The 56471-nt window shown below is 71.3% G+C and carries 54 protein-coding genes and 1 rRNA gene; 39 read left to right on the forward strand and 16 right to left on the reverse strand.

Annotated features, from left to right (window positions below; translation table 11 throughout):
• The 3 genes from rrf to ACI2LP_RS27755 all read left to right on the forward strand — a co-directional run.
• Positions 1–92: ribosomal RNA gene (rrf, locus tag ACI2LP_RS27745) — 5S ribosomal RNA — on the forward strand; the annotation flags it as partial.
• Between the two features lie 236 nt (positions 93–328).
• A complete protein-coding gene (locus tag ACI2LP_RS27750; RefSeq protein WP_404727253.1) occupies positions 329–1648 on the forward strand; it encodes a hypothetical protein in 1320 nt (439 codons plus the stop codon).
• Positions 1633–2283, forward strand: a complete 651-nt coding sequence (locus ACI2LP_RS27755; RefSeq protein WP_404727254.1) for a hypothetical protein — start codon at positions 1633–1635, stop codon at positions 2281–2283. The genes ACI2LP_RS27750 and ACI2LP_RS27755 overlap by 16 nt, the downstream gene beginning before the upstream one ends.
• Before the next feature lie 63 nt (positions 2284–2346).
• Here the strand turns inward: ACI2LP_RS27755 and ACI2LP_RS27760 are convergent, their stop codons facing one another.
• A complete protein-coding gene (locus ACI2LP_RS27760) occupies positions 2347–3627 on the reverse strand; it encodes a DUF1015 domain-containing protein (protein WP_404727255.1) in 1281 nt (426 codons plus the stop codon).
• Between the two features lie 71 nt (positions 3628–3698).
• Here ACI2LP_RS27760 and ACI2LP_RS27765 point away from each other — a divergent pair, with 71 nt between their 5' ends.
• The 4 genes from ACI2LP_RS27765 (at position 3699) to ACI2LP_RS27780 (ending at position 7849) form a co-directional block, all read left to right on the forward strand.
• Positions 3699–4727: an HAD hydrolase-like protein gene (locus ACI2LP_RS27765; protein WP_404727256.1), complete on the forward strand. Its 1029-nt coding sequence runs from the start codon at positions 3699–3701 to the stop codon at positions 4725–4727.
• Positions 4728–4872: 145 nt separating this feature from the next.
• Entirely contained in the window at positions 4873–5874 is a 1002-nt protein-coding gene (locus ACI2LP_RS27770) for a FecCD family ABC transporter permease (protein WP_404727406.1), read from the forward strand.
• On the forward strand, positions 5871–6917 hold the full coding sequence (locus ACI2LP_RS27775) for a FecCD family ABC transporter permease (protein WP_404727257.1): 1047 nt from the start codon (positions 5871–5873) through the stop codon (positions 6915–6917). The genes ACI2LP_RS27770 and ACI2LP_RS27775 overlap by 4 nt, the downstream gene beginning before the upstream one ends.
• An 80-nt stretch (positions 6918–6997) precedes the next feature.
• Positions 6998–7849, forward strand: coding sequence for an ABC transporter ATP-binding protein (locus ACI2LP_RS27780; protein ID WP_404727407.1), 852 nt, complete (start codon positions 6998–7000; stop codon positions 7847–7849).
• Here ACI2LP_RS27780 and ACI2LP_RS27785 read toward each other — a convergent pair.
• Positions 7833–8180, reverse strand: coding sequence for an SCP2 sterol-binding domain-containing protein (locus ACI2LP_RS27785; protein ID WP_404727258.1), 348 nt, complete (start codon positions 8178–8180; stop codon positions 7833–7835). The genes ACI2LP_RS27780 and ACI2LP_RS27785 overlap by 17 nt on opposite strands.
• 42 nt (positions 8181–8222) lie before the next feature.
• Between ACI2LP_RS27785 and ACI2LP_RS27790 the strand changes: the two genes are divergently transcribed.
• The 6 genes from ACI2LP_RS27790 to ACI2LP_RS27815 all read left to right on the forward strand — a co-directional run bounded on the left by ACI2LP_RS27790 (position 8223) and on the right by ACI2LP_RS27815 (position 14373).
• Positions 8223–8612: a hypothetical protein gene (locus tag ACI2LP_RS27790; protein ID WP_404727259.1), complete on the forward strand. Its 390-nt coding sequence runs from the start codon at positions 8223–8225 to the stop codon at positions 8610–8612.
• 7 nt (positions 8613–8619) lie between these two features.
• Positions 8620–9435: a TlyA family RNA methyltransferase gene (locus ACI2LP_RS27795; RefSeq protein WP_404727260.1), complete on the forward strand. Its 816-nt coding sequence runs from the start codon at positions 8620–8622 to the stop codon at positions 9433–9435.
• Entirely contained in the window at positions 9432–10349 is a 918-nt protein-coding gene (locus ACI2LP_RS27800; RefSeq protein WP_404727261.1) for an NAD kinase, read from the forward strand. Before ACI2LP_RS27795 ends, ACI2LP_RS27800 begins: the two co-directional genes overlap by 4 nt.
• A 228-nt stretch (positions 10350–10577) precedes the next feature.
• Positions 10578–12323 carry a DNA repair protein RecN gene (gene recN / locus ACI2LP_RS27805; RefSeq protein ID WP_404727262.1) on the forward strand — a complete coding sequence of 582 codons (1746 nt, stop codon included), beginning with the start codon at positions 10578–10580 and terminating at the stop codon, positions 12321–12323.
• Positions 12324–12430: 107 nt separating this feature from the next.
• Positions 12431–13204 carry a hypothetical protein gene (locus tag ACI2LP_RS27810; RefSeq protein WP_404727263.1) on the forward strand — a complete coding sequence of 258 codons (774 nt, stop codon included), beginning with the start codon at positions 12431–12433 and terminating at the stop codon, positions 13202–13204.
• Between the two features lie 89 nt (positions 13205–13293).
• The gene (locus tag ACI2LP_RS27815) at positions 13294–14373 is read left to right on the forward strand and encodes a glycosyltransferase family 4 protein (protein WP_404727264.1); all 1080 of its coding nucleotides are present in this window, start codon (positions 13294–13296) and stop codon (positions 14371–14373) included.
• 56 nt (positions 14374–14429) lie between these two features.
• On the opposite strand, the gene ACI2LP_RS27820 is transcribed toward ACI2LP_RS27815, so the two are convergent.
• The 3 genes from ACI2LP_RS27820 to ACI2LP_RS27830 form a co-directional block, all read right to left on the reverse strand.
• On the reverse strand, positions 14430–16055 hold the full coding sequence (locus ACI2LP_RS27820; protein ID WP_404727265.1) for a PucR family transcriptional regulator: 1626 nt from the start codon (positions 16053–16055) through the stop codon (positions 14430–14432).
• Positions 16056–16151: 96 nt separating this feature from the next.
• The gene (locus ACI2LP_RS27825) at positions 16152–17549 is read right to left on the reverse strand and encodes an FAD-binding oxidoreductase (protein WP_404727266.1); all 1398 of its coding nucleotides are present in this window, start codon (positions 17547–17549) and stop codon (positions 16152–16154) included.
• Positions 17550–17647: 98 nt separating this feature from the next.
• Positions 17648–19450 carry a glycoside hydrolase family 15 protein gene (locus ACI2LP_RS27830; RefSeq protein ID WP_404727408.1) on the reverse strand — a complete coding sequence of 601 codons (1803 nt, stop codon included), beginning with the start codon at positions 19448–19450 and terminating at the stop codon, positions 17648–17650.
• Between the two features lie 418 nt (positions 19451–19868).
• Between ACI2LP_RS27830 and ACI2LP_RS27835 the strand changes: the two genes are divergently transcribed.
• The 14 genes from ACI2LP_RS27835 (at position 19869) to ACI2LP_RS27900 (ending at position 35472) form a co-directional block, all read left to right on the forward strand.
• A complete protein-coding gene (locus tag ACI2LP_RS27835; protein WP_404727267.1) occupies positions 19869–21524 on the forward strand; it encodes a CTP synthase in 1656 nt (551 codons plus the stop codon).
• Positions 21525–21605: 81 nt separating this feature from the next.
• Positions 21606–22232, forward strand: coding sequence for an NUDIX domain-containing protein (locus ACI2LP_RS27840; protein WP_404727268.1), 627 nt, complete (start codon positions 21606–21608; stop codon positions 22230–22232).
• Positions 22233–22404: 172 nt separating this feature from the next.
• Positions 22405–24426, forward strand: coding sequence for a tetratricopeptide repeat protein (locus ACI2LP_RS27845; protein ID WP_404727269.1), 2022 nt, complete (start codon positions 22405–22407; stop codon positions 24424–24426).
• A gap of 143 nt (positions 24427–24569) precedes the next feature.
• Complete coding sequence (gene ald / locus ACI2LP_RS27850) at positions 24570–25685, forward strand: alanine dehydrogenase (protein ID WP_404727409.1); 1116 nt, start codon at positions 24570–24572, stop codon at positions 25683–25685.
• 379 nt (positions 25686–26064) lie between these two features.
• Positions 26065–27210: a ParA family protein gene (locus ACI2LP_RS27855; RefSeq protein ID WP_404727270.1), complete on the forward strand. Its 1146-nt coding sequence runs from the start codon at positions 26065–26067 to the stop codon at positions 27208–27210.
• Positions 27207–27779, forward strand: a complete 573-nt coding sequence (locus ACI2LP_RS27860; RefSeq protein ID WP_404727410.1) for a hypothetical protein — start codon at positions 27207–27209, stop codon at positions 27777–27779. The genes ACI2LP_RS27855 and ACI2LP_RS27860 overlap by 4 nt, the downstream gene beginning before the upstream one ends.
• Positions 27780–28343: 564 nt before the next feature.
• On the forward strand, positions 28344–29312 hold the full coding sequence (locus ACI2LP_RS27865; RefSeq protein ID WP_404727271.1) for a segregation and condensation protein A: 969 nt from the start codon (positions 28344–28346) through the stop codon (positions 29310–29312).
• Positions 29309–29911 (forward strand): SMC-Scp complex subunit ScpB, encoded by a 603-nt coding sequence (scpB, locus tag ACI2LP_RS27870; protein ID WP_404727272.1) that lies wholly within the window; start codon positions 29309–29311, stop codon positions 29909–29911. Before ACI2LP_RS27865 ends, scpB begins: the two co-directional genes overlap by 4 nt.
• A complete protein-coding gene (locus tag ACI2LP_RS27875) occupies positions 29911–31008 on the forward strand; it encodes a pseudouridine synthase (RefSeq protein WP_404727273.1) in 1098 nt (365 codons plus the stop codon). Before scpB ends, ACI2LP_RS27875 begins: the two co-directional genes overlap by 1 nt.
• A gap of 126 nt (positions 31009–31134) precedes the next feature.
• Positions 31135–31788, forward strand: coding sequence for a nicotinamide riboside transporter PnuC (gene pnuC / locus ACI2LP_RS27880; protein ID WP_404727274.1), 654 nt, complete (start codon positions 31135–31137; stop codon positions 31786–31788).
• Positions 31785–32897: an AAA family ATPase gene (locus ACI2LP_RS27885; protein ID WP_404727275.1), complete on the forward strand. Its 1113-nt coding sequence runs from the start codon at positions 31785–31787 to the stop codon at positions 32895–32897. The genes pnuC and ACI2LP_RS27885 overlap by 4 nt, the downstream gene beginning before the upstream one ends.
• A complete protein-coding gene (locus ACI2LP_RS27890; RefSeq protein WP_404727276.1) occupies positions 32894–33616 on the forward strand; it encodes an NUDIX hydrolase in 723 nt (240 codons plus the stop codon). Before ACI2LP_RS27885 ends, ACI2LP_RS27890 begins: the two co-directional genes overlap by 4 nt.
• A complete protein-coding gene (locus ACI2LP_RS27895; protein WP_404727277.1) occupies positions 33613–34644 on the forward strand; it encodes an ADP-ribosylglycohydrolase family protein in 1032 nt (343 codons plus the stop codon). Before ACI2LP_RS27890 ends, ACI2LP_RS27895 begins: the two co-directional genes overlap by 4 nt.
• A 93-nt stretch (positions 34645–34737) precedes the next feature.
• Positions 34738–35472: a DNA polymerase beta superfamily protein gene (locus tag ACI2LP_RS27900; protein WP_404727411.1), complete on the forward strand. Its 735-nt coding sequence runs from the start codon at positions 34738–34740 to the stop codon at positions 35470–35472.
• Here the strand turns inward: ACI2LP_RS27900 and ACI2LP_RS27905 are convergent.
• From ACI2LP_RS27905 to ACI2LP_RS27925, 5 genes are all read right to left on the reverse strand, one after another.
• The gene (locus tag ACI2LP_RS27905) at positions 35404–36141 is read right to left on the reverse strand and encodes a DNA polymerase beta superfamily protein (RefSeq protein WP_404727278.1); all 738 of its coding nucleotides are present in this window, start codon (positions 36139–36141) and stop codon (positions 35404–35406) included. The genes ACI2LP_RS27900 and ACI2LP_RS27905 overlap by 69 nt on opposite strands.
• A gap of 23 nt (positions 36142–36164) precedes the next feature.
• Positions 36165–36629 (reverse strand): Rieske (2Fe-2S) protein, encoded by a 465-nt coding sequence (locus tag ACI2LP_RS27910; protein WP_404727279.1) that lies wholly within the window; start codon positions 36627–36629, stop codon positions 36165–36167.
• 10 nt (positions 36630–36639) lie between these two features.
• Positions 36640–37242 carry a DUF6529 family protein gene (locus ACI2LP_RS27915; protein WP_404727280.1) on the reverse strand — a complete coding sequence of 201 codons (603 nt, stop codon included), beginning with the start codon at positions 37240–37242 and terminating at the stop codon, positions 36640–36642.
• 8 nt (positions 37243–37250) lie between these two features.
• Positions 37251–37928 carry a hypothetical protein gene (locus ACI2LP_RS27920; protein WP_404727281.1) on the reverse strand — a complete coding sequence of 226 codons (678 nt, stop codon included), beginning with the start codon at positions 37926–37928 and terminating at the stop codon, positions 37251–37253.
• Between the two features lie 83 nt (positions 37929–38011).
• Complete coding sequence (locus tag ACI2LP_RS27925; RefSeq protein ID WP_404727282.1) at positions 38012–38344, reverse strand: DUF952 domain-containing protein; 333 nt, start codon at positions 38342–38344, stop codon at positions 38012–38014.
• Between the two features lie 109 nt (positions 38345–38453).
• Here ACI2LP_RS27925 and aroH point away from each other — a divergent pair, with 109 nt between their 5' ends.
• From aroH to der, 5 genes are all read left to right on the forward strand, one after another.
• Positions 38454–38816, forward strand: a complete 363-nt coding sequence (aroH, locus tag ACI2LP_RS27930) for a chorismate mutase (protein WP_404727283.1) — start codon at positions 38454–38456, stop codon at positions 38814–38816.
• Positions 38813–39898 (forward strand): prephenate dehydrogenase, encoded by a 1086-nt coding sequence (locus ACI2LP_RS27935; RefSeq protein WP_404727284.1) that lies wholly within the window; start codon positions 38813–38815, stop codon positions 39896–39898. Before aroH ends, ACI2LP_RS27935 begins: the two co-directional genes overlap by 4 nt.
• Positions 39899–40142: 244 nt before the next feature.
• Positions 40143–40874 carry a (d)CMP kinase gene (gene cmk, locus ACI2LP_RS27940; RefSeq protein WP_404727285.1) on the forward strand — a complete coding sequence of 244 codons (732 nt, stop codon included), beginning with the start codon at positions 40143–40145 and terminating at the stop codon, positions 40872–40874.
• Positions 40784–41515, forward strand: coding sequence for a lysophospholipid acyltransferase family protein (locus tag ACI2LP_RS27945; protein ID WP_404727286.1), 732 nt, complete (start codon positions 40784–40786; stop codon positions 41513–41515). Before cmk ends, ACI2LP_RS27945 begins: the two co-directional genes overlap by 91 nt.
• Positions 41516–41585: 70 nt before the next feature.
• Entirely contained in the window at positions 41586–43052 is a 1467-nt protein-coding gene (gene der / locus ACI2LP_RS27950) for a ribosome biogenesis GTPase Der (protein ID WP_404727287.1), read from the forward strand.
• A gap of 77 nt (positions 43053–43129) precedes the next feature.
• On the opposite strand, the gene ACI2LP_RS27955 is transcribed toward der, so the two are convergent.
• The gene (locus tag ACI2LP_RS27955) at positions 43130–43405 is read right to left on the reverse strand and encodes a hypothetical protein (protein ID WP_404727288.1); all 276 of its coding nucleotides are present in this window, start codon (positions 43403–43405) and stop codon (positions 43130–43132) included.
• Between the two features lie 119 nt (positions 43406–43524).
• Positions 43525–44304, reverse strand: a complete 780-nt coding sequence (locus tag ACI2LP_RS27960; RefSeq protein ID WP_360881453.1) for a hypothetical protein — start codon at positions 44302–44304, stop codon at positions 43525–43527.
• Positions 44305–44835: 531 nt separating this feature from the next.
• On the opposite strand from ACI2LP_RS27960, the gene ACI2LP_RS27965 reads away from it, so the two are divergent.
• Positions 44836–45486 (forward strand): transglycosylase family protein, encoded by a 651-nt coding sequence (locus tag ACI2LP_RS27965; protein WP_404727289.1) that lies wholly within the window; start codon positions 44836–44838, stop codon positions 45484–45486.
• 75 nt (positions 45487–45561) lie between these two features.
• Here ACI2LP_RS27965 and ACI2LP_RS27970 read toward each other — a convergent pair whose 3' ends face one another.
• From ACI2LP_RS27970 to ACI2LP_RS27980, 3 genes are read right to left on the reverse strand one after another with little or no spacing between them, the layout of a single operon-like run.
• Positions 45562–46221, reverse strand: coding sequence for an ATP-binding cassette domain-containing protein (locus ACI2LP_RS27970; RefSeq protein ID WP_404727290.1), 660 nt, complete (start codon positions 46219–46221; stop codon positions 45562–45564).
• On the reverse strand, positions 46218–48737 hold the full coding sequence (locus ACI2LP_RS27975) for an ATP-binding cassette domain-containing protein (RefSeq protein WP_404727291.1): 2520 nt from the start codon (positions 48735–48737) through the stop codon (positions 46218–46220). The genes ACI2LP_RS27970 and ACI2LP_RS27975 overlap by 4 nt, the downstream gene beginning before the upstream one ends.
• A gap of 4 nt (positions 48738–48741) precedes the next feature.
• A complete protein-coding gene (locus ACI2LP_RS27980; RefSeq protein WP_404727292.1) occupies positions 48742–49161 on the reverse strand; it encodes a hypothetical protein in 420 nt (139 codons plus the stop codon).
• A 148-nt stretch (positions 49162–49309) separates the two neighbouring features.
• Between ACI2LP_RS27980 and ACI2LP_RS27985 the strand changes: the two genes are divergently transcribed.
• From ACI2LP_RS27985 to ACI2LP_RS28010, 6 genes are all read left to right on the forward strand, one after another.
• Complete coding sequence (locus ACI2LP_RS27985; protein ID WP_404727293.1) at positions 49310–49834, forward strand: hypothetical protein; 525 nt, start codon at positions 49310–49312, stop codon at positions 49832–49834.
• Positions 49812–51092 (forward strand): ABC transporter substrate-binding protein, encoded by a 1281-nt coding sequence (locus ACI2LP_RS27990; protein ID WP_404727294.1) that lies wholly within the window; start codon positions 49812–49814, stop codon positions 51090–51092. The genes ACI2LP_RS27985 and ACI2LP_RS27990 overlap by 23 nt, the downstream gene beginning before the upstream one ends.
• A 54-nt stretch (positions 51093–51146) precedes the next feature.
• A complete protein-coding gene (locus ACI2LP_RS27995) occupies positions 51147–52418 on the forward strand; it encodes a glycosyltransferase family 4 protein (RefSeq protein WP_404727295.1) in 1272 nt (423 codons plus the stop codon).
• Positions 52418–53206, forward strand: coding sequence for a hypothetical protein (locus ACI2LP_RS28000; protein ID WP_404727296.1), 789 nt, complete (start codon positions 52418–52420; stop codon positions 53204–53206). The genes ACI2LP_RS27995 and ACI2LP_RS28000 overlap by 1 nt, the downstream gene beginning before the upstream one ends.
• Before the next feature lie 64 nt (positions 53207–53270).
• The gene (locus ACI2LP_RS28005; RefSeq protein ID WP_404727297.1) at positions 53271–54260 is read left to right on the forward strand and encodes a helix-turn-helix transcriptional regulator; all 990 of its coding nucleotides are present in this window, start codon (positions 53271–53273) and stop codon (positions 54258–54260) included.
• 265 nt (positions 54261–54525) lie between these two features.
• Complete coding sequence (locus ACI2LP_RS28010) at positions 54526–54741, forward strand: I78 family peptidase inhibitor (RefSeq protein WP_404727298.1); 216 nt, start codon at positions 54526–54528, stop codon at positions 54739–54741.
• Positions 54742–55080: 339 nt separating this feature from the next.
• Here the strand turns inward: ACI2LP_RS28010 and ACI2LP_RS28015 are convergent, their stop codons facing one another.
• Entirely contained in the window at positions 55081–56058 is a 978-nt protein-coding gene (locus ACI2LP_RS28015; protein ID WP_404727299.1) for a phosphatase PAP2 family protein, read from the reverse strand.
• Between the last annotated feature and the right edge of the window lie 413 nt (positions 56059–56471).

The raw sequence follows: 56471 nt of genomic DNA on the forward strand, positions 1-56471 counted from the left end.
CGCCCGGTTACATTCCGAACCCGGAAGCTAAGCCTTTCAGCGCCGATGGTACTGCAGGGGGGACCCTGTGGGAGAGTAGGACGCCGCCGAACAATCTTTCAAGGACCCGTGGTCCAGCGTTCACGCTGGACCACGGGTCCTTTTTTGTTTTGCTTACTTTTCCGAAGTGCGCGTCCGATGGCCGGCTGCGCGAGAATGGCTGCAGCAGCCGAAGACAGGAGTTACCCCATGTCCACCAACTCTCCCGACGATCGTCCGGAGCGCGAGCCGCGTCGCAGGGACGGTGGCGACCGGGGCGGACGCCCCAGTGGTGGCGGCGGCTTCCGGCGTGACGACCGTGACCGTGACCGTGGTGGGTACCGCGGGTCGCGTGATGACCGTGGCCAGCGTGATGACCGGGACCGTGGGCCGCGTCGGGATGACGACCGGGATCGCGGTGGCTACCGCGGTCAGCGTGATGACCGGGGTGGTCGTCCCAGCGGTGGTGGCGGTTACGGCTCCCGTCCCAGCGGCAGCGGCAGTGGCGGTGGCGGTGGCGGCAGTTACGGCTCCCGGCCCAGCGGCGGCGGGGGATACGGCTCCCGTCCCAGCGGCGGTGGCAGTGGTGGCGGTGGCTTCCGGCGCGATGACCGTTCCGGTGGTGGCAGCGGCGGTGGTTACGGCCGTCGTGACGAGCGGCCCAGCGGTCCGCGGCGCGACGACGACCGCGGCGGACGCCCCACCGGTGGCGACCGTGGCGGACGCCCCACCGGCGGTGGCGGTTACGGGCGCCGTGATGACAAGCGTGATGATCGCCGCGACGACCGTCCGTCCTTCCGGCGCGACGACGACCGTGGTGGGTACCGCGGTCCCCGCGACGACCGTGGGTCTCGCCCCGGTGGCAGTGGTGGCGGCGGCTTCCGGCGTGACGACCGTGACCGTGACCGTGGTGGGTACCGCGGGTCGCGTGATGACCGCGGGTCGCGTGATGACCGTGGGCCGCGTGATGACCGGGACCGTGGGCCGCGTCGGGATGACGACCGGGATCGCGGTGGCTACCGCGGTCAGCGTGATGACCGGGGTGGTCGTCCCAGCGGTGGTGGCGGTTACGGCTCCCGTCCCAGCGGCAGTGGCGGTGGCGGTGGCGGCAGTTACGGCTCCCGGCCCAGCGGCGGTGGCGGATACGGCTCCCGTCCCAGCGGCGGTGGCAGTGGTGGCGGTGGCTTCCGGCGCGATGACCGTTCCGGTGGTGGCAGCGGCGGTGGTTACGGCCGTCGTGACGAGCGGCCCAGCGGTCCGCGGCGCGACGACGACCGCGGCGGACGCCCCACCGGTGGCGACCGTGGCGGACGCCCCACCGGCGGTGGCGGTTACGGGCGCCGTGACGACCGTGACCGCGGTGGGTACCGCGGGCAGCGCGACGACCGTAGTGACGGGCGCCGTGACGACCGCGACCGTGGTGGATACCGCGGGTCTCGTGACGACCGCGGTGGCTACGGCCGGCGGGACGAGCGTGACCGTGGGGACCGCGAGCCGATCAAGCGGCTGCCGATTCCCGAGGACGTCACGGGCGATGAGATCGACAAGGACGTACGGCAGGAGCTGCAGAGCCTGCCGAAGGGCCTCGCCGAGGATGTCGCCAAGAACCTCGTCATGGTCGCCAATCTGATCGACGAGGACCCCGAGCAGGCGTACGCCTACTCCAAGGTCGCGCTGCGGCTCGCCTCGCGTGTGGCGGCTGTGCGCGAGGCCGCGGGCTTCGCCGCGTACGCGACGCAGAAGTACTCCGAGGCGCTGGCCGAGTTCAGGGCGGCCCGGCGGATGACCGGGAGCGTCGAGCTGTGGCCCGTGATGGCCGACTGCGAGCGCGGACTCGGGCGTCCCGAGCGGGCGATGGCGATGGCCGGTGAGCCCGAGGTGCAGAAGCTCGACAAGGCCGGGCAGGTCGAGATGCGGCTGGTCGCGGCCGGTGCGCGCAGGGACATGGGGCAGCTCGACGCCGCCATCGTCACCCTGCAGAGCCCCGAGCTGGCGTCCAACTCCGTGCAGCCCTGGACCGCGCGGCTGCGTTACGCGTACGCGGACGCGCTGCTTGCGGCCGGGCGTGAGGACGAGGCACGCGAGTGGTTCGCCAAGGCGCTGGAAGCCGACAAGGACGGGGCCACGGACGCCTCGGACCGGCTCGCCGAGCTTGATGGCGTGGAGTTCGTCGACGCCATCGACGAAGCGGCCATCGACGAAGCGCATCAGGGCGACGAGGGCGATGAAGCCGAAGCGGCCGACGAGGCCGACAAGGGCGAATAGCCAGTAGCGAAAAGGGCGGCACCCACGATGGGTGCCGCCCTTTCGTATGTCCGGAATTCCGGGTCAGTCCACCGTCAGGCTTCTCAGCACCAGGCCCGTCGCCGGCTTCGGGCCGAACGACGTGGACTTGCGGGGCATCGTGACACCCTCGCGCGCGAGATCCCGTACGACGTCCTCCCGTACCGGATGCATCAACACCGCCGTGCTGCCGTGGCGTTCGGCCTGTGTCACGGCCGCCTCGGTGTCGTGGATGTATGCGATGTGCTCCGGGGTGTCCGGGATCCGCCAGATCTGGTCCAGAAGCGTCGAGTGGAGGACCGTTGCGTCGAGCGTGCGCCAGGCCTCGGGTCGGTCGCGGCGCACCGTACGGGCCAGCAGTTCCGGGTCCGGGCGGTCGATCAGATGGAAGGCGCCGTCGCCCGCGAGCAGGAAGGCGTTCCCCTCGGCAGCCGCGTGCCCGAGGGCCTCCAGGGCCTGCGGCAGTGAGGTGTCCAGGCGCCGGACGCGGAAGGAGCCGCTCAGGGCGGAGAGGGCGTCGGCAACCGGGAGGCGGTGCAGCAGGCGGTGGATGGCGCGGACCCGGAGCGGATAGCGGGCGGTGTCGATCAGCAGGACGAGGCCGTAGCTCCAGGGGCTGGACGAGGGGTGCTCGGCGCGCAGCCGCAGATACGTCGCCCAGCGGTGGTGGCCGTCGGCGATCAGCGCCTGACGGTCGGACAGATCCGCGCGGATCTCGGCCAGGTCGCCGGGGTCCGTCACCGACCACAGGCGGTGGTCGAAGCCGTCCTCCGTGGTGGTGGCCAGGAGCGGGGCGCGCAGGACGGTGCGTTCGATGACGGCGGTCGCGCCGGACTCGTTGCCCATGCTGCGATAGGTGAGCAGCAGCGGTTCGAGGTTGGCGGCGGTGGTGCGCATCAGCGCCGCGCGGTCCGCCACGATGTGCGGCATCACGTCCTCGTGGGGCAGGACGACGCCCTCGGACGGCTCGGACAGGGCGAGCGCGCCGATGATGCCGCGCTGCAGGATGTCGCCCTGGCGCTGCTCGTACACATAGAGCGCCGGCTCGGGGTCCGCGGCCAGGATGCCCTCGTCGAGCCAGCGGCTGAGGGTCTCGGCGGCCTGCTGGTTGCGTGCGCCCGCGGTGTTCGCCTGCGGGAGGATCAGCCGGACGATGTTGTACGGGTCCGCCGACTCCAGGTGGTGCAGGCCGTCGGGCCTGACGACGACGTCGTACGGCGGCGAGGTCACGGCGGCGAGGCTGCCGACCCGCTCGGGGACATAGCGCAGTCCACGGAACGGGATCAGGTGCAGACCGTCATTGGCCGCAGGACCTTCGGTGTTCATTTGTGCATCGTATGTGGGGCGCGGGCATGAGAGATGATCGGGGGAGCGGCACTGAGCGAGGAGCGGATCGAATGAGTCAGCAGAGCAGGAACCGGCCGAGCGGAAGTGCGACGGCGCTCAGCGAGGCGTACGACACGGCGCTGCTGGACCTGGACGGCGTGGTGTACGCGGGTGGTGAGGCGATCGCGCACGCCGTGGACTCGCTGCTGACGGCCCGCGCGGGCGGGATGCACCTCGCGTATGTCACGAACAACGCGCTGCGGCCGCCTCAGGCCGTGGCCGCGCACATCACCGAGCTGGGTGTGCCGACCGATGCGGCGGATGTCATCAACTCCGCGCAGGCGGTTGCCCGGTTGATCTCCGAGCAGGTGCCGGCCGGGTCCCGGGTGCTGGTGGTCGGCGGGGACGGGCTGCGCGTCGCGCTGCGGGAGCGGGGCCTTGTGCCGGTGGAGTCCGCCGACGACGACCCGGCTGCGGTGGTGCAGGGGTACGGCGGGCCGGATCTGGCGTGGGGGCGTTTCGCGGAGGCCTGTTATGCGATCGCGCGGGGCGTGCCGTGGTTTGCGTCCAACACCGATCTGACGATTCCCAGTGCGCGCGGGATCGCGCCCGGCAACGGTGCGGCCGTGGAGGTCGTACGGATAGCGACGGGGGCGGAGCCGCAGGTGGCGGGGAAGCCGCTGCCGCCGATGCACAAGGAGACGATCCTGCGGACGGGGGCTCGGAAGCCGCTGGTGGTGGGGGACCGGTTGGACACGGACATCGAGGGCGCGTTCAACGGGGGCGTGGACTCGCTGCTCGTACTGACCGGGGTGACGGACGGCGCGCAGCTGGTGGCCGCGCGGCCCGAGCACCGGCCGACGTATGTGGACGCGGATCTGCGCGGGATGCTGACCGGGCAGCCCGAAGTGGCTGAGACGGACGGCGGGTTCGGGTGCGGTGGATGGACCGCGTCCGTGCGCGACGACGAGCTTGCGCTGGAGGGCGGGGGCGAACCACTGGACGGGTTGCGGGCGCTGTGTGCGGCGGCCTGGACCCAGGCCGGGGACGGCGTGTGCACGCTGGACGCGGGCAAGTCGCTGTCCCGGCTGGGGTTGTAGCCCCTGGGCCCTCGGCGAGGTAGAAGACCCCCTCGGCGACGAGAGGGGACTTCCCTCACCCAGGAGCGATGGGAGGGTAGGCTAACCTAACCTCGTGTTGGTCGACAGTCCCCCCGAACAGAGCGCGGAGCCGATATCCGCACCCATGTCCCGGAAGCGCCATGCGCTGCGCGCCACCGGGCTGCTGGTGTCCCTCGGCGTCCTGCTGCTGGTCTGCGCCGCGAGCATCGCCGTCGGTGCCAAGTCCGTACCGCTCTCCGACGTGTGGCACGGCCTGTTCCACAACGCGGGCGTCGGCAATGACGTGATCGTCCACGATGTGCGGGTGCCGCGGACCCTGCTCGGGCTCATTGTCGGCGCCGCCCTCGGGCTCTCGGGCGCGGTGATGCAGGCACTCACCCGCAACCCGCTCGCCGAACCGGGACTGCTCGGCGTCAACGCGGGAGCATCGGCCGCCGTCGTCTCCGCCATCAGCTTCCTCGGCGTCACATCGCTGACCGGATATGTCTGGTTCGCGTTCCTCGGCGCGGCCGTCGTCTCCGTGCTCGTGTACCTGCTCGGCGGCAGCCGGGGCGCGACTCCGGTACGACTCGCGCTCGCCGGGACCGCGGCCACCGCCGCGCTCTACGGCTACATCAATGCCGTACAGCTGCTGGACGCGGCCGCGCTCGACCGGCTGCGCTTCTGGACGGTCGGCTCGCTGGCCTCGGCAGACATGGGCACCATCGGCAGGATCGCGCCCTTCATCGGCATCGGCACGGTGCTTGCGCTGCTGCTCGCGCGGCCGCTCAACGCCATGGAGATGGGCGAGGACACCGCCCGCGCGCTCGGCGCGCATCTCAACCGCACGCGCGCGCTCGCGATGCTCGCCGTCACGCTCCTGTGCGGGGCAGCGACCGCCGCCTGCGGGCCGATCGTCTTCATCGGGCTGATGATCCCGCACCTCGTACGTACCATCACCGGACCCGACATGCGGTGGATCCTGCCGTACGCCACCGTCCTGTCACCCGTGCTGCTGCTGGGCGCCGATGTCGTCGGCCGGGTCATCACCCGCCCCTCCGAGCTGCAGGTCGGCATTGTCACCGCGCTCATCGGCGGGCCCGTCTTCATCCATCTCGTACGCCGCAAGAGGATGGCCCAGCTGTGAAGGCCACGAAGGGCGTGAAGGCGATACGCACCCCCGGCGGTCTCTCCTTTCGCGTCGATCCCCGGACGGCCGCCGTCGTACTGCTGCTGACCGCGGCCGCGCTGGCCGCCGCGGTCCTACTGATCGGCAGCGGCGATTTCCCGATCCCGCCCGGCGAGGTCATCGCCACGCTCCTCGGGAACGGTACGCCCGCGCAGGAGTTCATCGTCCAGGACCTGCGGCTGCCGCGGGCGCTCGTCGGACTGCTCGTCGGCGCCTCGCTCGCGCTGAGCGGCGCGATCTTCCAGTCCATCTCCCGCAATCCGCTGGGCAGTCCGGATGTGATCGGCTTCGGTCAGGGCGCGACCGTCGGCGCGCTCAGCGTGATCGTCCTCTTTCACGGAGGGGCGTTGGCCGTGGCGGGAGGCGCGGTCGTCGGCGGACTCGCAACCGGCATCGCGGTCTATGCGCTGGCCTGGAAGCGCGGGGTGCACGGCTACCGGCTGGTCCTGGTCGGCATCGGCATCGCGGCCATGCTCACGGCCGCGATCCACTATCTGCTCACCAAGGCCAGCCTGGTCGACGCCGCCGAGGCCACGCTGTGGATGACCGGTTCGCTCGACGGCCGCGACCGGGCCCAGGTCTGGCCGCTGCTCGGGGTTCTCGGCGTCCTCGTACCGCTCGTCATCTGCTACGGAAGACCGCTGCGGATGCTGGAGATGGGCGACGACGCCGCGTACGCGCTGGGGGCACCCGTCGAGCGCACGCGCGTGGTGCTGATGGCCTCGGGCGTCCTGCTCGTCGCGGTCGCCACCTCGGCCGCCGGGCCGATCTCCTTCGTCGCGCTCAGCGCGCCGCAGCTCGCCCGCCGACTGACCCGCTCGCCGGGGCCGAACCTCGCCGCGGCCACGGTGATGGGCGCGGCTCTGCTGCTGGTCGCCGACTGGGTCGCCACCAGCGCCTTCGGTGAGCGCGAACTGCCGGTGGGCGTGGTGACCGGGGTGCTCGGCGGCTGCTATCTGCTCTGGCTGCTGGTCACCGAACGCAAGGCGGGGCGCATATGAACCCCGCGATCCCCGAAAAGCACGCGATCCCCGCGATCCCCGCGATGCCCGAGAACCCCGAATCCAGGAGTACGACGACCATGCAGCGCCTCACCGCGGAATCGGTCACCCTCGGCTACGATCGGCGCGTCATCGCCGAGAACCTCTCGGTGGAGATCCCCGACAACTCCTTCACGGTGATCGTCGGCCCCAACGCCTGTGGCAAGTCGACACTGCTGCGTGCCCTTTCCCGGATGCTCAAGCCGTCCCGGGGCCGGGTCCTGCTGGATGGGCAGACCATCCACTCGATGCCCGCGAAGAAGGTCGCCAGGACGCTTGGCCTGCTGCCCCAGTCGTCGATCGCGCCGGACGGGATCACGGTCGCCGACCTGGTCGCGCGCGGCCGTTATCCGCATCAGGGACTGCTGCGCCAGTGGTCGCCCGAGGACGAGCGGATCGTCGAGGAGTCGATGGCCGCGACCGGAGTCGGCGAACTGGCCGAGCGCTATGTCGACGAACTCTCCGGCGGGCAGCGGCAGCGTGTGTGGATCGCGATGGCGCTGGCCCAGCAGACCCCGCTGCTGCTGCTCGACGAGCCCACGACGTTCCTCGACATCCAGCACCAGCTGGAGGTGCTCGACCTCTGCGCCGAGCTGCACGAGACGCAGGGGCGCACGCTCGTGGCCGTACTGCACGACCTCAACCAGGCCGCCCGTTACGCCACGCACCTCATCGCCCTGCGCGAAGGCACGGTCGTCGCCGAGGGCGCGCCCGCCGACGTGGTCACCGCCGAGCTGGTGGAGCAGGTCTTCGGGGTGAAGAGCCAGGTCATCGAGGACCCCGAGTCCGGGACGCCACTGGTGGTACCGGCCGCCCGCAGACGCGGCAGTACGGCAGTGTCCGGCGCCGTCTCCGGCGTCGGCGCCACGGGAGTGTCTACAGCAGCGTCCTGAGGCGTAGCAGATCGCGGAAGCCGGCCTCGAGCCTGACCCGGCCGGAGGCCCAGGCCTTCGCGAAGTTCAGCTCGCCGTTCACCATCGCCACCAGGTCGTCGCCCGTCATCGCGAGGCGGATCTGCGCCCGCTCGCGCGGGGGCCCCTGGAGCGTGTCGGTCACCTCGATCCGGCCGTCGTCGAGACGGCCGGTGAAGGTGATGTCCAGGTCCTTGATGTGGCAGCTCAGCGAACGGTCCAGTGCCGCCGCGCCGCGCACGTCGCCGTCCGCCTGTGCCAGGTTGTCCGAGAGTTTGTCGAGCGCGCTGCGGCACTCTTCCGTCGTCGCCATCGTGATCGACGGTACCTCAGGGCTTCGCGGTAGCGTCTGGGCATGAGCGACTCGATGCCGGGCCCACAGGTCCAGGGCTCACAGTTCCGGGGCTCACAGGCCCAGGGCCAGGAGATCCCGGAGCAGGAGTTCCCGGACCCGGAGGCCCAGGAAGCCCAAGGGGCCCAGGAGGCCCACGACCCGGACCCGCGGGCGTACGAACCCGCCGCGCCCGCGCCCATCGGCGTGCCGCGCGTGCCCACCGGAAATGCCGAGGTGGACGCCCGGCTGGAGCGCCTGGCCGATGCCGACCACCTCCCGGCGGACGGACATCTCGAGGTGTACGAGGATGTACACCGCGGGCTGCGTGACGCGCTGACCGCGCTCGACGCACGCCCGGCCCCTGCACCCCAGGGGCCCTCGCCGTCACCCCCGTACAACTACAGGAGCTGAACCGAACGTGGCAGGAGTGGCCCGCCTCCGTCTCGACGCCGAGCTGGTACGCCGCAACCTCGCGCGCTCACGCGAGCATGCGAGCATGCTGATCGCCGCGGGGCGGGTGACCGTCGGCGGCAACACCGCGACGAAGCCCGCCACCCAGGTCGAGAAGAGCGCCGCCATCGTCGTCACCGCCGACGACAGTGACCCCGACTACGTCTCGCGCGGCGGACACAAGCTCGCCGGCGCGCTGGCGGCCTTCGTACCGCTCGGCCTGAAGGTCGAGGGACGGCGGGCACTGGACGCGGGCGCGTCGACCGGTGGCTTCACGGACGTGCTGCTGCGGGCAGGCGCCCGTCAGGTGGTGGCGGTCGACGTCGGTTACGGCCAACTCGCCTGGTCTCTTCAGAGTGATGAACGCGTGACGGTCAAGGACCGTACCAATGTCCGCGAGCTGACGCTGGAGACGATCGACGGTGAGGCGGTGGACCTGGTGGTGGGGGACCTTTCCTTCATTCCGCTCGGCCTCGTCCTGCCTGCGCTCGTCCGGTGCACGGCTCCCGACGCCGACCTCGTACTGATGGTCAAGCCGCAGTTCGAGGTGGGCAAGGAACGCCTCGGCAGCGGTGGCGTCGTACGCAGCCCGGAGCTGCGCGCCGACGCGGTACGTGCCGTGGCGGGCAGGGCGGCGGAGCTCGGTCTTGGCGTGCTCGGCGTCACGGCGAGTCCGCTGCCGGGACCCTCCGGGAATGTCGAGTACTTTCTGTGGCTCCGCGCCGGAGCGCCCGAGCTCGATCCGGCGGAAGTCGACCGTGCAGTGGCGGAGGGACCTCGTTGACAACGACACCAGCAGCGACACCAGCGCGCACCGTTTTCCTGCTTGCGCACACCGGCCGGCCCGCGGCGATCCGCAGCGCCGAACTCGTCGTACAAGGGCTGCTGCGCCACGGTCTGGGCGTGCGCGTACTGGAGGCCGAGGCGGTCGATCTGCCGCTGCCGCCGTCCGTCGGGACCGTGAAGGAGGCGACCCCCGACGTACTCGACGGGTGTGAGCTGCTGATCGTGCTCGGCGGGGACGGGACGCTGCTGCGCGGCGCCGAGTTCGCACGCGCCTCCGGGGTGCCGATGCTCGGCGTCAACCTGGGGCGCGTGGGCTTTCTCGCGGAGGCGGAGCGCGACGACCTCGACAAGGTCGTCGACCGGGTCGTCAGACGGGCGTACGAGGTCGAGGAGCGCATGACCATCGATGTGGTCGTGCGCACCAACGGCGATGTCGTGCACCGCGACTGGGCGCTGAACGAGGCCGCCGTGCAGAAGGTCTCGCCCGACCGGATGCTGGAGGTCGTCCTGGAGATCGACGGCCGGCCGGTGACCGGCTTCGGCTGCGACGGCATCGTCTGCGCGACGCCGACCGGCTCGACGGCCTACGCCTTCTCGGCGGGCGGGCCGGTGGTGTGGCCCGAGGTCGAGGCGCTGCTGATGGTGCCGATCAGCGCGCACGCGCTGTTCGCCAAGCCGCTGGTGACCTCGCCGACGTCGGTGCTGGCGGTGGAGGTGCAGCGGAACACGCCGCACGGGGTGCTGTGGTGCGACGGGCGCAGGACGATCGAACTGCCGTCCGCGGCACGGGTGGAGGTGCGGCGGGGGGCCGTTCCGGTACGGCTGGCGCGACTGCACCATGCGTCCTTCACGGACCGGCTGGTCGCCAAGTTCGCGCTGCCGGTCTCGGGTTGGCGCGGCGCGCCGCACTGACCCGGCCCCCGCGCGGGCGCTCGTCCCGCATCCGCGGGCCGGGGGAGCAATATGTCCGGAGCTCGCCCAAAACGGAGAAGACCGGTTCATCTCCCCGTGGGCGGCGTAGCCGTGCGTCAACGAGTCGAGTACCGCAGAGTGACGCCCTGCCCGGTGCATCGGCACCCGTTTCCTCTCATTCCGTGCCCGGAGGCAGGGCGACGTCGCATCGGACGGGGGAAACCTCGTATGGTCAGGTCCGTGTTGGAGGAGATGCGGATACGGTCACTCGGGGTCATCGACGATGCGGTCGTCGAGCTGTCCCCCGGTTTCACCGCGGTGACCGGTGAGACGGGCGCGGGCAAGACCATGGTCGTCACCAGCCTGGGGCTGCTGCTCGGCGGGCGCGCCGACCCCGCCCTGGTGCGGATCGGCGCCAAGTCGGCGGTGGTGGAGGGGCGGATCGGTGTGCCCGCCGGGGCCCCGGCCGCGCTGCGGGCCGAGGAGGCCGGGGCGGAACTCGACGACGACACCCTGCTGATCAGCAGGACCGTCTCCGCGGAGGGGCGCTCGCGCGCCCACATCGGCGGACGGTCCGTGCCGGTCGGCATGTTGTCCGAGCTGGCCGACGAGCTCGTCGCCGTACACGGCCAGACCGACCAGCAGGGGCTGCTGCGGCCCGCGCGGCAGCGGGAGGCGCTCGACCGTTACGCGGGCGGCGCGGTCACCGGCCCGCTCGCCAAGTACACGGCCGCGTACCGGCGGCTGCGCGCAGTCTCCGCCGAGCTGGACGAGCTGACCACGCGCGCCCGCGAGCGCGCGCAGGAAGCCGATCTGCTGCGTTTCGGGCTGAACGAGATCGCGGGCGTCGAGCCGCGCGGGGGCGAGGATGTCGAACTCGCCGCCGAGGCCGAGCGCCTTGGGCACGCCGAGGCCCTCGCGTCCGCCGCTTCGGTCGCGCATGCCGCGCTGGCGGGCAATCCCGAGGACCCGGAAGGCGTGGACGCGACGACGCTCGTCGCGGGTGCGGGGCGGGCACTGGACGCCGTGCGCTCCCACGATCCGGCCCTGGCCGCGCTCGCCGACCGGATGGGCGAGATCTCCATCCTGCTCGGTGATGTGGCGGGAGAACTCGCCGGGTACGCGGACAATCTGGACGCCGACCCGCTGCGGCTGGCCGCGGTGGAGGAGCGGCGCGCGGCGCTGACCGCGCTGACCCGCAAGTACGGCGCGAGTATCGATGCCGTTCTGGCCTGGGCGGAGGCCGGCGCGTCCCGGCTCATCGAGCTGGACGGCGACGACGACCGGATCGGCGAGCTGGCGGCGGAGCGAGACGCCCTGCGGGGTGAATTGTCCGGTCTGGCCCAGGCATTGACCGACGCGCGTACGGAGGCGGCGGCGCGGTTCGCCGAAGCCGTCACCGAGGAACTGGCCTCCCTCGCGATGCCGCACGCGCGCGTGTCCTTCGACATCCGCCAGAGCGAGGATCCCGACGGAGTCGAGGTCGGCGGCCGTGCGGTGGCGTACGGACCGTCCGGCGTCGACGAGGTCGAGCTGCTGCTGGCGCCGCACCCGGGCGCGCCGCCCCGGCCGATCGCCAAGGGGGCATCGGGCGGTGAACTCTCGCGCGTGATGCTCGCGGTCGAGGTCGTCTTCGCGGGCACCGACCCGGTGCCGACGTATCTCTTCGACGAGGTCGACGCGGGCGTGGGCGGCAAGGCGGCGGTCGAGATCGGCCGGCGGCTTGCGAAGCTCGCGAAGACGGCGCAGGTGGTCGTGGTCACGCATCTGCCGCAGGTGGCCGCGTTCGCCGACCGGCAGCTGCTGGTCGAGAAGACGAACGACGGTTCGGTGACCCGAAGCGGTGTCACGGTCCTGGAGGGCGAGGACAGGGTGCGCGAGTTGTCGCGGATGCTGGCGGGCCAGGAGGATTCGCAGACGGCCCGGGCACACGCGGAGGAACTGCTGGCGACGGCGCGGGAAGACAGGCCCTAAGTCACCCGGTTCGTGGTCGCCGTGGGCCAGGGGGCGTTGGTGGTTGATCGCGGTGGGTTGTTTCGCGGGCGAGCCCCCAGCTGCGCGGCCCGCCTAGGGTGGGGTGCATGGCAGCATCGCGACACCCGGGGTCCAGCAGTCGTCTTGCCGCGTTTGTGACCGCCTTCGGAGCGACCCGCTCCGTGTACGGGGCGCTGCGCAGGCGTACGCCCGGTGATCCGGCGCAGTGGCAGCGCAAGAACTACGCGGGCCGCACCGTCGACCTCTACGCCGGCCCCGCCGTCGCGGTCGGGGCGGCGCTCGGCACCGTGCCCGCGCGAACCCGGGGCGCGGCCGGGCTCGCCGTCGTCGCGGCCGGGGCGTGCGGTGCGTACGACGACATGCTGGGGGACCACCGGCGTGGGTTCCGGGCGCATCTGGGCGCGCTCCGACAGGGCGAGGTGACCAGCGGCGCGGTGAAGCTGTTCGGGATCGGGGCGGCGGGGCTCGCGGCGGGTGCGCTGCTCAAGGAGCGGCCTGTCGACAAGCTGCTCGCCGGGTTCGTGATCGCCGGCGCCGCGCACTTCGTCAACCTCGTCGACGTCGCCCCGGGGCGGGCCGCCGTCGCCGTGCTCGGGATCGGCGCGCCCGGTCTGCTGCGGCGCGGCAGCGCGGGCGCGCTGGCTGCCGCTCCCATGGGGGCTGCGGCCGCGATCGTCACCGAGGACCTGGGTGAGCGCACGATGCTGGGCGACACCGGGGCCCACGCCCTGGGCGCGGCCCTCGGGACCGCGATCGTCGCGGGCAACGGCCGCGCCGGACTGGCCCTGCACGCGGCGGCTCTGATCGCGGCAGTTGCCTACGGGGACGAGGTCAGCCGTATCGCGGGATCACCCATGTGAGTGATCTCGCGCCCGGGCCTCCCGGCCCCGGCACGGCCATGTCGCCCGGACGGTGCCGGAACGTGCGTACGGGCTGGCATCCTTGGCGCGTGACACAGCTGCATACGGTCCAAGTGCTGGGCGGCGGCAGCGCGGGCAGCAGCGCGCATGTCCGGTCGTTGGCCGCGGGGCTGGTGGCACGGGGCGTGCGGGTGACTGTGTGCGCCCCCGCCGAACTGGAGCACGTCTACGACTTCCCCGGCTCCGGGGCGCGTTTCGCGGCCGTGCCGCGGCGGAGCGACCCGGGCGCGGTCGGCGCGCTGCGGGCTGCGTGTGCGGGGGCGGACGTGGTGCACGCGCACGGCCTGCACGCCGCCGTACGCACCACGCTGGCGCTCAGCGGGCAGCGCGTACCCCTCGTGGTCACCTGGCACACGCGCTCGCACGCCGACGGTGCGCGGGGTCAGGTGCTGCGTCTCCTTGAGCGAAGGGCCGCGCGGGCGGCGGCGGTTGTCCTGGGCACCTGCTCCGAGCTGGTCGACCGGGCCCGCAGGCGCGGCGCGCGCGATGCCCGCCTGGCGCCGGTCGCGGTACCGGCGGCGCGCGGGTGCCCGGGCGTCGAGGAGGGCAAGGCCCGGGCCGAACTGGGCGCGGTGGAGCGGCCGTTGCTGATGGCGGTGGGCAGCCTGGAGCCGCACCGGGGATACGGAACGCTGCTGGATGCGGCGCGGCTGTGGCGGGAGTTGGACCCCATGCCGCTGGTGGTGATCGCGGGGGAGGGGCGGGAACGGGCCGCGCTCCGGCGCCGTATCGAGGCGGAGGAACTGCCGGTGCGGCTGATGGGCCGCCGCGACGACATCGCCGACCTGCTGTCCGCGGCGGACGTGGCCCTCCTCCCGAGCCGCTGGGAGGCCCGCTCCCTGCTCGCTCAGGAGGCGCTCCGCCTGGGCGTCCCGCTGGTCGCGACGGCGGTCGGCGGCGTCCCCGAACTGGTCGGCGAAGCCGCGGAACTGGTCCCGTACGGGGACGCGGCGGCGCTGGCCGAGGCGGTGGCGCGGCTGCTGGGCGACGCGGAGAGACGGGCGGAACTGACGGCGGCGGGCCGGGTGCAGGCGGGGACATGGCCGACGGAGGACGAGACGATCGCGCAGGTGCTGAGCGTGTACGACGAGGTGGCCGCGCGGCGGTGACATCAGCGCCGCGCGGCACGTGACGTCAGCGGCTTACGGCACGTGGCGTCAGCGGCTCAGGGCACGTGGCGTCTCGCCCGCAGTGCCAGGCTCAGGGCCAGGACCGTCTGCGGGTCGTCCAGATCCGTGCCGAGCAGTTCCGAGATGCGGGCCAGGCGGTTGTACAGCGTCTGGCGGTTCAGGTGCAGTTCGCGGGCCGTTTCCGCCTTGCGGCCCGCGTGCGCCAGATACGTCTGCAGCGTCGGGAGCAGCGGGGGGCGCGAGGTGGTGTCGTGATCGCGGAGGGGGCCGATCGCGCGGTCCACGAAGGCCGCCAGGTCCGGGTGGTCCCGCAGGCGCCACAACAGCAGGTCGATGTCCAGGCGGCGGGCGTCGTACCAGGGGCGGTCGATCAGGCCCTGGGCCGCCGTCGCCGTTTCTGCCGCATGGCGCAGGCCCGCGGAGGCCGCTGCCCAGCCGCCCGCCATGCCGACCACCACGACGGGCGGGTTTGTGCCAGGGCGCTCAAGGCCGGCGCGTTCCACTCCCGCCCGCAGCGCCGCCGCGACCCGGTCCGCAACCGCCGTGCGTTCGGACTCGGAGCGCAGACCGAGCAGCAGCGGTACGCGTCCCTCCACGGGCCGTACGCCCAGCAGCACGGGTACGCCCACCGAAGACAGCTCCTCCAGCACCGCCCGGGCCAGCAGGGCCCAGTTCGCGGACGGTGAGAGCTCCGCGGCCATACGCATCACGACCGGCAGCAGCGGTCCGTCGCCCGGTTTGAAGCCCAGCACCCGCGCCTGGGCCGGCGCGTCCTCCGCCGTGATGCGGCCCTCCGCCAGATCTGTCAGGAAGTCGCCGCGGCCGCGCGCGGCCAGCTCCTCGTCCTGGCGGGCCTGCATCAGAACGACCGCCAGCAGCCCGGCCGCCCGCTCCGCCGCCATCCGGTGCACGGTCAGCAGCGGGGAGCCGACGGCAAGCAGCACCAGCCGGGCGCGTACGGAGGCCGCCCCCTGTCCGCCGCCGGGAACGTCCACCAGGACCGTCCCGGCCGGCGGTGACTCCCGTGCCGCACGCTGTCCGCGCAGCCCCTCCCACACCTGGAGCGGGTCCGCGCCCGCCTGCCCGGATTCGGAGCCTGCCGCGTACAGCAGCTGTCCGTCCGCGGTCTCCAGGAAGACCGGGTTGGCGCTGAAGTCCGCGAGGATACGCAGCACTTGGGGCACCCCGCCCCCGCTGAGCAGCACCTCCGTACATCGCCGGTGCACTTCCTCGGCCTGCCGCAGCAGCGCGTAGTGCCCGTTGACGATCTCGGTGTGGACCTCCTCCGTCACCGAGACGAACGGGACTTCGCGATGCAGTTGCACCAGCGGCAGACCGGCCGCCCGTGCGGTCTCGACGATCGCCGCCGGCAGCCGGCTGAAGCGCGGTCCGAGCTCGACGACCAGGGCGGCGATGCCCCGGTCGGCGAGACGGCGGACGAAGGCGCGCTGTTCCGCGGGCCGGGTGCCGAGACCGAGACCCGTGGTGAGCAGCAGCTCGCCGCCCTTGAGCAGGGATGCGATGTTCGGCACCTCGCCCGCGTGCACCCAGCGCACCGTACGGTTCAGCCGTTCCGCGCAGGCGACGACTTCCGGGAGTCCGGCGCGCAGCCCGGGCAGTTCGAGCGCCCTCTGGACCGTGATGCCACCTTGGGTCTCCACTGACTCGCCTCGCGCTCTCACTCGGGCCTGACTGGCGATCCGGACGCTACCGGGCAGCTGCATCCGTGCACATCACCAGGGCCGCGCGGGCAGTCGTCACGCCCCGTTCGTCGAGGCGGGCTTGATGTTGTGGTTCACCCGGAACACATTGTCCGGGTCGTACTCGGCCTTGACCGCAGCGAGCCGCTTGTAGTTGTCCTCGCCGTAGCTCGCGACGACCCGCTCCTGCCCCTCGTACCCGATGAAGTTCAGATAGGTCCCGCCGATCGACCAGGGTGCGACATCGGTGCGGACGTCCCGCACCCACTGCTTGGCACGCTCGTCGTCGGAGGGGTTCTCCCAGATCCCGAAGGGATGGACGACCCACGGCGCCGTGCGCCAGGGCACCGGATAGTCCGCCGGGCCCCTCGCCACCGCGCCGCCCACCGGGAACAGGACGTGCTGTGTGCCCGTCGGCACGGGCATACCGGACGCGCGTGCGCAGAAGACGTCCACGGCCTCGTCCGGAAGGCCGGTCAGATACTCCGCGGACCAGTAGTTGCGCAATCCGGGCGGGTCGTCCAGCATGCACTGCAGCTCCGCGTACGGCAGCTCGGTGATCACCTCTGCCCGGTGGCCGAACCCCATCAGCGGTTCGGTGACCTTGCGGGCCTCTGCCTCCGTGCCCGCGTAGGTGACCAGCGCCGCGAGCGCGAGCTTGCCCACCATCTGCTCGGGGACGAACGGCTCGGGCGGTCCGGTGAGATAGATGCACCCGCCGCCGGCCTCGTCCGGTGCGGAAGCCATGAAGTCACGGAAGGCACGCACGACTTGGGAACCGGCCTCCGGCCCGTACAGCAGCAGGACCATCGTCATCGCGGGAAGCAGATGCAGCCGCAGGGTGATGGCGGTCGCCACGCCGAAATTGCCGCCGCCGCCGTGCAGGGCCCAGAACAGCTCCGGGTTCTCGTCCGCACTGGCGTGCACCGTCTCGCCGTCGGCTGTCACCAGCTCGACGGCGATCAGATTGTCGCAGGCCAGGCCGTACTTGCGCTCCAGCCAGCCCGATCCGCCACCCAGCGTGAAGCCACCCACGCCGGTGGTGGACGCCCGCCCTCCGGTGGTCGCCAGCGCGAACGGCTGCGTCGCCCGGTCGAGATGGCTCATGGTGGCACCGCCGCCGACGCGTGCCGCGCGGGACCCGGCATCGACGATCACGGTGTGCATCCGGCGCAGGTCGACGACGATTCCGCCGTCGGTCAGCGCCATGCCCGCGACGCTGTGACCGCCGCCGCGAACGGCGATCTCCAGATCGTTGTCCCGGCCGAAGCGGATCGCCCTCGCCACATCGGCTTCCGTCTCGCACTGGGCGACGACCGCCGGGCGCCGGTCGATCATGCTGTTGAAAATGGTGCGCGCGTCGTCGTATCCCGCATCACCGGGAGCGAACACGTCGCCGGTCAGTGCCGTGCGGAGACCGGACAGCGCCGCCTCCGCCATGCCTTGGGGCGCCATTGATGGCCCCCTTCCGAGGGCGCGACAGGACCTTTTCATCGTAGTCCCGACCATGGAGACACGATCAGTCGAACGGGTCCTGCCGCGCGACGGGCGCGTTAGCCCCCGTACGCCCCCGATGCCGTCAGCCGCAGCGCCGTGTCGATCAGCGGAACGTGGCTGAAGGCCTGCGGGAAGTTCCCCACCTGCCGCTGCAGCTTCGGGTCCCACTCCTCGGCCAGCAGCCCCAGATCGTTGCGGAGCGAGAGCAGCCGCTCGAAGAGTTTCCGCGCCTCGTCGACCCGCCCGATCATCGCCAGGTCGTCCGCGAGCCAGAACGAGCACGCCAGGAACGCGCCCTCGTCGCCCTCAAGACCGTCCACGCCGGCGTCCTCGCCCGCGGTCGGGTAGCGCAGTATGAAACCGTCCTCCGTGGAAAGCTCCCGCTGGATGGCCTCGATGGTGCCGATGACGCGCTTGTCGTCCGGCGGCAGAAAGCCCATCTGCGGAATCAGCAGCAGCGAGGCGTCCAGCTCCTTGGAGCCGTACGACTGCGTGAAGGTGTTGCGCTCCTGGTCGTACCCCTTCTCGCAGACATCGCGGTGGATGTCGTCGCGCAGCTCGCGCCACCGCTCGATCGGCCCGTCCGCGTCGCCGGACTCGATCAGCTTGATCGTCCGGTCGACCGCGACCCACGCCATCACCTTGGAGTGCACAAAGTGCCGGCGCGGCCCGCGCACCTCCCAGATGCCCTCGTCCGGCTGGTCCCAGTGCTTCTCGAGATAGCGGATGAGTTTGAGCTGGAGCAGCGCGGCGTAGTCGTTGCGGGCCAGACCCGTCATATGGGCCAGGTGCAGTGCCTCGGTGACCTCGCCGTACACATCCAGCTGGAGCTGGTGAGCGGCGCCGTTGCCCACCCGTACCGGAGAGGAGTTCTCATAGCCCGGCAGCCAGTCCAACTCGGCCTCGCCCAGCTCGCGTTCGCCCGCGATCCCGTACATGATCTGCAGGTTCTCCGGGTCGCCCGCGACGGCGCGCAGCAGCCACTCGCGCCAGGCACGGGCCTCGTCGCGGTAGCCCGTGCGCAGCAGCGACGACAGGGTGATCGCGGCGTCACGCAGCCAGGTGTAGCGGTAGTCCCAGTTCCGTACGCCGCCGACCTCCTCCGGCAGCGAGGTCGTCGGCGCGGCGACGATCCCGCCCGTCGGCGCATAGGTGAGCGCCTTCAGCGTGATCAGCGAGCGGACCACGGCCTCGCGGTAGGGCCCGTGGTACGTACAGTGCTCGACCCACTCCCGCCAGAAGTCCTCTGTCGCCTCCAGCGAGCCCTGCGGGTCCGGCAGTGCGGGCGGCTGGTGGTGCGAGGGCTGCCAGCTGATCGTGAAGGCGATCCGCTCGCCGGGAGCGATCGTGAAGTCGGAGTACGTGGTCAGATTCTTGCCGTACGTCTCCGCCGAGGTGTCCAGCCAAACCGAGTCGGGTCCGGCGACGGCGACCGTGCGCCCGTCGACCTTGTGCACCCAGGGCACCACACGTCCGTAGCTGAAGCGCATGCGCAGCGCCGAGCGCATCGGCACGCGACCGCTCACGCCCTCGACGATCCGGATCAGCTGGGGAGCGCCGTCACGCGGCGGCATGAAATCCGTCACACGGACCGTGCCGCGCGGCGTGTCCCACTCCGATTCGAGGATCAGCGAGTCCCCGCGGTAGCGGCGGCGGGCGGCCTTCGGCGGCCCGGCTTCGGCGGAATGCGCCGGTCCCAGTCTCCAGAAACCGTGCTCCTCGGTGCCGAGCAGACCGGCAAAGACGGCATGCGAGTCGAAGCGGGGCAGGCACAGCCAGTCGGCCGTGCCGTCCCGGCAGACCAGGGCAGCGGTCTGCATGTCTCCGATGAGTGCGTAATCCTCGATGCGCCCGGCCACGTGCATCTCCAGTCGAACGGCCACGTCCGCCCCGTGGGGCGCTTACTGCGGTCAAGGGTCGTTGACGAGCACGGTATTCCGGGTTGACGGGCGGGGATGTTGCCGTTACGCCGGCCTGGCTCGGCAGCGAGTGTCCGAGCAGGATACGACGCACCCTAATGATCTGCGCAGGGGTCTCGGCAACGCGACTGAGCCGCATGGGTGAGCGGGGGGTGAGTACCCGGTGAATGGCTTGCCAAGCGTGCATGCGTGGCCGGAAGCAGTCACCCGCTGTCGCTGATACCCTGGTACCCCGTGGACCGGTGGCCGTCCTGTGTTTGTCAGGGGCCCCGAAACCGCAGCGACGGCACCCCCCGGAAGGCTTGGGAAGGACGCCGTGCACACTTCACCTCGCGACCACGGGAGCCCCCTCTTGGCGATGCCGCCCAAATCCATGACGACCAAGCACATCTTCGTCACCGGGGGTGTCGCCTCCTCCCTCGGCAAGGGCCTCACGGCCTCCAGCCTGGGCGCGCTGCTCAAGGCGCGTGGCCTGCGGGTCACGATGCAGAAGCTCGACCCGTATCTGAACGTCGACCCGGGCACGATGAACCCGTTCCAGCACGGCGAGGTGTTCGTCACCAACGACGGTGCCGAGACCGACCTGGACATCGGCCACTACGAGCGCTTCCTCGACGTGGACCTCGACGGCTCGGCCAACGTCACCACGGGCCAGGTCTACTCCACGGTCATCGCGAAGGAGCGGCGCGGCGAGTACCTGGGCGACACCGTCCAGGTCATCCCGCACATCACCAACGAGATCAAGCACCGCATCCGGCGCATGGCCACCGACGACGTCGACGTCGTGATCACCGAGGTCGGCGGCACGGTCGGTGACATCGAGTCGCTGCCGTTCCTGGAGACCGTGCGCCAGGTCCGTCACGAGGTCGGCCGCGACAACGTCTTTGTCGTTCACATCTCCTTGCTCCCATACATCGGCCCGTCCGGCGAGCTGAAGACCAAGCCGACGCAGCACTCGGTCGCGGCGCTGCGCAACATCGGTATTCAGCCGGACGCGATCGTGCTGCGCGCCGACCGCGAGGTGCCGACCGCGATCAAGCGCAAGATCTCGCTGATGTGCGACGTCGACGAGGCGGCCGTGGTCGCGGCCATCGACGCCAAGTCGATCTACGACATCCCCAAGGTGCTGCACACCGAGGGCCTGGACGCCTATGTCGTACGCAAGCTGGACCTGCCGTTCCGCGATGTCGACTGGACCACGTGGGACGACCTGCTCGACCGTGTCCACAACCCTGACCACGAGGTCACCGTCGCGCTGGTCGGCAAGTACATCGACCTGCCCGACGCCTATCTCTCGGTGACCGAGGCGCTGCGCGCCGGCGGCTTCGCGAACAAGGCCCGCGTCAAGGTCAAGTGGGTCACCTCCGACGACTGCAAGACCCCGGCGGACGCCGCCAGGCAGCTCGGCGACGTCGACGGGATCCTCATCCCCGGCGGCTTCGGCGACCGCGGTGTGACCGGCAAGGTCGGCGCGATCACCTACGCCCGGGAGAACAAGATCCCGCTGCTCGGTCTCTGCCTGGGCCTGCAGTGCATCGTGATCGAGGCCGCACGCAACCTCGCCGAGATCCCCGAGGCGAACTCCACCGAGTTCGACGCCGCCACCGCCCACCCGGTGATCTCCACCATGGAGGAGCAGCTGGCGTATGTGGAGGGCGCGGGCGACCTCGGCGGAACGATGCGCCTGGGTCTGTACCCGGCGAAGCTCGCCGAGGGCTCGATCGTCCGCGAGGTCTACGCCGACCAGCCGTACGTCGAGGAGCGCCACCGCCACCGCTACGAGGTGAACAACGCCTACCGCGCGGAGCTCGAGAAGAAGGCGGGCATCGTCTTCTCGGGAACCAGCCCGGACAACAAGCTCGTCGAGTACGTCGAGTACCCGCGCGAGGTGCACCCCTACCTGGTCGCCACCCAGGCGCACCCGGAGCTGCGCTCCCGCCCCACCCGTCCGCACCCGCTCTTCGCCGGCCTGGTGAAGGCGGCCGTGCAGCGGCAGCAGCAGGCGGGCAAGTAGCCGGCAGGCGATACGGTTGACCGGGGTATGGGCCTTGCGAGGCCCGTGCCCCGGTTTTCTTTGCTCTTGGGAGGACGTTTCATGGCCATCAAGGACACGCCCGAGGAGTGGCAGGTCACCGCGACCGCGACGCCGTTCCGGGGCAACAAGACGAGTGTCCGCACCGATGATGTGGTCATGCCCGACGGCAGGGTGGCCCGGCGCGACTACCAGGTCCACCCCGGCTCGGTCGCCGTGCTCGCCCTCGACGACGAGGGCCGCGTCCTCGTGCTCCGCCAGTACCGCCACCCCGTGCGCCACAAGCTCTGGGAGATCCCGGCCGGCCTGCTCGACGTGCCCGGAGAGAACCCGCTGCCCGCCGCGCAGCGCGAGCTCTACGAGGAGGCGCACGTCAAGGCCGAGGACTGGCGGGTGCTGGTCGACGTCTACACCACGCCGGGCGGCTGCGACGAGGCCGTACGGATCTTCCTCGCCCGCGATCTGTCGGAGGCCGAGGGGGAGCGCTTCGAGGTCTCCGAGGAGGAGGCCGACATGGAGCTCGCGCGCGTTTCGCTCGATGAGCTGGTACGGGGTGCGCTCGCCGGAGATCTGCACAACAACTGCCTCGTCGTGGGCGCCCTCGCGGCCACCGCCGCACTCGCGGGCGACGGCCTGGACGCGCTGCGGCCGGCCGAGGCGCCCTGGCCGGCCCGTCCCTTCGACGCCTGACCCTCAGCTTCACGGCACGGCGGCCGGCCGGTCCGAAGATCTGCTGATCCGATCGGGGGACGCTTCCGGCACGCTCCGCACGGATCGTTGCAGAGCGTGAACTACGCTCGGAACGCCCGCGCGGAGTCCCTGCGGGCTCGGCTCGTGCGCGGACTGGACGGGAGCGTGGCCCGTGGCGGATCAGGCAGTGGACGGGGACGGCCGGGCCCCGGCGTTTCGGGACCAATTCTTCGGACGGCAGCGGGAGTTGAAGTCCCTGCGGGCCGACATCGAACGGGCCGGGCTGGACACTCTCGCGGGACGCAAGGCGCCCCGCGCCCGGGTACTGCTGATCGCGGGGCGGCCCGGATCGGGGCGCACCGCCCTCGCCGAGGTACTGGCGGGCCGGCTCTCCGGCGAATATCCGGACGGAGTGCTGCGCGCCCGGCTGACCGAGCCGGGCGGACGGCGGGTCCCCACCGAGGAGACCGCCCGCGAACTGCTGGACGCCCTCGGCATCGCAGCGCCGCCCGGCGAGGGCGAGGACGAGCTGACCGAGAGGGTGCGCGAGGCGCTCGCCGTACGCCGGATGCTGCTGCTCCTCGACGACGCCCGGGACGCCGAACAGGTCGACCCGCTGTTGCCGGACAACCCCGACTGCCTGGCCGTGGCCGTCGCCGAGGGCCCGCTGACCGGTATCCCCGATGTACGGCCCTGCACGCTGGGCGGGATGGACGCCAAGTCCGCGATCGAACTGCTCGGCACCTTCGCCGGATCGGTGCGGATCACCGTGGACCCGCAGGCCGCCGAGACCATCGCCGAGGAGTGCGGCGGACAGCCCGCCGCCCTGGTCCTGGTCGGCGGCTGGCTCGCGGCCCGGCCCAAGGCGTCGGTCGCCGATGCGGCCAAGCGGCTGCGCGCGCTGCCGGACGACGGTGAGCAGCCCAGCAGCGCCAGGCCGCTGGCCCGGGCCTTCCGGCTGGTGTACGAGTCCCTGCCGCAGCAGTCCGCCCGGATACTGCGACTGCTGGCCCTCGCCCCCGGCGGGCTGGTCGACCTGCACACCGCGTCCGCGCTGGCCGGCTGCTCGGTCGCGGTCGCGCGGGAGGCGCTGGACGAGTTCACGGCCCTCGGTCTGGTGCGCTCCGGCCATGATCACTACGAGGTCCCGGCCTGCCTCGCACCACTGCTGCGGGCCCTGATGGAGACGCAGGACCGTCCGGCCGAGGTGCAGCTGGCCAGGGCGCGGATGCTGGAGCGGGCCGTACGACAGCTGCAGTCCTGCCGCGCCGTCACCGAGCCGGACGGCTCCCCTGCCCGCAAGAAGCTGGCCGGGCTGCCGCGAGCGCTGCGGTTCGCCGGCCCGCAGGCTGCCGCCGAGTGGCTGTGTGTGCGGCAGCCGGCGCTGCTGGCAGCCGCCCGCCTCGCCGTGGCGGACGGCGATCTGGACACCCTGGCCCGACGGCTGATCGCCGCGCTGGTCAAGGCACTGGTCGCGCACCGCGGCACGGAGGCGGCGGCCCCCGAGCTCTATGGGCTGCACCAGCTGGTGCTCGGCGTGGCCGAGCGCCGGGGGCTGCACCGCGAACAGGCCGCGGCACTGCTCAATCTCGCCGATCTGGACGCCCGGACCGGCCGTAACGAGGATGCGCTGGCCCGCTACCGGGCGGCGCTGGACGCCGGGCGGGCCGCGAACGATCCGTACGCGACGGGCCGCGCGATGGAATCCGTAGGCGGTGCCTACCAGGAGCTGGGGGACTGGCAGCGGGCCGCCGACTGGTACGGGCGGGCGCTCGCCCTGCGCCAGGCGCGCGGCGAGCGGGCGGACGAGGCACGGCTGTACGGGCGGCTGGGCGCCGCGCACACCTACGCGGGCCGGTACGGCGAGGCTCTGCGCAGCTGGCGGGCGGCGGTGGCCGGCTACCGCAGAATCGGCGATCTCCCGTCCCAGGCACGAGCCTTGAGCGAGGCGGCTCGGGTACAGGAGTACGCGGGCCGACCGGAGGATTCCTTGCACACCTGCCAGGAGGCGGTGGAGTGGGCGCGGCGGGCCGGGGACGTGCGGCTGCAGGCCGCGCTGCAGCTCAGGCTGGCCGACACCCTCGACCGGCTGGGTGACCCGGCGGCCGCGCGGATGCACCGCGCCACCGCGGAAAGACTTCTCGGAGAGGAGGGTTCCACCTACGAAATCCGTAGTGCATCGGCGAAAGATTAATGCTTTGTAAGGCTAGACAGCGCGAAGTCCTTCATTAGACTGGCTCTGCCACGTGTTCTCGTGGTGTCATCCGGTGCGCCGCGCGTATCCGGGTATGTATGGAAATGCCCCCTGTATCCCCTGAGCCAAGGACCGTGATCGACGTGAAGGTCGGCATCCCCCGCGAGGTCAAGAACAACGAGTTCCGGGTGGCGATCACCCCTGCCGGTGTGCACGAGCTCGTGCGCCACGGCCACCAGGTCTTCATCGAGCAGAACGCCGGTGTCGGCTCCTCGATCAGGGATGAAGAGTTCATCGCCGCCGGGGCGCAGATCCTGCCCACCGCCGACGAGGTGTGGGCCACCGCCGACCTGCTGCTGAAGGTCAAGGAGCCCATCGCCGAGGAGTACCACCGCCTCCGCAAGGACCAGACGCTCTTCACCTACCTGCACCTCGCCGCCTCCCGCGAGTGCACGGACGCGCTGCTGGAGTCCGGCACCACCGCCATCGCGTACGAGACGGTGGAGACCGCGAACCGCGCGCTGCCGCTGCTCGCCCCGATGTCCGAGGTCGCGGGCCGGCTGGCCCCGCAGGTCGGCGCCTACCACCTGATGCGTTCGGTCGGGGGCCGCGGTGTGCTGCCGGGCGGTGTCCCGGGCACGGCGGCCGGCGAGGCTGTCGTCATCGGCGGCGGCGTCTCCGGCTGGAACGCCACGCAGATCGCCGTCGGCATGGGCTTCCACGTCACGCTGCTCGACAAGGACATCAACAAGCTGCGAGAGGCCGACAAGGTCTTCGGCACCAAGGTGAAGACGATCGTCTCCAACGCCTACGAGCTGGAGAAGGCCGTCGTCGAGGCGGACCTCGTCATCGGTGCGGTTCTCATCCCGGGTGCCAAGGCCCCGAAACTGGTCACCAACGAGCTCGTCGCCAAGATGAAGCCCGGAAGTGTACTTGTCGACATTGCAATCGACCAGGGTGGCTGCTTCGAGGACTCGCGTCCGACCACCCACGCCGAGCCGACGTTCATGGTCCACAACTCTGTCTTCTACTGCGTCGCCAACATGCCCGGTGCGGTGCCCAACACCTCCACCTACGCGCTCACCAACGCGACGCTGCCGTACATCGTGGAGCTCGCCAACCGCGGCTGGGTCGAGGCGCTGCGCCGCGACCCCGCGCTCGCCAAGGGCCTCAACACCCATGACGGCCAGGTCGTTTACGGTCCGGTCGCCGAGGCGCACGGCCTGCAGAGCGTCGAACTGAGCTCTCTCCTCGGCTGACGGTCAACGCGCAGCGTCAACATCACCCGCACGGCCGGACCTTGTAGCGCAAGGTCCGGCCGCACGTATATCCGACCGCTTTGCGCCGCTCGATCAACTCGCCTCGAACGTAACCCTTTAACCGTTTCGCCCGCCCTCGAAACCGGAGTGCCAGGTCACGCCGGGACCCCTGAGCACCCTTGACAGAAAGGTGTTCGGTTGCCGACACATCGGGCCGGGTCCGGTGGATTGTGTTGCTGCGGACCGGTGACACGCCATAGAGTCGCCAACCGTCGGCATGATGCCACGCTGACCTATCGATAAAGCCCTGGTCACGTCCAAGGAGGTAAGACGACTTGTGAATGAGTCGACATTTTCTCCCGGGGGTGGTCAACCAGGAATGCCTGCGCGGGGCCAGGTCCCGTCAAGGGAACAGCCCGGGCGCGAGGCTGTCGGCTCCGTCGCTGTCCGAACCTTCGAGACGCACCAGCACACGACGCACATGACGTCAGCCCACACGATGAAGATGATGGACGGCCAACACGTGAACGCCATGGCCGGCAACGAGAGTGGCCGAGAGTCCACCCACTTCGCCGCCTACGAGGAAGTCCCCGAAGGGCACTTCTACGACCCCGATGCCGAGTACGAGCCCGATCCCGAGTACGCAGCCACCCTCGCCCCTGACGCCGCGCGTCAGCGCCGCGAGCGGATCGGCCCCACCGGGCGGCCGCTGCCGTACTTCCCGATCCCGGGCCCGCTGACCTCTCACGGTCCCGCGAAGATCATCGCGATGTGCAACCAGAAGGGCGGCGTCGGCAAGACGACGTCGACCATCAACCTGGGCGCCGCGCTCGCCGAGTACGGACGGCGTGTGCTGCTCGTCGACTTCGACCCGCAGGGAGCCCTGTCGGTCGGCCTCGGCGTCAACCCGATGGAGCTGGACCTCACCGTCTACAACCTGCTCATGGAGCGGGGCATGTCGGCGGACGAGGTGCTGCTGAAGACCGCCGTGCCCAATATGGACCTGCTGCCGAGCAATATCGATCTCTCGGCCGCGGAAGTGCAGTTGGTGAGCGAGGTCGCGCGCGAGTCGACGCTGCAGCGTGCGCTGAAGCCGCTGCTGTCCGACTACGACTACGTCGTGATCGACTGTCAGCCCTCGCTGGGTCTGCTCACGGTGAACGCGCTGACCGCCGCGCACAAGGTGATCGTGCCGCTCGAGTGCGAGTTCTTCGCGCTGCGCGGTGTCGCACTGCTGACGGAGACCATCGAGAAGGTCCAGGAGCGGCTCAACCCCGACCTGGAGCTCGACGGCATCCTCGCCACGATGTACGACTCCCGTACGGTGCACAGCCGCGAGGTGCTGGCGCGGGTGGTCGAGGCCTTCGACGATCACGTCTACCACACGGTGATCGGGCGGACGGTGCGCTTCCCGGAGACGACGGTCGCCGGTGAGCCGATCACCACGTACGCATCGAACTCGGTCGGCGCCGCCGCGTACCGTCAGCTCGCCAGGGAGGTGCTCGCCCGGTGTCACGCCGAGTGAGTCTGCCCGGGGCCGACGAGCTGTTCCGTACGACCGGGGGCATGGCACTGCAGGCTTCCTCTCCTGCGTCCCAGCGCCGCAAGGCGAACGGCGAGCCGCGGGTGCCTGCGCCGGCGGGGGAGAGCGATCCGGTGGGGGAGGCGGCGGCCGAGCCGTCGCCGGCCCCCTCTTCGGAGGAGCACTCCGCTGCGGAGCCGGATTCGTCGGCGGAGGGGCGGGCCCGGGAGCCTGAGGGCGCGTCCCCGTCGGGCGGGGCGAAGGGGCGGCGTCCGCAGGATGCGTCCGCTGCTGCGCCTGCTGCCGCGCCGCAGGGCGGGCAGGCGCGTCGCCGGGGGCGTGGTGCGAACCGCCGCCCCAGCGGCCGCGAACGGCACGACGAGAAGATCACCGTCTATGTCTCGGCCGAGGAACTGATGGACCTCGAGCATGCGCGACTGGTGCTGCGCGGCGAGCACGGGCTGGCCGTGGACCGCGGGCGGATCGTGCGCGAAGCGGTGGCGGTGGTACTGGCGGATCTTGAGCAGCGGGGCGACGCGAGCATTCTCGTACGACGTCTGCGCGGGCGCTGACGGTAGCCTGCGCGCTGCCCCTGCTTGCCCCTTCCGCCCTGGACCGCGATGCCCCCGACCGACGAATCCGCCCACCCTCAACCACCGGCCGGGGGAACCCCTCGCTCGCCCCGCCGCTCACTGGGACGCGGCCCGGGCGCGGACCGGGGCGGTGCGGCTTCGCCTGCGTCGGCTGTTCCTGGGTCTGGGGCCGAGGCCGCTGAGGCCGCGGCCGTAGGACCGGCGGCGGCAGCCGAGCCGGCCGGGGCATCGGCCACGGCGGCCGAGCCTGAGGCCGCGGCACAGAACGCGGCCCCCGGCGGCACGACGGGGGGCGAGCCCGGGCAGGGTGAGTTCTCCCCCACCCCGCCCCTTCCCGAGACTGGGGGCGAGCCCCCAGACCCCCGCCAGTCGCTTCGCGACGGCGGCGAAGACGCAGCCTTCGGCGCGGCGGAGGCGCCCGGCGGTCGCCCGGCGGGTGAGGCCGAACGCGAGCCCGAGGCGTCGGCCCTCGGCCCGGCGGCAGTAGCCGAGCCGGCCGGGGCATCGGTCACGGCGGCCGAGCCTGAGACGGCCGCCCAGGACGTGGCAGTCGGCCCCGCGGCGGGCGCCGTCGCCGAGTACGCGGCGGGCGAGCCCCCAGACCCCCGCGGCGACCAAGACGCAGCCTCCGGCGCGGCGGAGGCGCCCGGTGGGGGCCCGGCGGGCGAGGCCGAGCCTGGCCCCGTTGCCGAGGGCGAGGTCGTCGGCGACGGGCGGTTCAAAGTTCGGCTTGCCAACTTTGAAGGGCCCTTCGACCTGCTGCTGCAGCTCATCGCCAAGCACAAGCTCGATGTGACCGAGGTCGCCCTCTCCAAGGTCACCGATGAATTCATGCAGCACATCCGCGCCATGGGCAACGACTGGGATCTCGATCAGACCACCGAGTTCCTCGTCGTCGCCGCCACCCTGCTCGATCTCAAGGCCGCGCGGCTGCTCCCCTCCGCCGAGGTGGAGGACGAGGCGGACCTCGCGCTGCTCGAAGCCCGGGACCTGCTCTTCGCGCGGCTGCTGCAGTACCGCGCGTACAAGCAGATCGCCGAGATCTTCAGCGCACGGCTGGAGGAAGAGGGCAAGCGGTATCCCCGTACCGTCGGGCTCGAGCCCCAGCACGCCGAGCTGCTGCCCGAGGTCGTCATCAGCATCGGCGCCGAGGGCTTCGCCAAGCTTGCCGTCAAGGCCATGCAACCCAAGCCCAAGCCGCAGGTGTACGTGGACCACATCCACGCGCCCCTCGTCAGCGTCCGGGAGCAGGCCGAGGTCGTCGTGGCGCTGTTGCGGGAGCGGGGGCAGGCCACCTTCCGGGAGCTCGTCGAGGGCGCCGGTGACACACTCACCGTTGTCGCCCGCTTCCTCGCCCTCCTGGAGCTCTACCGCGAGAAGGCCGTCGCCCTCGACCAGGAGGACGCCCTGGGCGAGCTCCTGGTCAAGTGGACCGGCGGCGAACAGGGCGCCACCGTCACCGACGAATTCGATCAAGAGGTTCGCGAGAGCCAGGAGGAGGGGAACGAGTGAGTGAGCTCAAGCCCGCGCTCGAAGCGGTCCTCATGGTCGTCGACGAGCCGGCGACCGAGGAGCACCTCGCCAAGGTCCTGGAGCAGCCCCGCCGGGCCGTCGCCGACGCGCTGCGGGAGCTGGCGGACGAGTACACCGTTCAGGGCCGCGGCTTCGAGCTGCGGCTCGTCGCGGGCGGCTGGCGTTTCTACTCGCGCGCCGAGCACGCCGACGCCGTTGAGCGCTTCGTACTCGACGGCCAACAGGCCCGCCTCACCCAAGCCGCCCTGGAGACCCTCGCGGTGGTCGCCTACCGCCAGCCGGTCAGCCGTTCGCGCGTCTCCGCCGTACGCGGAGTGAACTGTGACGGCGTCATGCGCACCCTCCTCCAGCGCGGTCTGGTCGAGGAGGCGGGCGCGGAACCTGAAACAGGTGCGATCCTGTACAGGACGACGAACTACTTTCTGGAGCGGATGGGCCTGCGTGGCCTGGACGAGCTCCCGGAGCTCGCGCCCTTCCTTCCCGAGGCGGAGGCGATCGAGGCCGAGACGCAAGAGGGTGTGCCGTCGTTCGATCCGGACGCACCGGACACCGACGCAGACGACAAGACGGAATTTTGATGCGAAGCAGCGGCAGGAACAGCGGAAGCGGCAACCGGGACTCCCGGGGAGCCGGCGGGAACCGGGACTCCCGGGGCACCGGCGGCAAGGGGCGCGACGACAAGCAGGGGCAGCGCCCCCGCCGCCCCCGTCCCGAGGAGCGCCGCTATGACGTGGGCGGTTCCGCCGAGGAGGGTGGCCCCCGCAAGGGACGTGGCGCGGCCGCGCGCGGCGGTGCCAAGGGGGGCCCGAAGCCTGCGCAGAAGCCTCAGGGGGCCCGGCGCGGCGCGCCGTCCCGCCCTCGTGAGCTGGACGCCAAGATCGAGCAGCGCAACCGGGACCGGTACGCCGACAAGCCGCAGGTCAAGACGCCCAAGACCTTCCCGGGTGCCGAGCAGGAGGGCGAGCGGCTGCAGAAGGTGCTGGCCAGGGCCGGCATGGGCTCGCGCCGCGCCTGTGAGGAGCTGATCGACCAGGCCCGCGTCGAGGTCAACGGCAAGATCGTCGTCGAGCAGGGGCTGCGCGTGGACCCCGACAAGGACGAGATCAAGGTCGACGGGCTCACCGTCGCCACCCAGTCGCATCTCTTCTTCGCGCTGAACAAGCCCGCCGGTGTCGTATCCACGATGGAGGACCCGGACGGCCGCCAGTGCCTCGGCGACTACGTCACCAACCGCGAGACCCGTCTCTTCCACGTCGGCCGGCTCGACACCGAGACCGAGGGCATCATCCTGCTCACCAACCACGGCGAGCTGGCCCACCGGCTGACCCACCCCAAGTACGGCGTGAAGAAGACCTACCTGGCGGCGATCCAGGGCCCGCTCCCGCGTGAGCTGGGCAAGCGGCTCAAGGACGGCATCCAGCTCGACGACGGCTACGCACGTGCCGACCACTTCCGGGTCGTCGAGAACACCGGCAAGAACTATCTCGTCGAAGTGACCCTGCACGAGGGCCGCAAGCACATCGTGCGCCGGATGCTCGCCGAGGCGGGCTTCCCGGTCGACAAGCTCGTACGCACCTCCTTCGGGCCGATCGCGCTCGGCGACCAGAAGTCCGGCTGGCTGCGCCGCCTGACCAACACCGAGGTCGGCATGCTGATGAAGGAAGTCGGCCTGTAGTCACACCACTTCACGCACCACCCCTCTCGCAGAAAGCCCGCGGTCACCTCCGGCCGCGGGCTTCCCGCATCTTGTGGACCGGGCCCGTTCGCCTTTATAGTCAACATGACTATTAAGGAGGCGGGCGTGAGTCTCGCGGACATCCTCGGCCCCATGCAGCAGCCGCTGTTCACCGTTCTCGACACCCCGGTGAGCTGGACCGAGGTCCTCGGCTTCGGCAGCGGCGCGCTCTGCGTCTGGCTCGTCGCCCGTCAGCACATCGCCAACTGGCCGATCGGCATTGCCAACAACCTGTTCTTCATCCTGCTCTTCACCCAGACCGGCCTGTATGCGGACGCAGGCCTGCAAGTCGTCTTCATCGCCCTCGCCGTGTACGGCTGGTGGACCTGGACCCACGGGGGTGGACCAGGTCCCGACGGCCTCCCGGTGCGGCGCACCACGCGCACCGAGTGGACCTGGCTGCTCGCGGCGGGGGTGGTGGGGACCCTCGGACTGACGCTCCTCCTCGACCGCAACACGGACTCGAGCGTCCCCTTCTGGGACGCGCTCACCACCGCCCTGTCGCTGATGGCGACGTACGGGCAGTGCCGCAAGCGCCTCGAGTCCTGGTGGCTGTGGATCGCGGCCGACGTCGTCTACATCCCGCTCTACGCGTACAAGGAGCTGTACCTCACCTCGCTGCTGTACGCCGGTTTCATGACCCTCTGCGTCATCGGGCTGCGCAGCTGGTCGCGCGATCTGGCGGCGGAGCGGCGGGACTTGGCGGCGGTGCGGGCATGAAGCGCTATCGGCACGGGCTGGTCCTCGGCAAGTTCTATCCGCCGCATGCGGGGCACCACCATCTCGTACGGACGGCCAAGGACCGCTGCGAGCGGCTGACCGTCCTGGTCTGCGCCGCCTCGGTGGAGTCGATCCCGCTGCGCGAACGCGTCCGCTGGATGAAGGAGGTCCACCAGGACGCGCGGGTCGTCGGGGCCGTGGACGATGTGCCGGTGGACCTCACCGACCCGGCCGTCTGGGACGCGCACATGGCGATCTTCCGGGAGGCCGTCCCGGACGCTGTGGACGCCGTGTTCACCTCCGAGCCGTACGGGGACGAACTCGCCCGGCGCTTCGGCGCCGAACATGTCTGCGTGGACGCGGACCGCTCGCTCTTCCCGGTCTCCGGGACCGCCGTCCGCAAGGACCCGGTCGGCTGCTGGGACTACCTGGAGCGGCCGGTACGGGCCTGGCTCGCCCGCCGGGTCGTCGTGCTCGGGGCCGAGTCCACCGGCACCACCACCATGGCGCGCGCACTCGCCGAGCACTACCAGCGGCGCGGCGGAGTCTGGTCGAGCACGCAGTGGGTGCCCGAGTGCGGCCGGGACTACAGCGAGGAGAAGCTGGCCGCCCTGCGCGAGAAGTGGCCGGAAAGCCAGTGGGAGGACGTCGAGTTCACCTCCGACGAGTTCCCGGTGATCGCCGAGCGGCAGAACCGCAGGGAGAACCGGGCCGCCGGCAACGGCTCGCCCGTGCTCTTCTGCGACACCGACTCCTTCGCCACCGCCGTCTGGCACGAGCGGTACGTCGGTGGCCGCAATCCGCTGGTGGAGGAGATTGCCGGCCGGGTCACCCACCATCTGTGGCTGCTCACCGACCACGAGGGCGTGGACTTCGAGGACGACGGGCTGCGCGACGGCGAGGAGCTGCGGCCCTGGATGACCGGTCGTTTCAGGGACGAACTCACCCGCACCGGGCGCAGGTTCAGCACGCTCACCGGACCGCACAAGCAGCGGCTCGCCACCGCCGTCGCCGCGGTGGACGCCCTCATCGACGAGGGCTGGGACCTCGCCGATCCTCCCCCTACGCCCTGCGGGCGTGGGGGGACCCCCACTCCGGGGAAACGATGATGGAGGGCTACGACCCGGGCGCCTTCCCGCCCTTCGCGGTCACTGTCGACCTCGCCGTCTTCACGGTCCGTGAAGGACGGCTGCACGTCCTGCTCGTACGGCGCGGGGAAGAGCCCTACAAGGGCGCCTGGGCGCTGCCCGGCGGCTTCGTACGCCCCAGGGAGTCCGCCGGGATCGCCGCGCGCCGCGAACTGGCCGAGGAGACCGGCCTGTCGCAGAAGACCATCGCCGACCTCCATCTGGAGCAGCTGCGGACCTACAGCGACCCCGACCGCGACCCGAGGATGCGGGTCGTGTCCGTCGCGTACACCGCGCTGCTGCCGGATCTGCCGGAGCCGCGCGGCGGCGGGGACGCGGCGCACGCCCAGTGGATGGCGCTGGGCGACGCGCCCGGGCTCGCCTTCGACCACGACCGGATCCTCGCCGACGCGCACGAGCGGATCGGCGCCAAGCTCGAGTACACCTGCCTCGCCACCAGCTTCTGCCCGCCCGAGTTCACGCTCGGCGAGCTCCAGCAGGTGTACGAGACGGTCTGGGGCGTCGAGATCGACCGCCCCAACTTCCGGCGCAAAGTCCTCGCCACGCCCGGCTTCGTCGAGCAGGTCGAGGGCCCGCCGCGCCGCACCGGCGGCCGCGGGAAACCGGCCGCGCTCTATCGGGCGGGGGCCGCTTCGGCCCTGCACCCGCCACTCCTGCGACCGGAAGGACGGCAACCATGACCGCCATCAGGACCACCAGGACCATCACCAAACAAGCGGCCACAGGTTCGCTGATCGGGCTTGCGCTCGGGGACGCACTGGGCTTCCCCACCGAGTTCAACGATGTGCCGCGGATCCTCGCCACCTGCGGGCCGTGGCGGGAGATGGACCTTCCCCGGCCCGCGATCGTCACGGACGACACCCAGATGACGCTCGCCCTGGCGCGCGGCATCCGCACCGCGATGGACCGCGGGCTGCTGGTCGCCTCCCGGCTGACGAGGCCGGTGCGCGAGGAGTTCGTCGACTGGTACCACTCCCCGGAGAACAACCGCGCCCCCGGCCGCACCTGCATGGTCGCCTGCCAGAAACTCGACAGCGACCGGCCCTGGCAGGAGGCCAGCCAGATCGGCTCCAAGGGCTGCGGCGCCAATATGCGGGTCGCGCCCGTGGGGCTCGTACCGGGGCTGAGCGAGGAACAGCGTGCGGGTGCGGCGCAGTTGCAGGCCGCGCTCACCCACGGCCACCCGACGGCGCTCGCGGCGAGCGATCTGACGGCCCGCGCCGTCCACCTGCTCGCGCAGGGCGCGGAGCCGATGGGACTGGTGGGCCAGCTGCGCTCGTACGCGTACGAGAACCGCAGCCGGTACTACGAGCGCTGGCTCGGCAACCTGTGGACCTACTCGCACGACCCGACGCCCGAGGCCTTCATGGCCCGCGGCTGGGACGACTGCCTGCAGACCCTGGAACGGCTCGCGACGGCACTGCGCACGGCCAACCCGGAGACGGACCCGTGCCTGGCCACGGGCGACGGCTGGATCGCCGAGGAGGCACTCGCCACCGCGCTGCTGTGCTTCCTGCTCTTCCCCGAGGAGCCGGTGATGGCGCTGCGCCGGGCCGCCTGCACAAAGGGTGACTCGGATTCCATAGCCTGCCTTGCGGGCGCGTTCGCGGGGGCGCATCTGGGCGCGGGGGCATGGCCCAAGGAGTGGTCGGAGCGGATCGAGTACCGCAGCGATCTGATGTCGCTCGGCGCGCTCTGGGACTCTTGATCCATGACTGACGCACAGACTGAGGCACTGACTGATCCGCCGGCCGATCCGCAGGCTCACCCGCAGGATGATCTGCCGGCCGATCCGCTGGGCATGGAGCTCGGGCTCGTCGTCGCCGAACAGAGCGACCCGCTGCTCTTCGCCACCGTCTCCGGGGCGCATCTGTACGGATTCCCTTCCCGGGACTCGGACGTGGATCTGCGCGGTGTCCATCTGCTGCCGGTCGAGGAACTGCTGGGGCTGAGCGAGCCCGACGAGACCCGGTCCCGGATGTGGGACCGGGACGGCGTCGAGATGGATCTGGTCACACACGACGTGCGGAAGTTCGTACGGCTGATGCTGCGGCGCAACGGCTATGTGCTGGAGCAGTTGCTCTCGCCGCTCGTGGTGCACACATCGGACGCGCACGCGGAGCTGGTGGCGCTCGCCCCCGGCGTGCTCACCGGCCACCACGCCCACCACTACCGGGGGTTCGCCAACACCCAGTGGCGGCTCTTCGAGAAGACCCGGGAGCTGAAGCCGCTCCTGTACACCTTCCGCGCGCTGCTCACCGGTATCCATCTGATGCGCAGCGGCGAGGTGCAGGCCCATCTGCCCACGCTGCTCGGGGAGGTCGACGCCCCGGCTCAGCTGCCCGAACTGATCGCGGCCAAGGCGGCCGCCGAACACGGCCCCGCATCCGGGGTCGACCTGGAAGACGCGCGCGCCGACGTCAAAGCGCTGCTCGCCGTACTCGACGAGGCTCGCAGGGCCACGCGGCTACCCGACGAGCCCACCGTCTACGACGTGCTGCGTGACTTCGTCGTCCGCGTACGACTGGAGCGCTGACGTCCGGCGGGTGCGGACGAGGAAGTCCTCGACCCGTGCCCTGTCGGGCTCGGGCGGCAGCGGGGAGTCCGGCGCGGCCGCGTCGGACTCGGCGGCGAGGAGGGTTATCCACTCCTCGACCCGCTGCCACGGCACTTCGCCACGCTTGACCGCGAGCAGCCGCTCCCGGTCAGCGCCGACGTCGATCACCAGCTCGCCCGTACGCAGCAGATCGCGGCAGCTGCCGAGCAGCCGCAGCAGATGCATCGCGTGCTTCCAGCGCGGCGCCCCGTGCAGGCGCACGTCCGACTCCAGCTTCCGTCGCTGGCCCTCCGCATAGCGCACGAACGTCTGGTGAGCCCGGCGGGACAGGAACGCCCTGCGCAGCGAGAGCAGTTCGCGGCCGGTGTCGTCGATGCGCTCCACGAGCGGTGAGTGCAGACACTCCAGGACATTGGGATTCGCGCGCAGCGCCAGTTCGCAGAACCGCTCCAGCTCCCAGCTGAACTGCTCGTCGGCCGGCCCGTCGAGATGGGTCGGAGGCTTCTCGAAACGCCAGAACAGCGGCGTGGGCGCGAGGAAGACCCCACGGCGGTCCGTGTCGCTGCCGTCCGTGGCGAGCCCGAAGGCGCGCGAACCCATCACGCAGGAGTAGATCGTGTGGTCGCGCACCAGGTCCAACGAGGTCATGCGCGAGAGACTACGCGAGGGGTCTAGGCCAACAGGATGGTGTCCCCGGAGACGGTGATCTGCTTCGGCGGCAGCGGCTTCGGCGCGGGGCCGCCCGCCACCGAGCCGTCCGTGATGCGGTACTTGCTCCCATGACAGGGGCAGTTGATGATGCCGTCCGCAATCGTCTTGACCGTGCAGCCCAGGTGGGTGCAGATCGCGGAGAAGGCCTTGAACTCTCCCGACTCCGGCTGGGTCACCACGACCTTCTGGGCGTCGAAGACCTTGCCGCCGTCCACCGGGATGTCGGAGGTCTTGGCGAGCACCTCACCGGCGGGCGGCGACGCTGCCGCGGTCCCGCTCGGCTCGCCGCTGGGTGTGGCAGGCTGCGAGGTCGGCGTCTTCGACGCCGCGTCGCCGCCACCGTCCCCGTACTTGCTGCAGCCGGCCACCAGAGCGGCGGTACCCGCAGCGCCCGCCGCAAGCACCGTCCGTCGCCGCGCTTCCATAGCTGACTCCTTACGTAGTGACCCCCACCGTGCGGAAGAACCACAGCGCCGAGGTCAGCCAGATCACCGTGAGCGCCGTGAAGGCGGCTCCGCCGACGACCGGCAGCAGCCAGCCAGGCAGCCGTTCCGTTCGCAGCAGGAGCATCTTGGCGCTGAATGCGCCGAAGAAGAAGCAACCGAGCAGCGAGTGCCACATCACGCGTGTGCTGTACGTCTGATAGCCCAGCGCGTACAGGCAGTGGACGGCCACGGGCACCGCCAGCAGGAACGCGACCCGGCCCGACCAGCGGTGCAGAGCCGGGGTCCAGGAAGCGGCGCGCACGCCCGGCAGCCGTCCGTACATCGCGAGCGCCGAGACGAGCTGTACGAGGGCGAAGACGATGGCGGCCGTGCCCAGCCAGGACTTGACCGCGCCGGTGCTGCTGAAGCCGGCGAGATTGAAGGCCGTGCCCGCCGGGTCGTGCACTCTTCCGTACGCCCCGAGTCCGACCGCGACCGCGGCGGCGACCAGGGCGGGGACGAGGAAGCGCGCGGCGCCCGGGCGGGTACGGCCGCCCGGCGGGGCGGGGTAGGAGGCGGTGCGGGCGTTGGGGTCCACGGGGCCGAAGCTCATGACGCACCTCAGGGGACGACGGGGCGGGCGGTGAGCCGGGTGCCGTCCACCACGACGGCGCCGGATGCGGGGTCGATCCGGGGCGCGGCGGCGGGCTTGCCGTCGCGGTTGAGGATGCCGACCTGGCGGCCGTTCTGCAGAACGATCCAGCCGCCGTCGATCTTCGCGCCGCGCACCTCGGCGGTCGCGCGGTACAGGCCGGACGGCCTGACCGCCCTGGCGGCGCTGAACTGCCAGGTGCGGTCCCGGATTTCGACCGTACCGTCGATCTTCCCGGCGCGCAGAACGCCGTCGAGCCGCGCGCCGTGCTCGCCGGTCAGCCGCATGCTGCCGTCGCCCTTGACATCGCCCTTCAGCCAGGACTCCTGGCTGCTGCCGTCACAGAAGTACCCGATCGCTTTTCCGTCGCGTACGGACACGGAGACGGCGGCGGTGTCGTCGGCCGTACGGCCCGCGTAGTCGGAGTCGGGCGCCGGGGTCGGCGTTGCGGAGGGTGACGCGGGCGGCGCCGTGCTCGGGGCGGGCGTCGCGGCGGGTGTGGATGCAGGGCCACTCGGCCTAGGTGTCGCGGTGGTTCCGTCGTACGAGGAACTGGCCTTCGTCCCCGACGTGGCGTTGAGCGAGAGCATGAAAATGCCCAGCAACAGCCCGGCCAGCAGTGTGAGCAGTGGTCCTGACGGCTTCATGGGCGGCCTTCCCCGGTGGGTTGGGCATGCTCAGACCCCCCATGCAACTGCACCCGCAGCGCCGCGTCCAGTCATACGCTGCTTCACGCCCAGGGCGTGAGCTCCCGCGCATGGCCGTCCATGTCCCGGCGCACCGCGAGCACTCCGGTGACGGCCGCCCGCTCGATCGGCCCGTACACATGCGGGAAGAGCATGTCCGCGGAGCCCTCCCAGCGGACCTCGGCACCGAGCCCGGATTCGTCTATCCGGAGAACCAGCAGGTCCGGCACGTCCCGGTAGAGGCCGTCGGCGATGGCCAGTGCGGCCGGCTGGTCGGGCGAGCAGTGCACAAAGCCCTCGGTGGCCAGGGAGGCGGGGGCGTACGGACGGTCCACGTCCGCAGTCCATTCGTCCACGGGAACGACATGAAAGAGCATGTCGCCAGTTGTAGCGCAAGGCCGGCCGTCTCGGAGAGCGGTCGCCGCGGCCGTCCGCTCCGGGGCCTGACTACGCTGAATGCAGCACTCGCACATAAAGGAGCACGACGTGGCGGTACGAGCGGTCCGTGGAGCCGTCCAGCTGGAACGGGACGAGTCCGGGCACATGGACGAGCAGGTCAGCGAGCTGCTCACCGCCATCCTGGAGCGCAATGCACTCACCACGGACGACCTGATCAGCGTCTGGTTCACCGCGACGCCCGATCTGCACAGCGACTTCCCGGCGGCCGCGGCGCGCAAGCTCGGCATTGTCGACGTACCGCTGATCTGCGCCCAGGAGCTGGACATCGTCGGGGCCATGCCGCGTGTCGTCCGGATACTCGCCCATATCGAGTCCGACCTGCCCAAATCGGAGATCGCGCACGTGTACCTCGGTGCCGCGGCCGCCCTGCGCAAGGACATCGCCCAGTGAGAACCGCCGTCGTCATCGGTACCGGCCTGATCGGCACGTCAGCGGCCCTCGCCCTGGCGGGGCGCGGAGTCGCCGTACACCTCGTGGACCACGACCCGGAGCGGGCCCGTACCGCCGCCGCGCTCGGCGCGGGCACGGACGAGGCGCCGGAGGGCCGGGTCGACCTCGCGATCGTCGCCGTACCGCCGGCGCATGTCGCCACCGCGCTCGCCGACGCGATGCGCGCGGGGATCGCCCGCGGCTACCTCGACGTGGCGAGCGTCAAGGGCGGCCCGCGGCGCGAGCTGGAGGCGCTGGGTCTCGACCTGAGCGGGTACATCGGCACGCATCCGATGTCGGGCAAGGAACGCTCGGGCCCGCTGGCGGCGACCGCGGACCTCTTCGAGGGCCGCCCGTGGGTGCTGACACCCACACGCGACACCGACACCGAGGTCCTCAACCTCGGCCTGGAGCTGGTGGCGCTCTGCCGGGCCGTCCCGGTGGTCATGGACGCCGACGCGCACGACCGGGCGGTTGCGCTCGTCTCCCACACCCCGCAGCTGATCTCCTCGATGGTCGCGGCGCGGCTGGAGGACGCGGACGACACGGCGGTACGGCTCTGTGGCCAGGGCATCCGCGACGTCACCCGGATCGCGGCGTCCGACCCCCGGATGTGGGTCGAGATTCTTTCCGCGAACCCGGGCCCGGTGGCCGACGTGCTGGCCGGGGTGGCGGCGGACCTGGACGAGACGGTCCAGGCACTGCGTGCGCTGCAGTCCTCCGACGAGTCCAAGCGCCAGGACGGGGTCGAGGGCATCGAGGACGTCCTGCTCCGCGGCAACGCGGGCCGGGCCCGGGTCCCGGGCAAGCACGGTGCCGCTCCGGCGTCGTACGAGATCGTGGCGGTCCTGATCAGCGACCAGCCCGGCGAGCTGGCCCGGATCTTCGCGGACGCGGGCCGCGCGGGCGTGAACATCGAGGACGTCCGCATCGAACACGCGACGGGCCAGCAGGCGGGCCTGGTCCAGCTGATGGTGGTACCCGCGGCGGCGACGATCCTGACGGCATCCCTGCGCGAACGCGGCTGGTCGATCCGACAGTGACCCCGGCGGGCGCAATTCAGCCGTCCGGCGTTTGAGGACTGGGGTCCGCGGCGAAGCCCCGGTTCGGGAAGCCCAGCGCAGCGGCCCCACCGCCACCCGCACCCTGGCGGCGGCCCCATGGGGCCGAGCGCGGCGCCCGGGTGAACCGGTGCCGCCGTCCGTGTGTAAAGGCGGGCCCGAGTAATCGGTAACCTTGTTCGGGGCCCATCGGCAATTCCGCCTGCCCTCTCCGCGTACCAGGAAGGTGTCCGACACCGTGGAATCCGTGATCGTCGCCATCGACGGCCCCGCCGGCACGGGCAAGTCGAGCACGTCCAAGGCTGTCGCCGCCGCGCTGGGGCTCAGCTATCTGGACACCGGTGCCCAGTACCGGGCGATCACCTGGTGGATGATCACCAACGGCGTCGACGTCCAGGACCCCGCCGCGATCGCGACCGCCGCCGGCAAGCCCGCCATAGTCTCCGGTACCGACCCCGCCGCCCCGACCATCACCGTCGACGGCCTGGACGCCGCGGGCCCCATCCGCACCCAAGAGGTCAGCTCCAAGGTCAGCGCGGTCAGCGCCGTGCCCGAGGTGCGTGCCCGGATCACCGAGCTCCAGCGCTCCATCGCATCGGCCGCCGAGAAGGGCATCGTCGTCGAGGGGCGCGACATCGGCACGACCGTCCTGCCGGACGCGGACCTGAAGATCTTCCTGACCGCATCTCCCGAGGCCCGCGCCGCCCGCCGCAGCGGGGAGCTGAAGGGCTCCGACATCGCGGCCACCAGGGAAGCCCTGATCAAGCGGGACGCGGCCGACTCCAGCCGTAAGACGTCCCCGCTCGCCAAGGCGGACGACGCCGTCGAGGTGGACACCACCGAGCTGACCCTTCAACAGGTCATCGAGTGCGTCGTCACCCTCGTGGAGGAGCACTCGGCCGGAGCGGAGTCGAGGCGGAGCGCGACCGACCACACGGAGAAGCGGGGCGGGCGGTGACCGTAGCCTCCGAGAGGGGTGCGGCGGTCGGGCGTGGCATCGGCATCGGGCTCATGTACGGGCTGTGGCGGCCGCGGGTGCTCGGCGCCTGGCGGGTCCCGGCAGCCGGGCCCGTCATCTTCGCCGTGAACCACTCGCACAACATCGACGGGCCGATGCTGATGGGCACCGCGCCCCGGCCCGTGCACTTCCTGATCAAGAAGGAGGCGTTCGTCGGCCCCCTCGACCCGTTCCTGCTGGGAATCGGTCAGCTGAAGGTGGACCGCACGAGCACCGACCGCACCGCCATCACCAACGCGCTCGGCGTGCTGGAGAACGGCGGCGTCCTGGGGATTTTTCCCGAGGGCACCCGCGGTGAGGGAGACTTCGCCTCGCTGCGCGCCGGTCTCGCGTACTTCGCCGTGCGTTCCGGCGCCCCGATCGTCCCGGTCGCGGTGCTGGGAAGCACCGAGCGCCGTGGACGGTTGATACGGGCGCTGCCTCCGCTGCGCAGCCGGGTCGACGTCGTCTTCGGCGACGCCTTCGAGGCGGGCGACGGCAGCGGTCGCCGTACGCGCAAGGCGCTGGACGACGCAACCGTACGCATCCAGGAGCGGCTGACCGCCCACCTGGAAAACGCCAAGCGTCTCACCGGGCGCTAGGTAAGACTTGAGTAGTGGACCGCGCGATCGCGGGGCCATCGATGATGCAACGTAACGAGGTACGCACTTCATGAACGACCAGATCCACTCCGGCGACGAGCACGAGCACGGAGCGCTTGGCGACGCCGAGTACGCGGAGTTCATGGAGCTCGCCGCGGAAGAGGGCTTCGACCTCGAGGACGTCGAAGGCGCGATCGAGGAGGCCGGTCACGGCCCGCTGCCCGTCCTCGCCGTCGTCGGCCGCCCCAATGTCGGCAAGTCGACCCTGGTGAACCGCATCATCGGCCGCCGTGAGGCCGTCGTCGAGGACAAGCCCGGCGTCACCCGCGACCGTGTCACCTACGAGGCCGAGTGGGCGGGCCGCCGCTTCAAGGTCGTCGACACCGGCGGCTGGGAGCAGGACGTCCTCGGCATCGACGCCTCCGTCGCCGCCCAGGCCGAGTACGCGATCGAGGCCGCCGACGCGGTCGTCTTCGTCGTGGACTCGACCGTCGGCGCCACGGACACCGACGAGGCCGTCGTGAAGCTGCTGCGCCGGGCCGGCAAGCCCGTCGTGCTCTGCGCCAACAAGGTGGACGGACCGAGCGGCGAGGCGGACGCCACCGCCCTGTGGTCGCTCGGCCTGGGCCAGCCGCACCCCGTCTCGTCCCTGCACGGTCGCGGTACGGGTGACATGCTCGACGCCGTCCTCGAGGCGCTTCCCGAGGCCCCGGCCCAGACCTTCGGCAACGTCGTCGGCGGCCCGCGCCGCATCGCCCTGATCGGCCGCCCGAACGTCGGCAAGTCCTCGCTGCTGAACAAGGTGGCCAACGAGGACCGCGTCGTCGTCAACGAGATCGCCGGCACCACCCGCGACCCGGTCGACGAGCTGATCCAACTCGGCGGCGTCACCTGGAAGTTCATCGACACGGCGGGCATCCGCCGCCGGGTCCACCTCCAGGAGGGCGCGGACTACTACGCCTCGCTGCGCACCGCCGCCGCCGTCGAGAAGGCGGAGGTCGCGGTCGTCCTGATCGACGCCAGCGAGTCCATCAGCGTCCAGGACCAGCGGATCATCACGATGGCCGTCGAGGCGGGCCGCGCCCTGGTGATCGCGTACAACAAGTGGGACACCCTCGACGAGGAGCGCCGCTACTACCTGGAGCGCGAGATCGAGACCGAGCTGGCCCAGATCGCCTGGGCTCCGCGGGTCAATGTCTCCGCCCGTACCGGCCGCCACATGGAGAAGCTGGTCCCGGCGATCGAGACGGCTCTCGAAGGCTGGGAGACCCGCGTCCCGACGGGCCGGCTGAACGCCTTCCTCGGCGAGATCGTCGCCTCCCACCCGCATCCGATCCGCGGCGGCAAGCAGCCCCGCATCCTCTTCGGCACCCAGGCGGGCACCAAGCCGCCGCGGTTCGTGCTCTTCGCCTCCGGCTTCCTGGAGCACGGCTACCGCCGCTTCGTCGAGCGCCGGCTGCGTGAGGAGTTCGGCTTCGAGGGAACCCCGCTGCACATCTCGGTGCGGGTGCGTGAGAAGCGCGGCCGCAAGAAGTGACCCCAGGCTCATGACGCTGCCCCCGGACCGGTCGTCGGTCCGGGGGCAGCGTCATGCGGTCGCGTGCCTTGCTTGTTTCAGAGGCCTCTGCGGGGGCCGGGCGGCAGCGCGGCCGGCAGGTGCAGGCCACTGTGCGTACGGCTCATCGGGTACGGCTGCCAGCCCGTCCCGGGGTGGCCCGTCTGGCCCGAGGGTCTGCTGTGCGAGCTCATGCCGAAGGCCTTGAAGTCGAGATCCTCCTCGCCGCTGCGGTCGCCCGGCAGCGCCCTGAACGATCGGCGGTACTCGGAGTACAGCGCGTCGTAGATGGGCGTGAGGGAGGAGCCGACCGTCGCATCCCGCGAAGGACGCATGTTGGGGATCTGACTCTGGTACGGCTGGCGCGAGGGGTCGTATGAGTGCACGTTACCTGCAACGACCCCGCAGTCGGACGGATGCGGGCTGCGCCCGGCCGCATTCTTCCGGGGGAGCATCAGGTGCCCGCGAGCGGCATCGCGGCGGCCACCAGGCGGCCGCCGGCCGCGGCCTTCTCCAGCGCCTCGCGCAGCAGGTCCTCGCGCGGCTGCTGGCCGATCGAGCCGACCGGGGCGGCGTACACGAGCACCCTGTGCGACCTGTTGGCTGCCGCCCGCCAGCCGTCGGTGACCTGGAGGGGCTGATGGGCCTGCCACCAGGCGACCGGGCTGCCGCCGCCGGTGCCGGGCTGGAGCACGGCGTGCAGCTGGCCCATGGCGACCAGGACGGACCAGCCGGGCAGTTGACCGGGCAGCTGGTTCGCGTCGGAGATCGGCACGAAACCCTGCTCGATGAGGAGCGGGAGGAACTCGTCCCGGCCGTTGCCGGTGGTGCCGGGGCGTGCGATGGGCGCGGTCGGCTCGACGACCAGGGCGGGGTGCAGTTCGCCGTGGATCAGCACGAGACCGCTGGTGATGCCGAGCACGGCCTGATCCGGACCGGTGCCGGGCATCTGCGGCTCTTCGCCGGTGATGGAACGGACGGCGCCCTGCAGCTGGTCCTCGGCGACCTGGACGACCTGCGAGGGGATGCAGGTGGCGTGGGCGAAGGCGAGGACGGCGGTCTCCTCGCCGACGAACAGTACGGTGCTGGTTCGTTCCTGCTCGGAGTCGCCCGGGGTGCGGCAGGAGGTGCAGTCGTAGCTGCCCGGGGCGTTCTCGCCCGCGAGCAGCCGGTCGGCTTCTTCGTCGCCGATCTCGGCGCGTACGTCCTGGCTGACGTCGAGCATGCGCGGCACGGGTGGCTCCTCGGACTTGTCGGACTTGATACGTGCGCCGGGCGGTCCCGGCTCGTCAGGAGTTCAACGGGTGATCTGTGGCCGCAGTCACGCGCGACAGGGAACGGAATCGAACCATCCGGCGCAATCGGTCAAACGATGGGCGGAATCGGTTACTCCGCGTCAACAACAGCTGTGCGTACGGAAGTTGGTGCGGTGAACCCGGTCACAGATCTCTTCACCAGTTGGTCGACAAATCATGAAATCAGCGAATCAAGTGGGTGTCCGGATATCGCCGCTACTGCGAGTAACGGGTAACTGGCCTGGCACAACAGGGGATTGGTTGATGTCGGAGGCTTGACGTACCTAGATTCCTCCGCCGTGTGCAGAGAGCACCGCCCGGGACAGCCCGCCCGGCCGCACAGCCAGTGCGGCACAGAGCACCACCGATGCACCACCGCCTCAGGCGGGCTGGGCGGAGCGGACGAAGACGCCGGATGCGTCGAAGTCCGCACCGCTTTGAGGGACCCCGGGTCCTTCGAGAGGGATTTGATGTTCACGAGTTCCCGTTCCATACGCAGGCGTGACACGGCGGCGCTGGTCGGCGCCGCACTGGTGGCGCCGCTGGCCCTGCTCAGCGCCACGGGCGAGGCCCAAGCCGCGGACAGTGGGGTATGGGACCGCATCGCCCAGTGCGAGAGCGGCGGAAACTGGCACATCAACACCGGCAACGGTTACTACGGCGGGCTGCAGTTCTCCGCCGGGACCTGGCGGGCCTACGGCGGTGGGGCGTACGCGTCCACCGCCGACGGGGCGAGCAAGGCGCAGCAGATCGCGGTGGCCACGAAGGTCCAGCGGGCTCAGGGCTGGGGCGCGTGGCCCACCTGTTCGTCGCGGGCCGGGGCATACGGCAGCGCGCCGGCGTCCAAGGCGACGGCGGAGCAGCCCTCGGCCCACAAGGCCAAGCCCAAGACCACGTTCAAAGCCAGGACCTCGGCTCCGGCAAGGGTGCCGGAGCGGGCAACGGCCCACGCCGACCGCGGCAGCTCCCGCGGCGGCGACTACACCGTCCGGAGCGGCGACACCCTGAGCGGGATCGCGGCGGCGCACGGCACGAACTGGCGCGCTCTGTACGCCGCCAACAAGGCCGTCATCGGCGCTGATCCGGACATCATCGTGCCCGGGCAGCGGCTCGCGCTCTGAGGTGCACGTGGGCAGCCCCGCCGGTCCGGACCGGTGGGGCTGCCCACGGCGGTGACGGCGGGAGGCGATCGCGGGTCACTCCGCAGCGAGCTCGGCGGACTCGCCGCTGAACGCGACGGAGCCACGGCGCAGTTCATGGACGAGGACCGGTGTGCGGCCGTCGTCCAGACCGGGCGGCAGGCGCTGTTCGGCGACGACCACGGCGGCGTCGAGGGCGCGCAGGAGTTCGTACGTGCGTGCCGCGACGGCGGGCGACATGCCCTGGGCGGGTTCGTCGAGGAGGAGCACGCGGGCGGGCGACAGAAGTGCGCGGGAGACCGCGAGCATGCGCTGTTCGCCGCCGGAGAGCGTGCCGGCCCGGCGTGCCAGCAGTGGCCGCAGAGCGGGATAGCCGTCGAGGGCACGGGCGAAGTCCCCGTCCGGCGCGGCGAGTCCGAGATTCTCCGCGACGGTGAGGGTGTCGTACACGGCACGCAGATCCGGTACGAAGCACATGCCGCGGCGGGCCCGTTCGTGGGCGTGCAGGCCCGTGACGTCGGCGCCGCGCCACAGCACCCGCCCGGCGGAGAGCGGCACGGTCCCGGCGAGGGCGCGCAGGGCGGTGGTACGGCCCGAGCCGTTGCGCCCGATCAGCACGGTGAGGGCGCCGGCGGGCACGGGAAGGCGGACGCCGTGCAGGGCCTCCAGGGGGCCGTACCGTACGCGGGCGGCGCGCAGCTCGATCTCCAGGGTCATCGCACGATCCGCCCCGCCTCCATGACATGCACGGTGTGTGCGATGCGCGCGACGAGATCGAGATCGTGTTCGACGACCAGCACGGCCATGCCGTCGGCGGCGAGCGCGCCGAGGATGCGGGCGAGTGCCTCGGCCTCCACGGAGTCGAGCCCTGCGGTGGGCTCGTCGAGCAGCAGGGTGTGCGGCCCCCCGGCGAGCGCCCGCCCGATCTCGACGCGCCGCAGGGCCCCGGTGGAAAGGCCGGCGGCGGGCTGGTGCCGGATGGGCCCGTCGAGCCCGAGCAGCCGCAGCACGGGCCCGACGGCGGAGGGGTCGCGCCTGCGGCCCTGCTCGGCACCGATGCGTACGTTCTCCTCGACGGTCAGCGAGGGAAAGACCGCGAGCTGCTGGAATGTCCTGGCGATCCCGAGCCGCGTCCGCGCGTGGGCGGCACGCCGGGTGATGTCGACCCCGTCGAGCTCGATCCGCCCGGCATCGGGCCGCAGCGTCCCGCACAGACAGTGGAACAGGGTGCTCTTGCCGGCGCCGTTGGCTCCGACGAGGGCGGTGACCTGTCCTGCGGTGAGCGTGATGTCGACGCCGTCGAGGGCGGTGAAGTCCCGGTATCTGAGCCGCACTTGGCGGGCGACGAGCCTATGAGCGGACGCGCCGGAGCCGTGGGCCCGGCCCGGCCGGGGCTTTGTGCCCGTAGCCTCGCGGGTCGCTCCGGCCCGCACGCGGACCCGGTGTGAGCTCAGCCCAAGACCCCGCAGCGCCCGGTTCGGGCCGTCCGGGAAACGGCCGATCAGGATCGCCAGGATGCCGATCAGCGCCGCCGCCACGCCGCCGCGGGCTCCCGCGTCCAGGCCCACCAACAGGGCTGCCGCGACCAGCGGGCCCACCAGGTTGTCCGCGCCCAGGACCACCACCGCGGCGAACCAGAGCAGGCCGCGGACCGGGTCGTACGCCGCAGGGTCGAAGGCGCGCAGCCCCATGCCCAGCAGGCCGCCGCCCAGGGCCGCCAGGGCCGCGCCCAGGACGAAGGCGAGGAGTTTGAGGGAGGCGACGCGGACGCCCGCCGCCGAGGCGCCCGGCTCGTGGTCGCGCAGGGCCGCCAGCGCACGGCCCGTACGGCCCCGGCGCAGCGCGGCGACGGCCAGCAACGCGCCCGCCAGGACCACCAGTTCGACCACGTAGTACGCGCGGTCGGAGGAGAGTCCCGCCGGCCGCGACAGGGAGAGCCCCGCCGTCGCGTACGGCTGTGCGAAGACGAAGCGGCTCACCCCCACCCCCACCGCCAGCGTCGCCAGCGCCAGCGCCAGGCCGTGCCGGCCGATCGCCGGCCAGCCTGTCAGCAGGCCCAGGGGTGCGACCAGCAGCACCGCGACCGCCAGGGCGAGCAGTTCGGGCATCGCCGGAAGAGCGGGGAAGCGACCGGCCGCCAGCAGCGCGGTGAAGAGCGCGCCCAGACCCGCGTACGCCGCCTGGCCCAGCGAGATCTGCCCGCCCCGGCCCGTCACCACCACCAGCGACAGCAGAATCACCGCCAGCGCAGGAACCTGGATCGACGTTTGCAGGTCCGAGCCCGCGAGGCCCAGCGGGAGCAGGAAGAGGATCGTGGCCACCAGCCACACGACACCGGGCACGCGCACCGCCGGCTCGGCCGCCCGCGCCACCGTGCCCTGCGCGCCCACCCCCGGCAGCAACAGCGCCGCGATCAGCAGCGCCACCACGAACAGGTTCGCGCCCACCGTCTGGAGCAGGGACTCCTCCCATCCCGACGGATGCAGCCTCGTCATCTGAGCCTGCGCCACACCGATCGCCAGCGCCGAGACCACCGCCACGGTCAGGCTCTTCATCCGCGCCAGCACAGCGACCGCGATCACCTCGACGACCAGCAGCGGCAGACCGTAGGGATCCAGGCGTACGTACGGAGCGAGCAGCACACCCGTGAATCCGGCCGTGAACGAGCCGAACGCCCAGCCCACCGCCGACACCCGGTCCGCGTCGATACCGCCCAGCGCCGCGAGCGTGCGGTTGTCGACGACGGCGCGCAGTTCACGGCCGAAGCGGGTCCACCGGGTGACCGCGGTGACCAGCGCGGCCAGCAGCAGCACCGCCGCCAGCTGCACCCACGGCTCGTCCGGCAGCAGTTGCGGCGCATCCGCCCGTGCCCCGCTGCCCCACACCAGTGCCGCGCCCCCGACGAGAAGCACGAACACACCGATCGACGCGACCAGAGCGCGGGCCGGATCCACCTCGAGGATCGCGATCGGGCGGAAGACCAGCCGGTCCAGGACCAGCCCGATCCCGGGGGCGACCACCAGCAGCGTCACCGCCGCGGCCAGCGGCAGCGGCCAGCCCCACTCCACCGCGAACTGCCGCAGCACATACGCGCAGACCATCGCGATGGCGCCGTGCGCCAGATTGAGCACGCCCGTCGCCCGGTAGGTGACGATCAGTCCGATCCCGGTGAGCGCGGCCGCACTGCCGACCGCGAGCCCCGCGAGGGTGAGGTCGTACGTCAGCGAGCTCACCCGTTCAGACCCGCGGCTCGCACACGGGGCACGGGCCGAGCTTCCGGTCACCGACCGGCTCGGCCTCCGGTTTGCCGGCGACCAGCGGGCAGTCAGGGCGGTGCGCCAGCGTCCCGCCGGGCACACACAGCACGGGCCCGTCCGACGAGGGCGGGTCCCAGGCCGGGACGTCCGGCGTGGCCGGGGCCTCCGCCGCGCCGGCGGCCGTCCGGGCCTCGCTCCGTACGGCGATCCGTCCCGCCGCCACCAGCACCGCCCCTGCCACCAGCAGCGCCGCACCCGGCACTGTGCAGGAGGCCAGATAGGGGATCTGCCGCGCGGCGAAGCGCTCGCCGGACACTCCGTACCAGCCGATCGCGCACAGCACCGCACCTCCCGCGGCCGCCGCGAGCCCGCCCCACCACAGCAGCCGGGACGTCGGCATGAGGAGCCTCCCGCTCTGGTGACGTACGTCCGGTGACGGACGCCTGGTGATGTACCTCGGGTGATGTACGTCTGGTGATGTACGCCGATTCCTTGCACTATGCCCTGAACGGACAGACGCTGGAAGCCGACAACCGGTGGTGAGCCAGATGGTCCATGTCAGGCACCCCAGAACCGCGGCATGGGCGGCCGCCGCGGTACTGATACTCGTACCCGCCGCCGCAGGATGTTCGGACGAGGGCGGCGGCGGGTCCACGACCCCGACTCCGAGTGCCACGGCCCCGCCCACGGCCAGCGCGCCGGCCGCGAGCGCCCCCGCGGACCCCGCCGCCGCCAAGGCCGAGATCATGAAGAACTGGACGACGTTCTTCGATCCCAAGGCGACCACGGACGCCAAGGTCAAGGTCCTGGAGAACGGCGACCAACTGCGGCCGCTGCTGGCCGCGTTCAGCGGCGACAAGAACGCCGCGCAGTCCTCGGCGAAGGTCACGGACGTGCAGTTCACCTCGGCCACCGAGGCCACCGTCACCTATGACCTGCTGGTCGGCGGCACCCCCGCCCTGCCCGGCTCCAAGGGCAGCGCGGTCTACCAGGACCAGACCTGGAAGGTCTCCGTGAAGACGCTCTGCGCACTGGTCCAGCTCAGCGGCAATGCGGCCGCGCCGGGCTGCTGAAGCCCTGCTGCTCGCGGCCCTCCTGACCGGGAGCGCCGCCTGCGGCAGCCGGCTGCCGGAGAGCGCCTTCGAGGGCACCTCATCACCCGTACGCAGCAGCGGGGCGGAACCGATCCGCGTCGGGATCATCTCCAGCGCCACCAGCCCGGTCGGCGGCGCCGCCTTCACCGGTCCCGGCGAAGGAGCCAAGGCCTATTTCGACACGCTCAACGCCGACGGCGGCGTCGACGGCCGCCGCATCGAAGTGCTCACCTGCGACGACGGCGGCAGCGGCGTCGGCAACAACGAGTGCGTGCACAAGCTGATCGACGAGCAGAAGGTCTTCGCCCTGGTCGCCACCACCGCCCTGGACTACGCGGGCGCACCCCTCGTCGCCAAGGCCGGCGTCCCCGACATCGGCGGCCAGCCCATCGGCCCGGCCTACGACACCTATCCGCATCTGTACGGGATCTACGGCAGCCTCGCCCCGCGCACCGGCGACCCTCCCGGCTGGCACGGCACTCTCTACGGCGGCACCGAGGTCTACCGCTACTTCAAGAGCACCCAGGGCGCCCGCACCGCCGCCGTCGTCTCCTACAACCAGGCCTCATCCGCCGCGTACGCCCGTCTGATCACCCAGGGCCTGAGGGCCGAGGGCTATCACGTCGTCACCGAGCAGGTCGACTTCGCGCTGCCCAACTTCCGCGCCGTAGCGGCCGACATCGGACAGCAGGGGGCCGACCTCGTCTTCGACGCCCTGGACACACACGGCAACGCCCAGCTGTGCGAGGAGATGGACGCCGTCGGCGTGCACGTCACCGCCAAGGTCACCAATGTGCAGAACTGGGCGTCGACCGTGCCCAAGGACTTCAAGTCCGCGCCGAGCTGCCGCAATGCGCTGTGGGTGACCGGATCGAGCCGCAACTACGAGGACGTGTCCCATCCCGCCGTACGCGCATTCCGTGCCGCGATGAAGGGCCGCGAGCTCTCCCAGTGGCAGCTGGAGGGCTGGGCGGCCGCCATGTGGTTCACCGACGCTGCCCGGTCCTGCAAGGCGGATCTCAGCCGCGCCTGCGTCGAGCGGTTCATGAACCGCCCCGAGCCGTACACCGCCCGCGGGCTGCTGCTGCCCGTCACGTTCGAGAAGCTCGCCGAACCCCCGAAGACCCGCCGCACCTGTCTGTCCGTCGCCCGCTGGCAGGACGGCAGGGGCTGGGTCACCCAGGGCGACATGACCAAGAACTGCTTCACCGTGCCCCAGCTCCCGTATCGGCCTTAGGAGACAAGTAAAGTCCACTCCTGCACACACGAAAAACTGGGGGCGCGGCAGCGCATGCACATCTCTTTTCTGCTCCACAACGCGTATGGCATCGGCGGGACGATCCGGACCACCTTCAACCTCGCCGAGGCGCTGGCCGAGCGCCATGAGGTCGAGATCGTCTCCGTCTTCCGCCACCGCGACGAGCCCACCATGGGCGCTCCGGTCGGCGTCACCATGAAGCACCTCGTCGACCTGCGGACGAAGAGCCCCGGCTACGACGGCGACCACCCGGAGTACCAGCGCCCGGCCAGGGTCTTTCCCCGCGGCGACGGCCGCCACAAGCAGTACAGCCGCCTCACCGACGCCCGGATCGCCGCCCATCTGGGCTCCCTGCGGGCCGATGTCGTCGTCGGCACCCGCCCCGGGCTCAATGTGCACATCGCCCGCCAGACCCGCCGCGGCCCGGTCCGCATCGCCCAGGAACACCTCACGCTGGACAGCCACGGCCAGCGGATGCGCCGCGAGATCGCTCACCGCTACCCCCTCCTCGACGCGGTCACCACCGTCACCGAGGCGGACGCCCGCTCCTACCGCGAACGCCTGAAACTGCCCGGCGTACGGATCGAGTCGGTGCCCAACAGCGTGCCCGCCCCTCTTGTCGCGCCCGCAGACTGCGCCGGCAAGTGGATCGTCGCGGCCGGCCGGCTGACCGGGATCAAGCGGTACGACCTGCTGGTCAAGGCCTTCTCCAAGGTGGTCGCCGCCCGCCCCGACTGGCGGCTGCGGATCTACGGCAGCGGGGATGCGACCGGCAACGAGAAGAATGCGTTGCGCGCCCTCATCGACGAACGCGCCCTGCACAACCACGTCTTCCTGATGGGCCCCGCGAACCCCCTCGAACCGGAGTGGGTCAAGGGCTCGATCGCCGCGGTCACCTCAAGCCGGGAATCGTTCGGCATGACGATCGTCGAGGCGATGCGCTGCGGCGTCCCGGTCGTCTCCACCGACTGCCCGCACGGGCCGGGCGAGATCATCGATGACGGTGTGGACGGCCGTCTGGTGCCGGTCGGCGACGTGGACGCGATCGCCGACGCGCTGCTCTCGCTGATCGAGGACGACGAGCTGCGGCGGCGCACCGGAAAGGCGGCGCTCGCCGCCTCCGCCCGCTTCGACCCGGCACGGATCGCCGAGCGCCACGAGGCCGTGTTCACCGGGCTGGTCGCGCGTGGCGAACGCAGCCGCGTGCGCGACGCCGTGCTCCGCGGCCGGGCCGCGCTGTACGACGTCGTGTACTCGCTGCGCCGGCTGGCCGCCGACCTGCTCCGGAAAGGGAACAGACCCTGATGACCACGGACACCGAGCGACGGGCGCCCCGCGCCGACTGCATCGCCGACTCCGCGGGCGGCGTCACCTTCGACATCGCCGGAGCGGGCGCGCCGGACGCCGTGCTCGTGCTGAAGCGGCGCGGGGGCGAGGGCGCGGAGGACGAGGCACGACTACCGCTCACTCCTTCGGGGGACGGCACCTCGCGTGCCGTACTGCCGAGCACGGTCGAGCTGGCCGAGGGCAATTGGGACGCGTACGTCGGCGACGAGGCCGTCGAGCCCGGCATACGTGATCTGCGGGCGCTCGTGGACCGCGCGCCCGACGCCGACGGGGTCGCCGCGCGGGTCCCGTACCCGACCGTGGACGGCAGGCTCGCCGTGCGCTCCTGGCTGCGGGCCCCGCACGCCGAGGCCGGGGACATCACTCTCGCGCCGGAGCGTGGTGCCATGACGGTCCAGGGCGTGCTGTACGGCGCCGAGCTGGGGGAGGGGGCCGTCGCCGAGGCGCGGCTGCGCGGCAGCTCCCATGTGCTCCGGGTCCCGGCGAGCGGCGGGGGCAGGGCTTTCTCCTTCACCCTGTCGTTCGGTGCGATGGCCGAACAGCCCCTCGACAAGGAGCAGTTGTGGGACCTGTGGCTGCTGCCCGCGGCGGACGCCGACGGGATACGGATCGCCCGCCTCCTGGACGACCTCTGGGACAGGAAGAACATCTTCGTCTACCCGGCGCGGACGACGGACACCTACCGGGCTCTTCCCTGCTACAAGAGCGACAACGAACTCTGTGTCCGGGTCGGCGCAGTGAGCTGAAGAAGGTCTGATGCGCCGGCCTTGAGGACAGCGGCTGTCCTCAAGGGCTGGCAGACTTCCGTGCATGTTGGAGACCTCGGCACGCCTGCTGCGCCTGCTCTCACTGCTGCAGGCCCACCGCGAATGGTCCGGCGCCGACCTGGCCGACCGGCTGGGCGTCACACCGCGCACGGTACGGCGCGACGTGGACCGGCTGCGCGAGCTCGGCTACCCGGTCAACGCCAGCCCCGGCACCGGCGGCGGCTACCAGCTCGGCGCCGGTGCCGAGCTGCCCCCGCTGCTGCTCGACGACGAAGAGGCGGTGGCCGTCGCGGTCGGCCTGCGCACTGCCGCCGGCCAAGGCATCGAGGGCATCGGCGAGACCTCCGTACGCGCCCTGGCCAAGCTGGAGCAGGTGCTGCCGAACCGGCTGCGCCGCCGGGTCGGTGCGCTCAACGCCTTCACCGTGCCGATGCTGCGGGCGCCGCAGGCCCAGGTCGACGCCTCCGTCCTCACCGACCTGGCCAACGCCTGCCGGGACGGCGAGCGCTTGCGCTTCGCCTACCTCGACCACGGCGGCTCCAGCACCCGCCGCACCGTCGAACCGCACCGCCTGGTGTGCACCGAGCGCCGCTGGTATCTGGTCGCCTGGGACCTGGACCGCGGCGACTGGCGTACGTTCCGGGCCGACCGGATCACCCCCAAGCCGCCGCACGGCCCGCGCTTCGCGCCCCGTACCCCACCGGCCGAGGATCTGGCCGCGTATGTCTCCAAGGGCGTCTCCACCCACGCCTACGCAGCGCAGGCGGTCATCCGGCTGCACACTTCCGCAGAGCTGGCCGCGCAGATCGTCGGACCCTCCGACGGCGTCCTGGAGGCGGTCGACGAGAGGACCTCGCTGCTGCGCACGGGGGCGGCGAGCCTGGACGTACTGGTGATCCACGTGATGCTCATGGGCGTGGACTTCGAGGTGGTCGAGCCGCCGGAGCTGACCGAGCACATCAGGGCGGTCCGGGACCGCCTTTCCCGTGCCCTCGACGCCGGGACCGTTCCAAGCAGCGGGGGGATTGTGTAAGGAACCGGTGAATTCTCCAGCGGTCTGTCAATTCATCCGCCGACGTCCGCCCCGGACAATTCGACGCGGGAATTCAGCATGATCACCAAGGGGTTTCGAATTGTCATGGGGGCCGCGATGAACTGCTCGTTCGAGTGACGGAGTTTGAGCTGAACGCGTGTCGCGGTCCTGTGACAGAAGCGTGACCGGTGGGGTACGTGAGGCTGCTGACGCAGGCTTCGCCCCCCGCTTCCGTCACCGTCCGCGGCCGCCTACGGTGGGTGTCATGGCACCGAAACCGACCCCTCCCGCACAGCCCGACGACTCTCCGGAGTCGTATGTCGGCCTCCCCGCCGAGGGCGCCGAGCAGCAGGCCCGTGAGCGCGGCTGGACCACCGTCAGGTCGCTCCCGCCGGGCGCGATCATCACCATGGAGTATCTGGTGGGCCGGCTCAACTTCGAGGTGCAGGGCGGCAAAGTCACCCGCTGCTGGCCGGGCTGACCGCCCCGACTGGCACATGGCAAAGGCCCCGACCTGCTGGTCGGGGCCTTTTGCACGCCTTGACGAACCGGGGTGACTGATTGGTGGGTCTCCCTGCGAAACCCACCGCCGGACAGCAACCACCAACGCTCCCTGGCCCATGTCCACCACGAACCAGGATGACTGATTGGTGGGTCTCCCTGCGAAACTCACCGCCGGACAGCAACCACCAACGCCCCCTGGCCCATGTCCACCACGAACCAGGGTGACTGATTGGTGGGTCTCCATGCGAAACCCACCGCCGGACAGCAACCACCAACGCCCCCTGGCCCACGTCCACCACGAACCAGGGTGACTGCTTCAGCCGCCCGTCACCGGCCGTGAGGTCGGTGGACGGCGGCTGCCGGACGGCGTGACGGGAGTCCGCTCGGAACGCACCGTGTGCGGCCTGGGCTGGGCGAGTTGGGTCGTTGTGCGGCCGGTGGCCCTGCCGCCGACCGCGGCCACCGGCTCGCGAGCCGGCTCCTGCTCTTCGGCCGGCCCACGCTGCGGGAATATCCCCGGCCTCGGCCCACCGACGGCAACCGGCCGCGAGGGAGCGAGCCGACGACGCGCACGCCACTGCTCGCGCAGCGAGAGGATCCAGGCCTCCGCGCTGCCGATCAGCGGCTCGCACCAGGGCAGCGCGAGCAGGATCAGCAGCCCGGCCGCCCAGCCGAGCAGCACATCACTCAGCCAGTGCGTGCCGAGGTACACGGTGGTCAGTCCGACGCCCAGGGAGACCACTGCCGACAGGGCCGACAGATAGCGTCTGGCCCGCGGAGTGGTGGCCAGATACGCCAGGATTCCCCAGGTCACGACCGCGTTGGCGGTATGTCCGGAGGGAAATATATCGCCGCCGGCGAAGAGCTCGGCGGAGCCGATCTGCGTCGCGTAGTGGGGGCCGAGCCGGCCGAGTCCGATCTTGACGGCGCCCACCGTCGCATTGAGCAGGAGCAGCGCGGCGCCGAGGGCCAGCAGGGGACGCAGCGTGTGCTGGCGCCAGGAGCGCCAGCCCAGCCAGGCCGCCACCATCACGGCCGTCGGTCCGCGCTGTCCGAGCACCACGAAGTAGTCGAGGAAGGCGTGCAGCTCCGGCCACTGCTGGTAGGGCCGGAAGAGCATGACCTTCCAGTCGATGATCACCAACCAGGTCGGGGCCAACACGGCCACGACGATGGCGAGATAGAACGCAGAAGTCCCGCCGAAGAGGGCGAGACGGATGCGGCTCATCCGCGGGATCTCTATCTTCGGCGGCTCCGGCTCCCGGTCCAGGCGGGCAAAGATGTCGGTACGCACCCAATCGACGTTACAGCGAGTGAAGGTGCGGCTAGGCCGAACCAGCGTCTTTGTGATGACGATGTGATGTGGAGTAGGTCTCAGATCGGCATTTATTCCGGGCTAATTCGGAAATCCCGGTGACCTTGCATCCGTATTGCTCCGGGGCCCCTCACCTGGGGTCCTTTCTGGGAAGCAAATAATAGTTCACCGCCGTCCCGTACGGAATTTTCCTCTCGTTCGGCGGTGTCCGGGACCGGTCCCGGACCGGCCGTCGCGTGGCGTACGCCACATGCCGGTGTCCGACGAGGTGAGAGCTGGGCCACGCGCGGCACGCCGGAACTCGCGTACGCTGACGGCTCACTCGCCCGTCGATGCCGGGCCGCCCCGCGGGACAGCGGTACAGTCCCGGGCCGGCCCGCCGAGCGCGAGGG

Origin of the sequence: Streptomyces sp. NPDC019890, from assembly GCF_044903445.1 — a bacterium.
Taxonomy (GTDB): Bacteria; Actinomycetota; Actinomycetes; order Streptomycetales; family Streptomycetaceae; genus Streptomyces.

What these genes read in the sequence shown, in the direction of transcription:
- ACI2LP_RS27755 (WP_404727254.1), top strand. Translation starts at nt 1,633, where the DNA reads ATGGTCGCCAATCTGATCGACGAGGACCCCGAGCAGGCGTACGCCTAC.
- ACI2LP_RS27760 (WP_404727255.1), bottom strand. Translation starts at nt 3,627, where the DNA reads ATGAACACCGAAGGTCCTGCGGCCAATGACGGTCTGCACCTGATCCCG.
- ACI2LP_RS27765 (WP_404727256.1), top strand. Translation starts at nt 3,699, where the DNA reads ATGAGTCAGCAGAGCAGGAACCGGCCGAGCGGAAGTGCGACGGCGCTC.
- ACI2LP_RS27770 (WP_404727406.1), top strand. Translation starts at nt 4,873, where the DNA reads ATGTCCCGGAAGCGCCATGCGCTGCGCGCCACCGGGCTGCTGGTGTCC.
- ACI2LP_RS27780 (WP_404727407.1), top strand. Translation starts at nt 6,998, where the DNA reads ATGCAGCGCCTCACCGCGGAATCGGTCACCCTCGGCTACGATCGGCGC.
- ACI2LP_RS27785 (WP_404727258.1), bottom strand. Translation starts at nt 8,180, where the DNA reads ATGGCGACGACGGAAGAGTGCCGCAGCGCGCTCGACAAACTCTCGGAC.
- ACI2LP_RS27790 (WP_404727259.1), top strand. Translation starts at nt 8,223, where the DNA reads ATGAGCGACTCGATGCCGGGCCCACAGGTCCAGGGCTCACAGTTCCGG.
- recN (WP_404727262.1), top strand. Translation starts at nt 10,578, where the DNA reads ATGGTCAGGTCCGTGTTGGAGGAGATGCGGATACGGTCACTCGGGGTC.
- ACI2LP_RS27810 (WP_404727263.1), top strand. Translation starts at nt 12,431, where the DNA reads ATGGCAGCATCGCGACACCCGGGGTCCAGCAGTCGTCTTGCCGCGTTT.
- ACI2LP_RS27825 (WP_404727266.1), bottom strand. Translation starts at nt 17,549, where the DNA reads ATGGCGCCCCAAGGCATGGCGGAGGCGGCGCTGTCCGGTCTCCGCACG.
- ACI2LP_RS27835 (WP_404727267.1), top strand. Translation starts at nt 19,869, where the DNA reads ATGCCGCCCAAATCCATGACGACCAAGCACATCTTCGTCACCGGGGGT.
- ACI2LP_RS27840 (WP_404727268.1), top strand. Translation starts at nt 21,606, where the DNA reads ATGGCCATCAAGGACACGCCCGAGGAGTGGCAGGTCACCGCGACCGCG.
- ACI2LP_RS27855 (WP_404727270.1), top strand. Translation starts at nt 26,065, where the DNA reads ATGCCTGCGCGGGGCCAGGTCCCGTCAAGGGAACAGCCCGGGCGCGAG.
- ACI2LP_RS27875 (WP_404727273.1), top strand. Translation starts at nt 29,911, where the DNA reads ATGCGAAGCAGCGGCAGGAACAGCGGAAGCGGCAACCGGGACTCCCGG.
- ACI2LP_RS27885 (WP_404727275.1), top strand. Translation starts at nt 31,785, where the DNA reads ATGAAGCGCTATCGGCACGGGCTGGTCCTCGGCAAGTTCTATCCGCCG.
- ACI2LP_RS27890 (WP_404727276.1), top strand. Translation starts at nt 32,894, where the DNA reads ATGATGGAGGGCTACGACCCGGGCGCCTTCCCGCCCTTCGCGGTCACT.
- ACI2LP_RS27895 (WP_404727277.1), top strand. Translation starts at nt 33,613, where the DNA reads ATGACCGCCATCAGGACCACCAGGACCATCACCAAACAAGCGGCCACA.
- ACI2LP_RS27900 (WP_404727411.1), top strand. Translation starts at nt 34,738, where the DNA reads ATGGAGCTCGGGCTCGTCGTCGCCGAACAGAGCGACCCGCTGCTCTTC.
- ACI2LP_RS27905 (WP_404727278.1), bottom strand. Translation starts at nt 36,141, where the DNA reads ATGACCTCGTTGGACCTGGTGCGCGACCACACGATCTACTCCTGCGTG.
- ACI2LP_RS27910 (WP_404727279.1), bottom strand. Translation starts at nt 36,629, where the DNA reads ATGGAAGCGCGGCGACGGACGGTGCTTGCGGCGGGCGCTGCGGGTACC.
- ACI2LP_RS27915 (WP_404727280.1), bottom strand. Translation starts at nt 37,242, where the DNA reads ATGAGCTTCGGCCCCGTGGACCCCAACGCCCGCACCGCCTCCTACCCC.
- ACI2LP_RS27920 (WP_404727281.1), bottom strand. Translation starts at nt 37,928, where the DNA reads ATGAAGCCGTCAGGACCACTGCTCACACTGCTGGCCGGGCTGTTGCTG.
- ACI2LP_RS27925 (WP_404727282.1), bottom strand. Translation starts at nt 38,344, where the DNA reads ATGCTCTTTCATGTCGTTCCCGTGGACGAATGGACTGCGGACGTGGAC.
- der (WP_404727287.1), top strand. Translation starts at nt 41,586, where the DNA reads ATGAACGACCAGATCCACTCCGGCGACGAGCACGAGCACGGAGCGCTT.
- ACI2LP_RS27955 (WP_404727288.1), bottom strand. Translation starts at nt 43,405, where the DNA reads ATGCGTCCTTCGCGGGATGCGACGGTCGGCTCCTCCCTCACGCCCATC.
- ACI2LP_RS27965 (WP_404727289.1), top strand. Translation starts at nt 44,836, where the DNA reads ATGTTCACGAGTTCCCGTTCCATACGCAGGCGTGACACGGCGGCGCTG.
- ACI2LP_RS27970 (WP_404727290.1), bottom strand. Translation starts at nt 46,221, where the DNA reads ATGACCCTGGAGATCGAGCTGCGCGCCGCCCGCGTACGGTACGGCCCC.
- ACI2LP_RS27980 (WP_404727292.1), bottom strand. Translation starts at nt 49,161, where the DNA reads ATGCCGACGTCCCGGCTGCTGTGGTGGGGCGGGCTCGCGGCGGCCGCG.
- ACI2LP_RS27985 (WP_404727293.1), top strand. Translation starts at nt 49,310, where the DNA reads ATGGTCCATGTCAGGCACCCCAGAACCGCGGCATGGGCGGCCGCCGCG.
- ACI2LP_RS27990 (WP_404727294.1), top strand. Translation starts at nt 49,812, where the DNA reads ATGCGGCCGCGCCGGGCTGCTGAAGCCCTGCTGCTCGCGGCCCTCCTG.
- ACI2LP_RS27995 (WP_404727295.1), top strand. Translation starts at nt 51,147, where the DNA reads ATGCACATCTCTTTTCTGCTCCACAACGCGTATGGCATCGGCGGGACG.
- ACI2LP_RS28000 (WP_404727296.1), top strand. Translation starts at nt 52,418, where the DNA reads ATGACCACGGACACCGAGCGACGGGCGCCCCGCGCCGACTGCATCGCC.
- ACI2LP_RS28005 (WP_404727297.1), top strand. Translation starts at nt 53,271, where the DNA reads ATGTTGGAGACCTCGGCACGCCTGCTGCGCCTGCTCTCACTGCTGCAG.
- ACI2LP_RS28010 (WP_404727298.1), top strand. Translation starts at nt 54,526, where the DNA reads ATGGCACCGAAACCGACCCCTCCCGCACAGCCCGACGACTCTCCGGAG.